The sequence below is a fragment of the Bordetella muralis genome (assembly GCF_965139205.1).
In the GTDB taxonomy this organism is placed as follows: domain Bacteria; phylum Pseudomonadota; class Gammaproteobacteria; order Burkholderiales; family Burkholderiaceae_B; genus Bordetella_A; species Bordetella_A muralis.
Genome location: NZ_CBCSIU010000003.1, coordinates 112 through 56,071, shown reverse-complemented (window position 1 = coordinate 56,071; position 55,960 = coordinate 112). Strand labels below are relative to the sequence as shown.

At 58.6% G+C, this 55,960-nt stretch carries 54 protein-coding genes (1 of these 54 cut by a window edge); 36 read left to right on the top strand and 18 right to left on the bottom strand.

What is annotated here, in order from left to right; genetic code table 11:
• From ACNA0I_RS06890 to ACNA0I_RS06865, 6 genes are all read left to right on the top strand, one after another.
• Positions 1–176, top strand: partial view of an ABC transporter permease gene (locus ACNA0I_RS06890; RefSeq protein ID WP_415805337.1) — the end only. It extends 589 nt beyond the left edge of the window; 176 of the gene's 765 nt are visible here — the last part of the coding sequence; the start codon falls outside the window, past its left edge; its stop codon occupies positions 174–176.
• 19 nt (positions 177–195) lie between these two features.
• Positions 196–1,212 (top strand): ABC transporter substrate-binding protein, encoded by a 1,017-nt coding sequence (locus tag ACNA0I_RS06885; protein ID WP_415805336.1) that lies wholly within the window; start codon positions 196–198, stop codon positions 1,210–1,212.
• A 1-nt stretch (position 1,213) separates the two neighbouring features.
• The gene (locus ACNA0I_RS06880) at positions 1,214–1,993 is read left to right on the top strand and encodes a 3-oxoacyl-ACP reductase (RefSeq protein ID WP_415805335.1); all 780 of its coding nucleotides are present in this window, start codon (positions 1,214–1,216) and stop codon (positions 1,991–1,993) included.
• A gap of 63 nt (positions 1,994–2,056) precedes the next feature.
• The gene (locus ACNA0I_RS06875) at positions 2,057–3,529 is read left to right on the top strand and encodes an L-lactate permease (RefSeq protein ID WP_415805334.1); all 1,473 of its coding nucleotides are present in this window, start codon (positions 2,057–2,059) and stop codon (positions 3,527–3,529) included.
• A gap of 93 nt (positions 3,530–3,622) precedes the next feature.
• Positions 3,623–4,240: a cysteine dioxygenase family protein gene (locus ACNA0I_RS06870; protein ID WP_415805333.1), complete on the top strand. Its 618-nt coding sequence runs from the start codon at positions 3,623–3,625 to the stop codon at positions 4,238–4,240.
• A 94-nt stretch (positions 4,241–4,334) separates the two neighbouring features.
• On the top strand, positions 4,335–5,282 hold the full coding sequence (locus tag ACNA0I_RS06865) for a LysR family transcriptional regulator (RefSeq protein ID WP_415805332.1): 948 nt from the start codon (positions 4,335–4,337) through the stop codon (positions 5,280–5,282).
• On the opposite strand, the gene ACNA0I_RS06860 is transcribed toward ACNA0I_RS06865, so the two are convergent.
• Entirely contained in the window at positions 5,254–6,927 is a 1,674-nt protein-coding gene (locus tag ACNA0I_RS06860; protein ID WP_415805331.1) for a thiamine pyrophosphate-binding protein, read from the bottom strand. The two genes, ACNA0I_RS06865 and ACNA0I_RS06860, sit on opposite strands and share 29 nt — an antisense overlap.
• Positions 6,928–7,174: 247 nt before the next feature.
• Between ACNA0I_RS06860 and ACNA0I_RS06855 the strand changes: the two genes are divergently transcribed.
• The 3 genes from ACNA0I_RS06855 (at position 7,175) to ACNA0I_RS06845 (ending at position 11,372) form a co-directional block, all read left to right on the top strand.
• A complete protein-coding gene (locus ACNA0I_RS06855) occupies positions 7,175–8,422 on the top strand; it encodes an alpha-hydroxy acid oxidase (RefSeq protein WP_415805330.1) in 1,248 nt (415 codons plus the stop codon).
• Between the two features lie 118 nt (positions 8,423–8,540).
• Positions 8,541–9,539: a Bug family tripartite tricarboxylate transporter substrate binding protein gene (locus tag ACNA0I_RS06850; protein ID WP_415805329.1), complete on the top strand. Its 999-nt coding sequence runs from the start codon at positions 8,541–8,543 to the stop codon at positions 9,537–9,539.
• 270 nt (positions 9,540–9,809) lie between these two features.
• Positions 9,810–11,372, top strand: a complete 1,563-nt coding sequence (locus ACNA0I_RS06845) for an ABC transporter substrate-binding protein (RefSeq protein WP_415805328.1) — start codon at positions 9,810–9,812, stop codon at positions 11,370–11,372.
• A 29-nt stretch (positions 11,373–11,401) separates the two neighbouring features.
• Here the strand turns inward: ACNA0I_RS06845 and ACNA0I_RS06840 are convergent, their stop codons facing one another.
• Positions 11,402–12,316 (bottom strand): LysR family transcriptional regulator, encoded by a 915-nt coding sequence (locus ACNA0I_RS06840; protein ID WP_415805327.1) that lies wholly within the window; start codon positions 12,314–12,316, stop codon positions 11,402–11,404.
• Positions 12,317–12,503: 187 nt separating this feature from the next.
• On the opposite strand from ACNA0I_RS06840, the gene ACNA0I_RS06835 reads away from it, so the two are divergent.
• The 8 genes from ACNA0I_RS06835 to ACNA0I_RS06800 are packed head-to-tail and all read left to right on the top strand — an operon-like array spanning position 12,504 to position 20,259.
• On the top strand, positions 12,504–13,643 hold the full coding sequence (locus tag ACNA0I_RS06835) for an NAD(P)/FAD-dependent oxidoreductase (RefSeq protein ID WP_415805326.1): 1,140 nt from the start codon (positions 12,504–12,506) through the stop codon (positions 13,641–13,643).
• Entirely contained in the window at positions 13,624–13,920 is a 297-nt protein-coding gene (locus tag ACNA0I_RS06830) for a (2Fe-2S)-binding protein (protein ID WP_415805618.1), read from the top strand. The genes ACNA0I_RS06835 and ACNA0I_RS06830 overlap by 20 nt, the downstream gene beginning before the upstream one ends.
• Positions 13,917–15,317, top strand: a complete 1,401-nt coding sequence (locus tag ACNA0I_RS06825; protein ID WP_415805325.1) for an FAD-dependent oxidoreductase — start codon at positions 13,917–13,919, stop codon at positions 15,315–15,317. The genes ACNA0I_RS06830 and ACNA0I_RS06825 overlap by 4 nt, the downstream gene beginning before the upstream one ends.
• Positions 15,314–16,453: an NAD(P)/FAD-dependent oxidoreductase gene (locus ACNA0I_RS06820; protein ID WP_415805324.1), complete on the top strand. Its 1,140-nt coding sequence runs from the start codon at positions 15,314–15,316 to the stop codon at positions 16,451–16,453. The genes ACNA0I_RS06825 and ACNA0I_RS06820 overlap by 4 nt, the downstream gene beginning before the upstream one ends.
• The gene (locus ACNA0I_RS06815; protein ID WP_415805323.1) at positions 16,450–17,391 is read left to right on the top strand and encodes an ABC transporter permease; all 942 of its coding nucleotides are present in this window, start codon (positions 16,450–16,452) and stop codon (positions 17,389–17,391) included. Before ACNA0I_RS06820 ends, ACNA0I_RS06815 begins: the two co-directional genes overlap by 4 nt.
• A complete protein-coding gene (locus ACNA0I_RS06810) occupies positions 17,388–18,257 on the top strand; it encodes an ABC transporter permease (protein WP_415805322.1) in 870 nt (289 codons plus the stop codon). The genes ACNA0I_RS06815 and ACNA0I_RS06810 overlap by 4 nt, the downstream gene beginning before the upstream one ends.
• Complete coding sequence (locus ACNA0I_RS06805; RefSeq protein WP_415805321.1) at positions 18,257–19,252, top strand: ABC transporter ATP-binding protein; 996 nt, start codon at positions 18,257–18,259, stop codon at positions 19,250–19,252. The genes ACNA0I_RS06810 and ACNA0I_RS06805 overlap by 1 nt, the downstream gene beginning before the upstream one ends.
• Positions 19,249–20,259, top strand: coding sequence for an ABC transporter ATP-binding protein (locus ACNA0I_RS06800; RefSeq protein WP_415805320.1), 1,011 nt, complete (start codon positions 19,249–19,251; stop codon positions 20,257–20,259). The genes ACNA0I_RS06805 and ACNA0I_RS06800 overlap by 4 nt, the downstream gene beginning before the upstream one ends.
• A gap of 63 nt (positions 20,260–20,322) precedes the next feature.
• Here ACNA0I_RS06800 and ACNA0I_RS06795 read toward each other — a convergent pair whose 3' ends face one another.
• The 5 genes from ACNA0I_RS06795 to ACNA0I_RS06775 form a co-directional block, all read right to left on the bottom strand.
• Positions 20,323–21,138 (bottom strand): aspartate dehydrogenase, encoded by an 816-nt coding sequence (locus ACNA0I_RS06795; protein ID WP_415805319.1) that lies wholly within the window; start codon positions 21,136–21,138, stop codon positions 20,323–20,325.
• 98 nt (positions 21,139–21,236) lie between these two features.
• Positions 21,237–21,806 (bottom strand): fumarate hydratase C-terminal domain-containing protein, encoded by a 570-nt coding sequence (locus ACNA0I_RS06790; protein ID WP_415805318.1) that lies wholly within the window; start codon positions 21,804–21,806, stop codon positions 21,237–21,239.
• 9 nt (positions 21,807–21,815) lie between these two features.
• Complete coding sequence (locus tag ACNA0I_RS06785) at positions 21,816–22,658, bottom strand: fumarate hydratase (RefSeq protein ID WP_415805317.1); 843 nt, start codon at positions 22,656–22,658, stop codon at positions 21,816–21,818.
• 19 nt (positions 22,659–22,677) lie between these two features.
• Entirely contained in the window at positions 22,678–23,844 is a 1,167-nt protein-coding gene (locus ACNA0I_RS06780) for an enolase C-terminal domain-like protein (protein ID WP_415805617.1), read from the bottom strand.
• 73 nt (positions 23,845–23,917) lie between these two features.
• Positions 23,918–24,880, bottom strand: coding sequence for a Bug family tripartite tricarboxylate transporter substrate binding protein (locus ACNA0I_RS06775; RefSeq protein ID WP_415805316.1), 963 nt, complete (start codon positions 24,878–24,880; stop codon positions 23,918–23,920).
• A gap of 217 nt (positions 24,881–25,097) precedes the next feature.
• Here ACNA0I_RS06775 and ACNA0I_RS06770 point away from each other — a divergent pair, with 217 nt between their 5' ends.
• The 3 genes from ACNA0I_RS06770 to ACNA0I_RS06760 all read left to right on the top strand — a co-directional run bounded on the left by ACNA0I_RS06770 (position 25,098) and on the right by ACNA0I_RS06760 (position 27,868).
• Positions 25,098–25,835, top strand: a complete 738-nt coding sequence (locus ACNA0I_RS06770; RefSeq protein WP_415805315.1) for a GntR family transcriptional regulator — start codon at positions 25,098–25,100, stop codon at positions 25,833–25,835.
• Between the two features lie 203 nt (positions 25,836–26,038).
• Positions 26,039–26,911 (top strand): MBL fold metallo-hydrolase (locus ACNA0I_RS06765; RefSeq protein ID WP_415805314.1); only part of this gene is annotated, 873 nt, incomplete at its 5' end.
• Positions 26,912–26,977: 66 nt separating this feature from the next.
• The gene (locus ACNA0I_RS06760) at positions 26,978–27,868 is read left to right on the top strand and encodes an alpha/beta hydrolase (RefSeq protein WP_415805313.1); all 891 of its coding nucleotides are present in this window, start codon (positions 26,978–26,980) and stop codon (positions 27,866–27,868) included.
• A gap of 23 nt (positions 27,869–27,891) precedes the next feature.
• On the opposite strand, the gene ACNA0I_RS06755 is transcribed toward ACNA0I_RS06760, so the two are convergent.
• From ACNA0I_RS06755 to ACNA0I_RS06745, 3 genes are all read right to left on the bottom strand, one after another.
• Positions 27,892–29,190, bottom strand: coding sequence for a TRAP transporter large permease (locus ACNA0I_RS06755; RefSeq protein WP_415805312.1), 1,299 nt, complete (start codon positions 29,188–29,190; stop codon positions 27,892–27,894).
• The gene (locus tag ACNA0I_RS06750; RefSeq protein WP_415805311.1) at positions 29,187–29,651 is read right to left on the bottom strand and encodes a TRAP transporter small permease; all 465 of its coding nucleotides are present in this window, start codon (positions 29,649–29,651) and stop codon (positions 29,187–29,189) included. Before ACNA0I_RS06750 ends, ACNA0I_RS06755 begins: the two co-directional genes overlap by 4 nt.
• Positions 29,652–29,746: 95 nt before the next feature.
• Positions 29,747–30,763: a TRAP transporter substrate-binding protein gene (locus ACNA0I_RS06745; protein WP_415805310.1), complete on the bottom strand. Its 1,017-nt coding sequence runs from the start codon at positions 30,761–30,763 to the stop codon at positions 29,747–29,749.
• 252 nt (positions 30,764–31,015) lie between these two features.
• On the opposite strand from ACNA0I_RS06745, the gene ACNA0I_RS06740 reads away from it, so the two are divergent.
• From ACNA0I_RS06740 to ACNA0I_RS06695, 10 genes are all read left to right on the top strand, one after another.
• Complete coding sequence (locus tag ACNA0I_RS06740) at positions 31,016–32,083, top strand: LacI family DNA-binding transcriptional regulator (RefSeq protein WP_415805309.1); 1,068 nt, start codon at positions 31,016–31,018, stop codon at positions 32,081–32,083.
• A gap of 2 nt (positions 32,084–32,085) precedes the next feature.
• Positions 32,086–33,099 carry a hydroxyacid dehydrogenase gene (locus ACNA0I_RS06735; RefSeq protein ID WP_415805308.1) on the top strand — a complete coding sequence of 338 codons (1,014 nt, stop codon included), beginning with the start codon at positions 32,086–32,088 and terminating at the stop codon, positions 33,097–33,099.
• Positions 33,100–33,116: 17 nt separating this feature from the next.
• Positions 33,117–33,947: an amidohydrolase family protein gene (locus tag ACNA0I_RS06730; RefSeq protein WP_415805307.1), complete on the top strand. Its 831-nt coding sequence runs from the start codon at positions 33,117–33,119 to the stop codon at positions 33,945–33,947.
• Positions 33,948–33,966: 19 nt separating this feature from the next.
• Positions 33,967–34,407, top strand: a complete 441-nt coding sequence (locus tag ACNA0I_RS06725) for a DUF6314 family protein (RefSeq protein ID WP_415805306.1) — start codon at positions 33,967–33,969, stop codon at positions 34,405–34,407.
• 119 nt (positions 34,408–34,526) lie between these two features.
• Entirely contained in the window at positions 34,527–36,071 is a 1,545-nt protein-coding gene (locus ACNA0I_RS06720; RefSeq protein ID WP_415805305.1) for an acetolactate synthase large subunit, read from the top strand.
• Between the two features lie 94 nt (positions 36,072–36,165).
• The gene (locus ACNA0I_RS06715) at positions 36,166–37,146 is read left to right on the top strand and encodes a Bug family tripartite tricarboxylate transporter substrate binding protein (protein WP_415805304.1); all 981 of its coding nucleotides are present in this window, start codon (positions 36,166–36,168) and stop codon (positions 37,144–37,146) included.
• 17 nt (positions 37,147–37,163) lie between these two features.
• The gene (locus ACNA0I_RS06710; RefSeq protein ID WP_415805303.1) at positions 37,164–38,315 is read left to right on the top strand and encodes a metallophosphoesterase; all 1,152 of its coding nucleotides are present in this window, start codon (positions 37,164–37,166) and stop codon (positions 38,313–38,315) included.
• Positions 38,316–38,384: 69 nt separating this feature from the next.
• Positions 38,385–39,041, top strand: a complete 657-nt coding sequence (locus ACNA0I_RS06705) for a response regulator (RefSeq protein WP_415805302.1) — start codon at positions 38,385–38,387, stop codon at positions 39,039–39,041.
• Position 39,042: 1 nt separating this feature from the next.
• On the top strand, positions 39,043–40,449 hold the full coding sequence (locus tag ACNA0I_RS06700; protein WP_415805301.1) for an ATP-binding protein: 1,407 nt from the start codon (positions 39,043–39,045) through the stop codon (positions 40,447–40,449).
• A 130-nt stretch (positions 40,450–40,579) separates the two neighbouring features.
• On the top strand, positions 40,580–41,008 hold the full coding sequence (locus ACNA0I_RS06695) for a YgiW/YdeI family stress tolerance OB fold protein (RefSeq protein ID WP_415805300.1): 429 nt from the start codon (positions 40,580–40,582) through the stop codon (positions 41,006–41,008).
• Positions 41,009–41,090: 82 nt separating this feature from the next.
• Here ACNA0I_RS06695 and ACNA0I_RS06690 read toward each other — a convergent pair whose 3' ends face one another.
• Together ACNA0I_RS06690 and ACNA0I_RS06685 are read right to left on the bottom strand one after the other, a co-directional pair.
• A complete protein-coding gene (locus ACNA0I_RS06690) occupies positions 41,091–42,530 on the bottom strand; it encodes an NAD-dependent succinate-semialdehyde dehydrogenase (protein WP_415805299.1) in 1,440 nt (479 codons plus the stop codon).
• 290 nt (positions 42,531–42,820) lie between these two features.
• The gene (locus ACNA0I_RS06685; protein ID WP_415805298.1) at positions 42,821–43,696 is read right to left on the bottom strand and encodes an AraC family transcriptional regulator; all 876 of its coding nucleotides are present in this window, start codon (positions 43,694–43,696) and stop codon (positions 42,821–42,823) included.
• A 217-nt stretch (positions 43,697–43,913) separates the two neighbouring features.
• Between ACNA0I_RS06685 and ACNA0I_RS06680 the strand changes: the two genes are divergently transcribed.
• Positions 43,914–44,963: an NAD(P)-dependent alcohol dehydrogenase gene (locus ACNA0I_RS06680; RefSeq protein ID WP_415805297.1), complete on the top strand. Its 1,050-nt coding sequence runs from the start codon at positions 43,914–43,916 to the stop codon at positions 44,961–44,963.
• A gap of 60 nt (positions 44,964–45,023) precedes the next feature.
• Here the strand turns inward: ACNA0I_RS06680 and ACNA0I_RS06675 are convergent, their stop codons facing one another.
• Together ACNA0I_RS06675 and ACNA0I_RS06670 are read right to left on the bottom strand one after the other, a co-directional pair.
• A complete protein-coding gene (locus ACNA0I_RS06675) occupies positions 45,024–45,815 on the bottom strand; it encodes a carboxymuconolactone decarboxylase family protein (RefSeq protein WP_415805296.1) in 792 nt (263 codons plus the stop codon).
• Positions 45,793–46,284, bottom strand: coding sequence for a (R)-mandelonitrile lyase (locus ACNA0I_RS06670; protein ID WP_415805295.1), 492 nt, complete (start codon positions 46,282–46,284; stop codon positions 45,793–45,795). The genes ACNA0I_RS06675 and ACNA0I_RS06670 overlap by 23 nt, the downstream gene beginning before the upstream one ends.
• A 189-nt stretch (positions 46,285–46,473) precedes the next feature.
• Here ACNA0I_RS06670 and ACNA0I_RS06665 point away from each other — a divergent pair, with 189 nt between their 5' ends.
• The gene (locus tag ACNA0I_RS06665; protein ID WP_415805294.1) at positions 46,474–47,367 is read left to right on the top strand and encodes a LysR family transcriptional regulator; all 894 of its coding nucleotides are present in this window, start codon (positions 46,474–46,476) and stop codon (positions 47,365–47,367) included.
• A gap of 64 nt (positions 47,368–47,431) precedes the next feature.
• Here ACNA0I_RS06665 and ACNA0I_RS06660 read toward each other — a convergent pair whose 3' ends face one another.
• Positions 47,432–48,718, bottom strand: coding sequence for an MFS transporter (locus ACNA0I_RS06660; RefSeq protein WP_415805293.1), 1,287 nt, complete (start codon positions 48,716–48,718; stop codon positions 47,432–47,434).
• 342 nt (positions 48,719–49,060) lie between these two features.
• Here ACNA0I_RS06660 and frmR point away from each other — a divergent pair, with 342 nt between their 5' ends.
• Both frmR and ACNA0I_RS06650 read left to right on the top strand, forming a co-directional pair.
• Positions 49,061–49,336 carry a formaldehyde-responsive transcriptional repressor FrmR gene (gene frmR / locus ACNA0I_RS06655; protein ID WP_415805292.1) on the top strand — a complete coding sequence of 92 codons (276 nt, stop codon included), beginning with the start codon at positions 49,061–49,063 and terminating at the stop codon, positions 49,334–49,336.
• A gap of 55 nt (positions 49,337–49,391) precedes the next feature.
• The gene (locus ACNA0I_RS06650) at positions 49,392–50,501 is read left to right on the top strand and encodes an S-(hydroxymethyl)glutathione dehydrogenase/class III alcohol dehydrogenase (RefSeq protein ID WP_094838715.1); all 1,110 of its coding nucleotides are present in this window, start codon (positions 49,392–49,394) and stop codon (positions 50,499–50,501) included.
• 186 nt (positions 50,502–50,687) lie between these two features.
• Here ACNA0I_RS06650 and ACNA0I_RS06645 read toward each other — a convergent pair whose 3' ends face one another.
• The 3 genes from ACNA0I_RS06645 to ACNA0I_RS06635 form a co-directional block, all read right to left on the bottom strand.
• A complete protein-coding gene (locus tag ACNA0I_RS06645; RefSeq protein WP_415805291.1) occupies positions 50,688–51,629 on the bottom strand; it encodes a 2-hydroxyacid dehydrogenase in 942 nt (313 codons plus the stop codon).
• Positions 51,630–51,805: 176 nt separating this feature from the next.
• Positions 51,806–52,348 (bottom strand): nucleoside deaminase, encoded by a 543-nt coding sequence (locus tag ACNA0I_RS06640; protein WP_415805290.1) that lies wholly within the window; start codon positions 52,346–52,348, stop codon positions 51,806–51,808.
• Between the two features lie 97 nt (positions 52,349–52,445).
• Entirely contained in the window at positions 52,446–53,450 is a 1,005-nt protein-coding gene (locus ACNA0I_RS06635; RefSeq protein ID WP_415805289.1) for a LacI family DNA-binding transcriptional regulator, read from the bottom strand.
• A gap of 142 nt (positions 53,451–53,592) precedes the next feature.
• On the opposite strand from ACNA0I_RS06635, the gene ACNA0I_RS06630 reads away from it, so the two are divergent.
• The gene (locus ACNA0I_RS06630) at positions 53,593–54,573 is read left to right on the top strand and encodes a Bug family tripartite tricarboxylate transporter substrate binding protein (RefSeq protein WP_415805288.1); all 981 of its coding nucleotides are present in this window, start codon (positions 53,593–53,595) and stop codon (positions 54,571–54,573) included.
• 37 nt (positions 54,574–54,610) lie between these two features.
• On the top strand, positions 54,611–55,807 hold the full coding sequence (locus ACNA0I_RS06625; RefSeq protein ID WP_415805287.1) for an L-talarate/galactarate dehydratase: 1,197 nt from the start codon (positions 54,611–54,613) through the stop codon (positions 55,805–55,807).
• Positions 55,808–55,960 lie beyond the last annotated feature (153 nt).

The window sequence follows — 55,960 nt, the reverse complement described above, 5'->3', positions numbered from 1 at the left end:
AATTCATCGGCGCCAGCCGTGGGCTGGGCGCGGTCATTATTGCGGCGCAGGGCATGATGGATACCCCTCTGATGTTCGCCGCACTGACCGCCATCGCCGCCATCGGACTGTTGTGCTATCAGGCCATGCTGATGATAGAGCGGTGTTTGTTGCGCCCCTATGGCGATCATCTTTGAAATCTCTCAGGACTTCTTCATGCTTTCTTCACCCTCTCGTCGTGTCTTCCTGGCCGCTGCCGCGAGTCTGACTGCTACATCGTTTTTTGCTCCGATTGTGCGGGCTGACGAAGCAGCGTCCGGCAAAGTCACGTTGGCAGGTTGGAGCAAACCCATCTCGGAAATTACCAATCTGTTGGTGGAGCCGGACAAGGGGTTTTTCAAAGCCCAGGGTATTGAACTCGTCTATCTGCCGGGTACCGGCGGGGGGGATGCCATTCGCAATATGCTGAGCGGACAAGCGGATGTGGCGTTTACCGATCCCGGGTCCTTTTTCATGGCGTTGGATAAAGGCGAAAAATTACGGGCGATCTATGACATCTATCCACAGAATGTCTTCAACGTGGTCTCGCTCAAGTCCGCCAACATCACGCGCCCAGAGGATCTGAAGGGCAAACGTATCGGCGTCTACAGCCTGTCCAGCGGTACACGGCAAAATCTGTTGGTGATGCTGCACCAGGCGGGCTTGACCGAATCCGATGTGGAAATCGTCGTGACGGGCGTATTGAACTTTGCGCCGCTACTGCAGGGCCAGGTCGATGCCACTGCTGCTACGGACACGGGCCTGCTGGTTGGCAGACGGCGCGGCTTGGGCGATGTCAACGTAATGCAGGTGCGCGATCACATCAACGTGTCCAGCGATCTATTCGTCGTGCGCGAAGAAACCTATCAGCAGAAGCAAGCGTTGTTGCGTTCGTTTCTCAAAGCCTATCGTGACAGTGCTGCCTGGATGATCGCGCAGCCAGAGGAGGCCGCTGCCTTGGCTGGCAAACGAGCGATCGACGGTACGGACCGGGACATCAACCTGGAAGTCATCCGATTGCGTAACGATTCAGCAATGGCACCTGCTGGCCCGGATGGGGGCAGGCGCGTGCTGGGCGCTTTTGATTTGGTGCTGCTGCAAAAGGCGGCCGACGCCTATCGCGATCTGGGCTTGATCCAGCGTCCGATTGATGTCGCGAGCGTTGTAGACACCAGTTTGTTACCGGAGTCTTGATATGAGCGCTATCCCGAAATTCGCAGGCAAAGTCGTGCTGGTGACAGGCGCCAGCCGAGGCATCGGCGCTGAGATCGCCCGTGGCTTCGCTCGAGAAGGCGCAACCGTCGTCGTCAACTATCTGAATAACGCGACCGCGGCTGAGGCAGTGGTCGCACAATGTCAGGCGTTGGGCGGCGATGCGTGGGCGGTACAGGCCGATGTGGGCTCAGCCGAGGCGGTACAGACCATGGTCGATGCGATCGTCCAGGAGGCCGGCCGGCTCGACGTGGTGGTCAACAATGCGCTGCTTCACTATGCGTTCGATCCGCGCCGCCGTACGGTATTCGGCGATTTGACGTGGCAGGATTATCGATCGCAATTTGATGGATCGGTGGGGGCTGCCTTTAATGTGTGTCGCGCCGCGTTACCGCATTTCAAACAGCGGGCCCAGGGTTGCATCGTCAATATCTCGACGAATCTGGTCGAGAATCCGGTGGTCCCATATCACGACTACACCACCGCGAAAGCCTCATTGGAGGCATTCAGCCGTAATCTGGCGGTTGAGTTGGGCCCCTTTGGCATCCGGGTGAACTGTGTCGCACCCGGTTTGGTTTATCCGACGGACTCCAGCGGCGGCACCCAGGAGTCATTCCGCGATTCGCTGATCGCGGCTACGCCGCTGCGGCGTATTGCCAGGCCGGAAGATATTGCTGGGCCGGTGCTGTTCCTGGCCTCGGACTGGAGCGGGTTCATGACGGGACAGGTTCTGTTTGTAGATGGCGGCTTGGTGATGCGGTAATCTGCTGTTCTTATGCTTCGGGGCTTTTGTCCCCGACCTCTGGATAAACGCTGCACTGTATCCGTGACGCTCAAATTCTGGTTGTACTTTTCTCCGTTCTGGGTACCTATCGCGTTGATGTTGACGCGTCGTGTTCCTATTTCTATGGCGGCTCTGGTAGCTGCCATCGTGTCGGCAGCCTTGTATTGGTTTTCAGGCCGGGCAACAGACGCCGCGACGTTTTCCTCTGCCGGCATTGAGCTGTTAAAGGGTATTTGGCTGGCCACGCCGATTGTGAGTGTGATCTTGGCGGGCCTGTTGTTTCACTCTCTGCTCACTACATGCTGGTCGCCTCAGGTCCACGGGCAGCAGGCGGCTGCACCTGCGGCAGATCTGCGATTGACGCTATTTGGCACCTGTTTTCTCATAGGCCCATTTACAGAGACGGCAACAGGGTTCGGGGTTGGATTGGTGGTTTCCCTGGGTATTCTGTTGCGTGCAGGTCTTCCCAAACACGATGCTATCGTGTTCTCGCTGTTCAGTCAGATACTGGTCGCCTGGGGCGCTTTTGCGGTCGGAACGATGCTCGGGTTTTCGCTGGCCGGTATCAGCGATCCTCGGGAATTGGGATGGAGATCGGCCGTATTGGTGACGCCCGTCCTCATTGCCTGGCTGGGTGCCTATTGGTCGATGTGCCGTGGTCTCGGGCTGTCCAATCGGCCTCGAGACCTGATTCGAGAGGCGCTCTGGATCGCGGCGATCTTGGTGGGGCTGGTGACGCTCAGCCGTTACGCGGACCCGGACATGGTCGGGTTGATAGTGTTGGGAGGCGCCGCAGCACTTTATGGATTTGTCAATGGCGGACAGTCATTGCGTGCCAAACTGACCGAGGCGGCTCCCTATGTGGTGCTGTGCGCCTGTTTGGTGGCGTGCCGTTTTTTGCCTGTGCTTCACGAATCTTTGCTGCGCGTGCAGATCAAGCCTTTTGCCGATGGAATGGCTTGGCCCGTGCTGCTGTCGCCGGTGTTCTGGCTGATGCTGGTTGGATTGGGCTTTGCCTTGGCGAAAGCCCCGGTGCGAGATGTTGGCCGGGTCCTGGCAATGACGTGGCAGCGTGGCAAGATCACTGTCGGCGTGACCTTGTTGTTTGTCATTTGTGCGCGCTTCATGATGGCAGGGGGCATTCCGGGCATATTGGCGCATGAGTTGCAGGCAACCATCGGTACTGCTGCTGCGGTGATACTTTCCCCGGTGCTGGCAGCGATAGCGGGATTCTTGACGGCGAGCAATGCGGCGTCGAACAGCCTGCTCATGCCCAATGTTGTCGGCTTGGCGCATGCAGGCAATTGGAGCGTGGAATGGATCGCTGCAATTCAGAACGTGACCGGTAGCGCATTGTCCATGCTGTCTCCCGTCAGGATAATGATGGGCTGCGCCATCGCAGCGCTCGGGGCCGGGGCGACGGGCGCTATTTATCGACGAGCGTGGCCCTTGGGCTTCATACCGGTGGTGTTGATGGTTGGCGCCGCCTGTATCGTGGTGGCCGTAACGCATTAGGTGTGCTGCTATTGCCCGTCGAGCGATATGATGGCTTTACGCGACCTTAGCCAAATAGAAACGTTTTTCGGCCCGGATAACTTAGACGCCACCATGAGCCACCTATCTTCTACGCCCAACATTGCCCGTTTACGTACCTTCGTAGTCAGCTTTGCGGATCTGCTATCCCGTCATCCTGACGAGCCAGAGATCCTGCGCGAGGGCGGCGCATTGTTGAGCGAGCTCGTGTCACGTGACGATTGGTTGCCTGAAGAGTATGCGCAGCCTGATCCCGTTTACTACCGTCAGTATTTGCTGCACGCGGACTCTGCGCAGCGGTTCTCGGTCGTCAGTTTCGTCTGGGGACCAGGGCAGGTCACGCCCATCCATGACCATACGGTATGGGGCTTGATTGGCATGTTGAGAGGTGCCGAGTACTCGCAACCGTATGTGTTGGACCCTTCAACCGGTGTCGAAAAATCAGGAGATGCTGTCAGGTTGGAACCAGGGCAGGTCGAGGCCGTTTCCCCCACCGTGGGCGATGTGCACCAGGTCTCTAACGCCTACGAGGATCAGGTTTCGATCAGCATTCACGTCTACGGGGCGAACATCGGCGCCGTTAGCCGTTCTGTTTACACGCCGGAGGGGGAGCGCAAGCCGTTCATCTCTGGATATCACAATACAAGCCTTCCCAATCTTTGGGATATTTCCAAAGAACTCAAACGCGAATGAGAGTCTGCGGTGTGGGGGCACCTGACTTTGGGCTGACGAGGATGTCAATTAACATCAGCGTTGCCCATAACCCTCTGATTTTCAAATTATTTCGATGGATCTCGTCGCGCTTGAGTATTTCTATGTCGTTGCCCAGGCTGGCAGCGTGTCTCGTGCCGCCTCCGATTTAGGTATTGAGCAATCCACGCTGACCCGGCACATCACGCGTCTGGAAAACAGCGTGGGCATGAGGTTATTTCACCGCTCAGGGCGAGGAATGGTCCTGACAGAGAAGGGCCAGGCGATGTTTCGGGCGGCGGAAGAGGTTGTTGGTGCCGTATCCCGCGCCCGCCGGACGGCTGCAGAATTGGCCTCGTCCGGCCCGGGCAAGATCACTATCGCGTCGCAGCCGACGATCGCGAATACGACTTTTGGCGCGATTGGCCACGCATTGAAAGCGGAGTTCCCTCGTTCGACGATCCGCTTTGTCGAAGGGCTGGGATCTCACATTATCAGCATGCTGCAGGACGGCGAGGTCGATGTGGCTCTGTTGTATCAGCCTACGCAGTCCAAGCTCATCGACTATGAGGAACTGCTACGCGAAGATTTGTACTGCATTTGCTCATCATCTATGACGAGTCCACGCACCAAATTCAGCGGCGCGGAATTGCTCAAGCTGCCGATGGTGCTGCCCAGCACTGCACATGGCTTGAAAACCTGGCTGGAGGCATTGGCTCAGGATATCGGTGAGCCACCGAATATCGCCATCGAATGTGATGGTTCCACGCATTTGATGCGCAGGCTGGTGCAGCAAAACCATGGCTATACCATTTTGCCCCTGGCTGCGGTCACGGCAGAGCTGGCTGCGGGAACGCTGAAGGCCGTTCGTATCGACCATCCCAGAGCCACCCGTACGGTCGCGTTGGCGACACCGCGCGGGCGTGCTCAGGTGGATAGCTATTGGACTGTCGTGCAAATCATCAAGCAGACCGTCGCGGATCTGGTCCGCTCCGGTCAATGGCCTAACGTTCAGGCTATGCCTGGATCCGCTTGTCAGGCGTGATTTGCAGCGGATCGGTGACCAGTTCGAGGACGGCAACGCCACCGGCTTTTTGTGCGCGCTCAAACGCTTGCGGAAAGTCGGCTGCGTCTAGCACACGCTCTGCGTAAGCACCCAACGAGGTTGCCAGACCGACATAATCGGAGCCGTGAATACGGGTGCCTGACACACGTCCCGGATACTCGCGTTCCTGGTGCATGCGGATGGTGCCATACATGCCGTTATTGACGATCAACACGATCAATGGGGCGCCGAATTCGACGGCAGTTGCGATTTCCTGCGGGTACATCATGAAGCATCCGTCGCCTGCGACGCAGACGACCGGACGCTGACCCTTGAAGCGCAACGCAGCCGCGACGGCAGCGGGCAATCCATATCCCATTGCACCGCAAGTCGAAGCCAACTCAGTCCTGGAAGTGCGATAGCGGTAATAACGATGCAGCCAGACAGAGTAGTTGCCTGCTCCGTTCGTCAAAATGGCGTCCTTTGGCAGCACCTCGTTCAGATGCAGCATGACTTCGGTGAGATCTACGCCGTTGAGCGATGGCGGCGGTTCACGACGCGAAGTGAATGCGACAAAGGCTTCACGCGCCTGTGCGGTGCGTTGACCCCATGGAGCTTGGCTCGGGGTCCGCAACTGCACCAGTGCACGCAGTGCGGCGTCCGAGGTAGCCTGGATCGCCAGGTCTGGCCGGAAAACGCGCCCGATTTCGTCGGTCGACGGGTGGAAGTGAATCAGTTTCTGTTTCGGCGTGGGCAGGTCCAGCAGCGTATAGCCGTCGGTGGGCACATCACCCAGACGAGTGCCGATAGCGATGATCAAATCAGATTCCTGCACCAGGGTTTTCAGCGCCGGACTCATACCCAGGCTCATATGGCCAACGTATTGCTTGTTTTCGTTGTCCAGCAGGTCTTGGCGGCGGAACGAGCAGGCCACGGGCAGATTCCACGCCTGGGCAAAGGTACGGAGATCCTCGCAGGCTTGAGCCGGCCAGTTGCTGCCGCCGATGATGACGAGCGGGCGTTGAGCAGCCTGCAAGGCGGAGGCGATCTGTTCGCGTGTGGCCGCGCCCACCTCGGCCGTTTGCAGCTGAATCGGCTGGCAATCCGGTGCTGCCGTGAGCTCGGTCAGCATATCTTCGGGCAGCGACACGACCACCGGGCCCGGACGGCCGGACACGGCGACGTTAAATGCCTTGGCCAGCAATTCGGGAACGCGGTGCGGGTCATCGATCTCGATGACGAGCTTGGCGATGCTGCCGAAAAACTGTTGGTAGTCCACTTCTTGAAAGGCTTCGCGGCCACGATGGCTGCGGGCAATCTGACCGACGAACAGGATCATCGGGGTGGAGTCCTGCTGAGCAATATGCAGGCCAATGCTGGCATGCGTGGCGCCGGGACCGCGCGTCACCATGCAGATGCCGGGTTTGCCTGTCAGCTTGCCATCGGCCTCGGCCATGTTGGCCGCGGCACCCTCGTGTTTCGTGACGATCAGATCGATCTGACCTTCGACGTCTTTCAGGGCGTCGAGGACTTCCAGGTAGCTTTCACCGGGGACGCAGAATACCCGCTCTACACCGTGAGCGACGAGTGACGAAACGAGGGCGCGGCCAGCGGTGCGACCGGCGTGTTGGACTGGAGTGTTCATGGGCGATAGTCAGTAGAAAAGTCAGTCGCCTTGGGCGGATCGGCGTAATGCCGGGGCCTGCGGCGATGGATGGCGGCAGGTTATCCCGCTTTAGGGGCGTTATGCGCTGTATTTCGTGCATACCTGATGTGCCGAATCCGCATAGCGGTTCTATACGCGCGCGTATAGCATCGTCGATGCCGATGGTCAGAAAAGATGTTCCTGATCGCGGCACATCAAGGGGATTGTTCCCAGAAAAAACCGAAACATGACCGCTCCCACGAATTACACAGCCGCAGTTCCTCCACAAGACACGAGCACGGCGGCTGATGCACAGTCCGTCGCTGCCAAGCCGCTACCTGCCGTCTTGAAGCAGGTGCACTGCCTGGATGATTTTCAGCCGCTGGCTCGCAACAAGCTCCCTCGACAGCTCTATAGCTACATTGCCAATGGCGCCGACGATGAAGTCTCGATGGGCCGGAACCGCCAGGCGTTTAATCGCTGGGCGTTTTCTCCGCGGGTGCTGGAGGGGGTAGAAAAGCGGACGCAAGGCATCACGTTGTTCGACCAGCAATACGCGAGCCCATTTGGGATCAGCCCCGTGGGATTGGCGGCCATGTGGAGCTATCGCGGGGACATCGTCCTGGCCAAGACGGCTCGAGAGCATCGCGTCCCGGCAGTCATGAGCGGCGCCTCGCTCATCCGGATGGAAGACGTCGCCGAGGCGGCCCCCGGTACGTGGTTTCAGGCCTATCTGCCGGGAGATGAAAAGCGTATCGCGGAACTGCTGGCGCGTATTGAGGCGGCGGGCTTTGGCACCCTGGTATTGACGGTAGACTTGCCGGTTCAGGTGAATCCCGAGCGCTATGTAAAAAATGGCTTTTCTACGCCGCTGCGGCCCAGTGCGCGTTTGGCATGGGACGGCATCAGCCATCCACGTTGGCTGGCCGGGACATTCTTGCGGACCCTTGCGCGCCATGGCATGCCTCATTTTGAGAATTGGCGTGCCGAGCGCGGCGCACCGATTCTGTCAGCATCCGTGAAGCGCGATTTCGTCGCGCGCGACCATCTATGCTGGGAGCATGTCAAAGTCGTCCGCAAGCTCTGGAAAGGTCCCTTGGTCATCAAGGGGATCATGCGCAAAGAGGATGCCCAGCTCGCGCGGTCGGCAGGGGCGGACGGCATCATCGTATCCAATCATGGCGGACGTCAGCTGGACAGTGCGCTCTCGCCGCTGGATGTGTTGCCGGAGATCGCCGAGACGGCCGAAGGCCTCGTCGTGATGATGGATAGCGGTATTCGTCGCGGCACAGATGTCCTGAAAGCGCTGGCGCTAGGGGCCCGCTGTGTTTTCAATGGGCGTTCGTTCAACTATGCTGCAACCGTGGCGGGCGAAGCGGGCGTGGCGCATGCTATCCACATTCTGCGCACTGAAGTCGATCGTGATATGGCTTTGCTGGGGATCAATCATCCCTACGAGATCGACCACACCTTGTTGCGCAGGACGCCTCTCTAGGGGCTGGATATCGCCGGCAGGCAGGAGGGATCCCCACAGAGCATCGCCAAGGCTCAGGCTGACAGGACTGGCCTTGGATCATTGAATTAGAAAATCCAATATTGAGGAGCGTATAACCATGTCACGTGTCATTGACCACCACCGTCGTTCACTGTTGAAAGCCAGCGCCGCTGCCGTTGCCGTAGGCACCGTGGGATTGCCCTTTACCGCGCTGGCGGCAGAGTGGCCTGATCGGCCCATTACCTATACTGTACCGTTCGCACCGGGTGGCGCGACCGACATTATTGGCCGTATTTACAGCGTTTCCGCAGCGAAAATCCTGGGTCAGCCCGTCGTTGTGGAAAACCTGGGAGGGACGGGCGGAAGTCTGGGTACGGCAAAGGTCGCACGGGCAAAACCCGACGGCTACAACATCGTCGGAGGCACGATCAGCTCTCACGCCATCAACGTCAGCATCTATCCCAATATCGGCTACGATCCTGTCAAATCGTTCAAGCCGGTCATCCTGACGGGCAGCTTGCCCAACGTACTGGTGGTCAGAGCAGATAGTCCGTATAAAACCGTCCAGGATCTGATCGACGCAGGGAAGAAAGCCGATAGCCAATTGAATTTCGGTTCATCGGGTGTCGGCAGCTCGCAGCATTTGACTGGCGAACTGTTCATGGACGTGACGGGCATAAAGATGCTGCACGTGCCGTACAAGGGCAGTGCGCCCTCTTTGCAGGCGTTGATGAGCGGTGAGATCGATCTCGTTTTCGACAACATCACGTCTTCCGTTCCTCTCATTCAGGCCGGACGGTTGCGTGCATTGGGCGTGACATCGACAACGCCGTCGCCTGTGCTGCCGGATGTCGCTCCGCTCGATAAGCTGGGCCTGCCAGGTTTCGAGGTGTTGTCCTGGCAAGCCGTCTTTGCGCCGGCCGGGACGCCGGACGACGTGATTCAGAAACTGCATTCCGCCATGGCTGAAACGTTGAAGCAGCCTGAAGTGTTGAAGCAACTCCAAGGGCTGGGCATGGATGTGTCCGGCGCCGGGCCTGAAGAACTGGGCCGGTTCCAAAAGGCCGAGGTTGAAAAATGGGCAGAGGTCGCAAAGAAGGCGAACATCAAGATGTAAAGCAGAAGGGTGGGCCAGTGTAATTCGCCTAGTGTTTTCCCTAGGCTCGAAAATTTTGGGGCATCAGTAATAACCATAAGCCCCGCTCATCGCTTCCTGGCAGACGGGTGAGTATCAGGCCCACCTTATAACCTTTGGGAATAGCTGGTGTAGTTGAAGGACTTTGACGGGGTGAGCGGCACGCGCCTAAGGTGGCGACCGTGCCGCTCCATTCGCGGCTGATGTGTCAACCACCATCGCCGCGTGCGTCACGTGGCCCCAAGGGAAACCATGAAACGTCCTGCACTTACTGTTCTGGCCGCTGCTCTTCTTGCTTTGGGCGCGGGATTGCAATCTACGGCTTATGCTCAAGATCGTCCGACGCTGCGTATCAGCTCGGGCGCTGCCGACAACGCGACACTGGATCCCCATCGTGCCACATCGACTGCGGATAAGGGCGTAGCGTCGGAGATGTTCGACGGCCTGGTTCGTTTTCCGCCGGGCAGTGCCGATCCCAAGGCCCTGGAACCGGATCTGGCGGAAAAATGGGAGTCCTCGCCGGACAGCAAGGTCTGGACCTTCCATCTGCGCAAAGGCGTGCAGTTTCATGGCGGCTACGGGGAACTGAAGGCCGCTGACGTGGTGTATTCAATTGAGAGGGCAGCAGATCCCAAGCGTTCCAGTTTCGCCGCGAATTTCGCGATCCTGGATAAGGTCGAAGCCATCGATGACTACACCGTGAAATTCACATTGAAGTACCCAGACGCGGCATTCCTGGGACGCGTGTCTGATTACCATGGCGGCAATATCGTCAGCAAGGTCGCGGCAGAAAAACTCGGCGATAAATTTGGGCAGGCGCCGATAGGCACGGGGCCATTTGCCTTTGGCGAGCATGTGACACAGCAGTATGTGAAGCTCGTCGCCAATGACGCCTATTTCCGTGGCAAGCCCAAATTGGCGGGCATCACGTATCGCATGATTCCTTCGGATAGTGCTCGCGAACTGGCCTTTACGTCGAACGAGATCGACGTGATGCAGGGCAAACGTGAACAGCGTTGGGTGGAGCGATCGATCAAGCGCGGGATGAAAGTCGATATTTTCGAGCCGGCGGAGTTCCGCACATTGTTTATCAATCGCAGTATCAAGCCTTTGGACAATCTGAAGGTACGCCAGGCGATTGCCGCCGCCATCAACGTCGATGAGATTGTGCGTTATGCAGGCAAGGACGTGGCTGAAAAGGGCTGTTCGGTTGTGCCGAACGGGTACCTGGGCCAAGACTGCAGCGCGGGCGCGTATGCCTATGATCTGGACCGCGCCAAGGCGCTATTGACTGAAGCCGGTTTCCCGAATGGTATTGCGATCAAATCGATCGTCTCGAATATCTCGGCGCAACAGCCCATCATGGAGATTATCCAGGCGCAGTTGGCCAAGGCGGGGATCAAGTTGGAAATGGAGGTCGTAGACCATGCGACCTATCAGGCCAAGAGTCGAAAGGACCAGAGTGCGCTGGTGTTTTACGGTGCGGCACGGTTCCCCAATGCAGATGTGTATCTGAGCGAATTCTATGATTCGGCAGCCGCTATCGGCGCTCCTGCTGCGATGTCGAATTTTGGACATTGTGCGGTGGGGGATGCGGACATACGCGCCGCCCGTATCGAGCCGGATCCACAAAAGCAGCTCGCCCTGTGGAAAGACGCGCAAGCCAAGATTCACGCTGATGTCTGCTCCGTGCCGCTTTTTGGGCTAAAGCAAGTATGGGCACGGGGAGACGGCGTCAACTACGGCTATGACCTGAAAGGGGCGCTGAATCTTCAGCCGTCCATCACCGAGGCGGCTACGTTGTCGGCTCCTTGAGCGCAGCGGGGCCTTGAATGGCCCATTTTCTAACCCTTTAGCACCTCGCGTGATACTTGCGACGCGACGTTTCGAGCTTCCTGGATAAAGGTATCTGTCAAGCTCGCATTGCGCGATGTATGTGCGCGGCAGAGCTGGAAATGGAACTGCATTTCGGGATCAAAGCGTCGCAATACCAGGCGATTTTGCAAACCATCGGCAAACAGCGGATGAATCAAGGACACACCCAGGCCAGCGGCGACCAATTCGCATGCGGTGGGCGCCGTGGTCGCGTCCAACACCACATTCAAGGTGGCGTTGCTGCGTTCGAAGGCGGCTTTCACGAGCTCATGTGTCTGGCTGTCAGACGCAAAGGCCACAAAGGGCTCGCCGCTCAAATCTCGCGGACGGATTACGCGTTTGCGCGTCAATGCGTGATTGACGTGCATGGCACAGACCAAGGGATGTTGGAACAACGTCTCTCGCTCGATATACGGATTGTCCACGCGGCTGCCGACCAACGCCACATCGATCTGGCGGGTGGCCAGCCAGTTTGCCAGAAACAGCGAGGCCCGGTTTTGGACGGATACATGCACGTCGGGATGAATCTTCAGAAAATTCTCGATGACGCGGCGTATGAAAGATCCGGACAACGCCGGCATCACGCCCACCACCAGATTGCGCGCTTCGTTGCGACGGATGGAGTCGACAGCTTGCTCAACCTGGCGCAAACCGGCAAAGACTCGATCGACCTCGTGATAGAGCTGCATGCCTTGAGGCGTCGGGGCGAGCTTGCCGCGTACGCGGTCGAACAAGGTCAGACCGGTATCTGCTTCCAGGTGCGCCAGCAGTTTGCTGACGGCGGGTTGGGATACGTTCAACACCAGCGCTGCCTGACTGACAGTGCCGTGTTCGATGATGGCTTTGAAGGCCTCTACTTGTCTCAGATTCAAGGGTTGCTGCATGAACTCGATCCTATAACTTTTGGTGGATTGGCGAGTAGTCGTTTCTGTTTTGGTTATAGGGTGATTTATAGCGCAAACCGCCGTGCGCAGGATAGGCGATGGCATCGGCGTGGGACGTATGGCGGCAACTCAGCTGTCTATCGTCGCGCGGATGCGCATCGTACTGTAAATACAGGGCTGAACTGCCATGGTTAAGGATTACGACTACATCGTTGCTGGGGCAGGGATGGTGGGTGCTGCGATTGCCGCAGGTCTGGCCGCGCAGGGGAAGCGGGTGCTGATGCTGGACGGCGCAGACACCGATTTGCGCGCCGCCAAAGCGAATTTCGGCCTGGTCTGGGTGCAGGGAAAAGGCTACGGTAATCCGCATTATCAGCGTTTATCCCGCTTGGCTGCTCAGCTATGGCCCGCGTTCGCGGAGGAACTGGAGCGCGAAACGGGCATAACGCTGGATTACGAACAACGAGGTGGCTTGCATTTTTGTCTGGGGCAGGCGCAATGGGATGAGCGTGCGCTGCGCATGAGGCAATGGCAGGCGCAAGCCGCCGAGACAGAACCCTGTATCGACATGCTGGATCGTGGCGGGCTCGAGCGCCTGTTTCCCGCAATTCGGTGGGGGGCTGAAGTCTCTGGCGCGAGTTTTGGCCAGATGGACGGACATGTGAATCCACTGTGTCTGCTGGCTGCGTTACAGGCAGCGTTCATCTCGCGTGGCGGGGAGTTGCACAGTCAGCAGCCTGTTCAGGACATTCAACCTCAGCAAGGTGGTGGGTTCCTGGTGCATGCAGGCAAAGAGGATCGCCGGGCCGTATATGGTGCCTCCAATGTCGTGCTGGCTGCCGGCCTAGGATCCGTGGCGTTGGGGCCGATGGTGGCACTGGATGTGCCGCTGCGCCCGCAGCGAGGGCAGTTGCTCGTGACCGAGCGGGTCGCACCGCTGTTGCCGGTACCAGCCAGTGGGCTGCGGCAGACCGGTGAAGGCACGGTAATGATAGGCGTGACCCAGGAAGAGGTCGGCTATGACCTGAGCACGACCACCGATGCTGCCGTGCGCATGAGCCGCAAGGCGCTGCACGTGCTGCCGGATCTGGCAGGTGCGAGATGGGTGCGTCACTGGTCGTGCCTGCGTGTGATGACTCCCGATGGTGTACCGGTCTATGCCGAGTCCACCCAGTATCCCGGCGCGTGGACCGCGCTTTGTCACTCTGGCGTCACGCTGGCGTCGTTCCACGCCGGGCCGTTTGCCCGTGCGTTGGCCGAAGGCGCGTTGCCGGATTCTTTGGAAATTTTTCACCATGAGCGCTTCGATGTTTCGCAAGCTGCATGAACCCGGCGCACAAGCGCTGACTTTGACGATAGACGGCGTGCCGGTCCGTGCCGAGTCCGGTGAAACGGTAGCGGCCGTATTGCTGCGCCAGCAAACGGCAGCATCGCGTACGACGCCGGTAAACGAAAGCCCGCGCGCGCCGTATTGCATGATGGGGGTGTGCTTCGATTGCCTCGCTATCGTGGATGGCGTCGCATCTACACAGACCTGTCTCGTGACAGTGCGTGAAGGTATGCGCGTCGAACGTCAATTCGGAAAACGGAGTGTCCTGCCATGACACGCGAAGTGAATGTGTTGATCGTGGGGGCGGGACCTGCCGGCATGAGCGCGGCGATACGTTTGCGGGCGGCGGGACTGTCGGTGCTGGTGGTGGACGAGCAGCCTGCGCCGGGAGGACAGATCTGGCGCGCGGTAGAAACCGTGGCCGCTACCTCGACAGGAACGTTGCTGGGCGACGAGTATCGCGCTGGGCAGCATCTGGCTGCCGCATTTCGTGCCTCGGGGGCGGATTATGAGCCTCAGACGCAGGTCTGGCAGATTGAGCCGGGTTGGCACGTGTATAAAAGCCGCGCAGGCCAGGCCGAAGTCATACGTGCCGATCAGGTTTTGCTAGCCACAGGGGCACAGGAACGGCCTGCGCCATTTCCGGGCTGGACCTTGCCCGGCGTGCTGACGGTTGGGGCTGCGCAGATTCTGCTGAAAACTTCGCAGCAGGTCCCTGCGGAACCTGTCTGGGTGGTCGGAAGCGGTCCTTTGCCGTTGTTGTACATGGCGCAGTTAGTGCGCGCAGGCGGCCGTGTTGCAGGGTGGCTGGATACTTCGCCTGCTGGTGGCTGGCGGCGTGCCATGCCTTATCTGGGGGACGTGTTGCAACGCTTTGGCGAAATCCGCAAGGGTTTAAGCTGGCTGCGTGAGTTGAAACAGGCCGGTGTCAAACGGATCCGAAACGTGCAGTCGTTGCGCGCGCTGGGCGACGGCAAGCTGGACACGCTCGAGTACACCGTGAACGATGGAGCTACGCGGCGAGTCCCTGCGAAGGTCGTCTTGATCCACGAGGGTGTCGTGCCGTCCATCCATATGACGCGTGCGCTCGACTGTGCGCATCATTGGAGTGATCAGCAGGCGTGCCTGGTGCCCGATGTGGACGAGTGGGGGCAAACCTCGCAGCGCGGTGTGTACGTCGCAGGTGATGGCGCCGGTATTGCGGGGGCTAACGCCGCCTGCACCCGCGGCGAGCTTGCTGCAATCGGGATGGCGTTGCAGGCAGGAAAGTTGAGTGCACAACAGGCTGCCGAGCAGGCGCTACCGTTGCGAAAACAATTGGCAGGCCAACAACGATTGCGTCCTATGCTGGACGCCATGTATCCGCCGCGAGCAAGCGTCTTTGCACCGAGCGACGATACGATTGTTTGCCGTTGCGAGGAACTGACGGCAGGGGACATCCGCCGCGCAGCAGCGTTGGGGCAGCCGGGGCCAAATCAAATCAAGTCATTTACGCGCGCCGGAATGGGGCCATGTCAGGGGCGGCAATGCGGCTACACCATCGCGCATATCCTGGCCGCCGAACAGCAGCGGCCAGTGGCGCAGGTGGGTTTCTATCGTATTCGTCCGCCACTGAAACCGCTGACACTGGGTGAACTCGCCAGTTTGGATCTGGATGGTGAAAAAGAATGACTCAGGCCTATGACGTTATTGTGATTGGAGGCGGCCTGCACGGGTTGTCCGCGGCGCTGCATCTGGCACGGCGTAGCGCGCGCGTATTGGTGGTGGAAAAACACTGGGTAGGCCGCCATGCCTCCGGCGCCACGGCAGCAGGCGTACGCACGCTGAACCGGGACCGCGGTGAGCTGGATTTGTCGTTGGAATCTCTGGATATGTGGCATGCGCTGGAATCCCTGGTAGGGGATGACTGTGGATTTCATGCCAATGGGCAAATCTGCGTGGCCGAAAATGCCGGTGCATTGAGCAAGCTGGAAGCTCGCGTAAATGGCTTGCGCGCAGATGGCTATACGCACGAGGAAATGATAGGTCCAGCCGAATTGCGTCGTTTATTGCCGGAGTTGTCGCATCATTGCCTCGGAGCGTCCTACACGCGGCGTGATGGCGCGGCAGATCCCCATCGCGCATTGCGCGCATTTCGACGCAGCGCAGTCGATGCAGGCGTGACATTGGTCGAGCACTGTGGTGTAAACGCGCTTAAAAAGACCGGCCAGGGTTGGCTCGTGTCGGCCGATGGCGGCCGCGAATGGAGCGCTGGTGCGATTGTGAACGCCGCCGGAGCATGGTCGGGACGGGTTGCAGCGATGGCGGGTGACGATATTCCGCTGGCTACCAAGTCATCGATGATGATGGTCAGCGAACGACTGCGGCCGTTCATCAAACCGGTAGTGGCCATCATGGGCCGCTCGTTATCGTTCAAACAATCCGATCAAGGGACCTTGGTGATAGGCGGCGGCTTGCAAGGCATCCCCGACCTGGACCGCGAAACGTCCACGGCGCGTATGCAGGTGCTCGCCAAGGGAGCACGTTCGGCCACTGATCTCTTTCCCTCCGTGAGGGATATCCGGATCGTTCGAGTGTGGGCAGGATTGGAGGCCAAGACGGATGACATGCTGCCCGTGGTGGGGCCCTCGCCCAATGCTCCCGGGGTGTTCCATGCTTTCGGATTCTCTGGCCACGGTTTCGAGCTGGTGCCTGTCGTCGGCGCGACGTTGGCCGATCTGATACTGACTGGGAAGACGTCTCGTCCCATTCAAGCCCTGGATGCGCGCCGTTTGATGCCGGCCTTCGCCAAGGAGAAGAGCTCATGATGCGCTATGCAGCCAAGCGATTGTTGCTGGCTATTCCCACGCTGCTGGCGATGTTGACGGCGGTGTTCATTCTGGTGCGTCTCGTGCCCGGTGATCCTGCGGCGGTAATGCTGGGCGATCAGGCCAGCGCCGAGGCACTCCAAGCGCTGCGTGCGCGTTTGGGTCTGGATTTACCAACGCATATTCAGTATCTGAATTTCCTGAAAGACATGTTGTCGGGCAATTTTGGCGTGTCGATGGCCAGCGGCAGGACAGTCTTGCAGGAGGTATCCCTGGTGTTGCCGTGGACGATCCAGCTCACGCTGGCCTCGATTCTGATTGGGGTGGTATTTGGACTGCCGCTAGGTATCTGGGCGGCACTGCGGCGCAATGCCTGGCCAGATTATCTGGGGCGGTTGTTGTCGTTGACCGGCCTGTCCTTTCCGGCGTTTGTATCCGCCATTCTGATGTTGTTGGTGTTTGCGATCCAGTTGCGCTGGTTCCCGGTCATCGGCAGCTCGGTAGCCGGGGATTGGAAAACACAACTGCACAACTTGGTATTACCCGCATTCAACCTCGGTCTGATCATGACGGCGTATGTCATGCGCGTGACACGCTCATCCATGCTGGGAGTGCTGGGGGAAGACTACGTACGCACAGCCAAGGCGAAGGGCGTGAGGCCCATGCGATTGATTTTGCGGCATGGCCTGCGCAATGCATTGATTCCCATCGTGACGGTCGTGGGGTTGTATTTCGGCACATTGATCGGCAACTCCGTATTGACGGAAATCGTGTTCAATCGCCCTGGCTTGGGAAAACTGATCCTGGGAGCGTTGAACGCGCGTGATTACACACTCCTGCAGGGGCTGATGGTGGTGTTCGCATCGTGCGTGATTGTGGTGAATCTATTGACTGACCTGGTGTATGGGTTGGTGGACCCGAGGGTGAAATACAAATGAGCGCTATCGCCGCACCTGTCGCCGCAAGGCCCAACGCCTTGTGGCAAGCCCTATGCAAGAACCGGCTTTCCTGGCTGGGAATAGGGCTGTTGTTAGTGATCGTGCTGGCCGCCGTGTTCGCACCATGGCTGGCGCCGCACGATCCGCTGTCGCAAAACATCGCTTATCGCCTGGAGCCTCCGTCCGCCGAGTTCTGGCTGGGCACCGATAGCTATGGCCGTGATGTGTTGTCGCGCTTGATTTATGGTGCTCGCGTTTCCCTGCTGGTAGGGTTCGTAGCGATTTTGATCGCCATGTGTATCGGATCAGCGCTGGGAATTCTGGCAGGCTATGTCGGTGGCGTGGTCGACCAACTCATCATGGGGTTGGTGGATGTGCTGCTGTCATTTCCGACGTTGCTGTTGGGCCTGATGGTGGCGGCCATGCTGGGCGCGAGCCTGGAAAACCTGATCATCGCGATTGCGATCACCGAGATTGCGCCGTTTGTGCGGGTAGCTCGCGCGCCCACGATTGCTTTAAAGCAACGTGATTTTGTCGAGGCCGGCCGCGCATTGGGCTATGGCCCATTGCGCTTGATGGGTGTGCATATCCTGCCCAACATGATTTCGGATGTGGTGGTGTTGGGTTCGTTGTGGATGGCTTCCGCGATTCGCACTGAGGCGTCGCTGAGCTTTATCGGCCTGGGTGTGCCACCGCCTGCGGCGACCTGGGGCAGCATGATTCGCGAGGGTTTCGAAAACATCCTGGACGCCTGGTGGCTGACCGTATTTCCCAGTATTGCGATTCTGCTGACGGTATTGGCATTGAATCTGTTGGGCGATGCATTGCGCGACGCCATTGATCCCAAACTGAGATCGGAGCGGTAATGAGCACACAAGATGCTGTCCTGGAGCTGCGCAACTTGCGTACCGAGTTCCGTGTAGGGGGCGCCTGGCATGCCGCTGTGCGGGATGTGTCTCTGGCGGTACGGAAAAACGAAACGCTGGCTGTGGTGGGGGAGTCTGGTAGCGGAAAAAGCGTGACCGCGTTATCCGTGCTGCGCCTGTTGCCAGAGGCAGGGTCGCGCCATGGCGGCGGCCAGATACTGCTAGAGGGCCGTGACCTCGCGTCGATACCGGAAAAACAGATGGCGGCGCTGCGTGGCGATGCGATCGCCATGATCTTCCAAGAGCCGATGACCTCGCTGAACCCGACGATGACGGTGGGTGACCAGATTGCCGAAGCGATTCGCCAGCATCGCCATTTGTCATGGCGCGAGGCCCGCGCGCTGGCGCTAGAGGCCTTGGAAGAGGTCAAAATACCCGCCGCAGCGAGCCGGTTTGGCGACTATCCCCATCAGTTCTCGGGCGGCATGCGTCAACGTGTGATGATTGCCATGGCGCTGGCCTGTAAGCCCAAGGTGCTGCTGGCTGATGAGCCAACGACAGCGTTGGACGTCACCATACAGGCGCAGATTTTGAGTCTGTTGTCGGAGTTGAAAGAAGCGCACGGCATGGCCGTTGTCTTTATCACGCACAACCTGGGCGTGGTGGCCCAGATCGCGGATCGCGTCGCCGTGATGTATGCCGGCGAGGTAGTGGAAACCGCGGATGTGAATACCTTGTTTGCGCGGCCGACGCATCCGTATACCGAGGCCTTGTTGCGGGCGATGCCTCGTGTGGACCTGGATACCGCGGTACTGGAGCCCATCCCGGGCAGCGTGCCGGCAATCACTGCCATGCCGCGGGGTTGTGCCTATGCGTCTCGTTGTCCGCTGCGAGAGGCACGGTGTGAGGCGCAAGCGCCCACGCTGGAGCCTATCGGCCAGGATCATCAGGTCCGTTGTGTCGTGCGCGTCGAATCGAACAAGAGGCCTATATGACTGACATTCTGCAAGTCCGTAACCTGGTCAAGCGTTTTGAGAGCGGCGGCGGCTTTCTCGGCGGGAAAAAGACCGTCGTGCGTGCGGTGAACGATGTGTCGTTCAGTGTGGCGCGGGGGCAGTCGCTGGGCCTGGTCGGAGAATCTGGCTGCGGAAAATCGACGGTGGCTCGCACCCTGTTGCGTCTGATCGAGCCCGACGAGGGCAGCATCGTATTCGATGGACAAGACCTGAGGCAGGCCAGCGCATCGCAGATGCGGGCATTGCGTCAACGTATTCAAATCGTGTTCCAGGATCCCTACGCCTCGTTGAATCCGCGACGTACCGTGCGTCAGACCTTGTCAGAGCCATTGATCGTGCATAGTCTGGGTTCCGCCCGCGAGATCGAGGCAAAGGTCCAAAGCACGATTCAAGAGGTGGGTTTGCCCCTGAGCGCCTTGGACCGCTATCCGCACGAGTTTTCGGGTGGCCAGCGTCAACGTATCGGTATCGCGCGGGCACTGGTGCTGGATCCGGAACTGATCGTGGCGGATGAGCCTGTATCGGCGTTGGATGTCTCGGTGCAGGCGCAGATTCTGCAATTGCTGGATCGCTTAAAGCGCGAGCGTGGATTGTCTTTCGTGTTCGTGTCCCATGATCTGGGCGTAATACGGCATTTTTGCGATACGGTCTGCGTGATGTATCTGGGCCGGATTATCGAGCAGGGGCCGACGCAGCAGGTGTTGGATGCGCCGTTGCATCCCTATAGCCGTATTCTGCGCGACTCATCGCCGGTACCGGACCCCGGCGCACGCATTGCGTTGTCTCGGATCGTAGGGGAAATTCCCGCGCCGACGAATCTGCCATCGGGGTGCACATTTCATCCTCGATGCTCGCGGGCGCAGGATGACTGCCATCGGCAGATTCCGCTGCTGACCTGTGAAACAAGCAAGGATAGATCGGTTGCCTGCTTCTATCCTTTGGCTGCAGAAGGCGCGGCGCGGGTCCCGGAAGTCATCATGCAATGATGGTGCGATAGCATGATGATTTCCAGTATTCGCCCAGGGTCGCTGGGTGAGTATGCGGGCACGTCAGGTGCCGATACGTAATGGCGCTACGAGCTTGCGCAGCGCTGCTATGGCGGACAATGCCGTAATCCGGCCGGTCTTGGGATTCTCGCTGGGCACGTTCTGGATTTCCATGCTCAGCTTGGCGTCATCCGAGTCCACTTCGATACGGTGGATATTGCGGGATATCGTCGGATCGGCCCAGATCTCGAGGATTGTGCGGTCTGGCCCTACGCCAGCGAGCGACAGGGACACGGCGACGTTCAGGTTGGCGGGAAATCCGGTCGCGGCTTCGCGTGCCGTGCCGGTGTAAATGCGCGTGGGCTCCTTGATCGCGTCCAGATCGATATTGTTTTGAACGACATACGGCGCCCCGGAGAACCCGATCGGCGGCTTGCGGCTGACCATTCGCACTTCGTTGATCTTGCCTTCGGCCGCCGCGGTCACGGCGTCCAGGCCGAGCAGTGCCCCGGTGGCTACGATAATCTGCCCGCCGTGTTCGCGCGCGACCTCGATAAGCTGCTCGTTCAACAGCAGTGCCCCGGAACTCAGTACCAGCAGCTTTTTCCCTGCCTTGAGTACCGGCTCGGCGATGCGAGGCAACAACGCAGCCGGCGCGCACTCGACCACCACGTCGCAATGCTCCACCAGATGATCTATGTCGGTGTAAACAGGGGGTGTGGCAAAGGTGTATGCGCTGCGTGCTTTGTCGACATCACGAACACCAAGGGCGCTCAGTTGCAGGCCGGGGATGCCGGCATCGATTTTTTTCGCGATCGATTTGCCTATCGATCCAAAACCGGCGATGCCAACACGCAGGGTAGGGGGTACAGTGCTCATCAGTATTCCTTGTTGCTCGATGTGGGCAAGTATAGGCTGGACTGCGATCTTTGATTGTCAGCCCGGCCTTTGGCAGGGAGCACCGCAGGAGGCCGTCTCTACGTCGCCGCGTTCAGCTGGGACCGGTATTTTTGGACTTCTTCTTCGTAAAGGTCCCGGCCGTGTGCGTCGTTCGTGACCAAGAGCGGAAAGTTCTCGATTTCCAGTCGTTGGATGGCTTCCGTTTTCAAATCTTCGTAGGCGACGACGGTCGCGCTTTTGATGCACGCAAACAGCGTGGCCGATATTCCCCCGATAGCCGAAAAACCTACGGCGCAATTATCCTGACAGGATTGCCGTATGTCGGTACCCCGATTGCCTTTTCCGATCGCCGCTTTGACGCCGTAATCGAAGAGCACCGTGGCATAAGGGTCCATACGGTAAGCGGACGTAGGTGCTACCACACCAATGACATGGCCCGGCTTTGTCGGGCCTGGGCCACCATAGAACACCGTTTGCCCGCGCAGATCCACAGGCAAGGGCTTACTCTCGCGCAGCAGATCGATCAGGCGTTTGTGTGCCGCATCGCGTGCCATGTAGATGACGCCGCTGAGCAGCACTTCATCGCCGACGGTCAACTGCTTGATGGCATCATCCGTCAACGGCGTGGTCAATCGATATGTGGTCATGCTTTTCCCCTAGATGACAGCGGTTTTGCGGCGCGATGCATGGCACTGAATGTTGACCGCGACGGGCAGTGCCGTGATATGGCAGGCATACGTTTCTACTGCCACCCACAAAGCGGTGCTGGACCCTCCGTAGCCTTGTGGCCCTATGCCCGTTTTATTGATGTCTTCCAGGAGTTCGCGTTCCAGTTGAGCGATGTGGGCGTCGGGATGATGCTCGCCAATGTCGCGCAGAATGGCTTTTTTTGCGATCTCGGTGACTTTGTCGAAGCTGCCTCCGAGGCCGACCCCGACGGTTAGCGGCGGACAGGCGCTGCCTCCGGCTGCGTTGATCGCATCCAGAACAAAACGTTTTACCCCGGCAGCGCCTTCTCCTGGCAAGAGGAACTTCATCGTGCTCCAGTTCTCGCTTCCGCCGCCTTTGGGCAGGACGGTGATGCGGACTTGGGATCCCGGCACGATTTCCGTATGGATCACGGCAGGCGTATTGTCATTGGTGTTCACCCGCAGCAAGGGGTCTCCCACCACCGATTTGCGCATATAGCCCTTGGCGTAACCCTGGCGAACGCCCTCGTGTACGGCCTCTTGATAAGGGGCGCCAGTCAGGTACACCTCTTGGCCAATTTCCACGTACACAATCGTCAAGCCCGTATCGTGGCAATAGGGGACCTGGTTATCGCGCGCAATTTTGTCGTTTTCGATGAGCTTGAGCAGCACCGATTTCCCCAGAGGCGAGATTTCGTTCTGTGCTGCGCGGTGAAAGCCTTGCACAACATCGTCAGGTAGATTATGTGTGGCATCAACACACAAGTCGGCTATGCATTGCGTGATCAGATCAGTGTCTAGTTGTCGCATGGGCGGTCTCTATGAATGGTCAGGCGAGCAGCCGCTGGAACGCTTGCAGCAGCGCGTTTTTGTACTCAAATCCAAATCCAGGATGGTCGGGAACACGAACGAATCCGTCGGTAAAACGGCTGTCGTCGCAAAAACCGCCCAGGGGTTGGAAAATGCCCGGGTAGGCCTCCGAGCCACCCAAGCCAAAGCCGGATACGGCATGCAGGCCCAGCAATTGGCCACTGTGCGGGTAGCATTGGCGCCGGTTAAATCCACGGCCCTCCAACACGCCAAGCATGCGGTGGTATTCGGTCATGCCGTAGCTCAAGCCTGGATCCATCTGGAAAACATCTATGCCAGGCCGGCACCCGCCAAACAACGCCAGATTCTTGACGTCTTGGTGTGAGAACAGGTTTTCGCCTGTCGCCAGCGCGCCGCTGTAGGCTTCGGACAGGGCTGCATTGAGTTCCAGATCCAAGGGGTCCCCCGCCTCTTCGAACCACATCAGTCCATAGGGTTCGAGGGCGCGTCCATATTCGAGCGCTGTTTGCAGGTCGAATCGTCCGTTGGCGTCGACGGCGAGATTGGACGCTGCGCCCGCCACAGTGAGCGCGGCGTCAATGCGTTGGAGGTCGGATGCCAGATCGGCACCGCCGATTTTTATTTTGTACCGAGTGAAGCCCATTTGCTGATAGTGCTTCAGCTCGTCGATGAGCTTTGTGGTGGCTTCGCCGTCATAGTAGTAGCCGCCTGCCGCGTAGACCGCTACCTGGTCGTCACGTCCGGGCCTGCCGAACTGACGGGCGATGGTGGCGCTGACTGGTTCGTCATTCAGTTTCGCGTTCAGATCCCAGATGGCCATTTCCAGGGCGCTGGCGGCCATGGCTCTATCACCATGTCCACCGGGTTTTTCGTTTTTTAACGAGCAGGCCAGCACTTTTTCGGGGCTGATGCGCGATCCGCATTCGGTCAGCAGATCATCCGGAGCGGCCTGCAACAGCCGAGGGGCCATGCGTGTATTGATGATGTCGCTTTGCGCGTAACGGCCGATCGAGTTGAACGACAGTCCGATCAGCGGTTTGCCGTTGAGCGTCTTGTCTGTGACGACGGCGAGCAAAGAGACGGTATGTTGCGAGAAGTTCACGTACGCGTTGGAAATATTGCTGCGTAGCGCGATGGGAGCTTCGATGATGCGCGTGATTTTCAATGCAGACTCCATGGGGAATCAGGAGCGCGGCGACAGCCGCGCGTAATGTCGAGCCGGTATGGTCGAGGCGGCGTCAGTCAATCTTGGCGTCCGCGTCGTCCACGATTTTTTTGTATTTGCCGACTTCGGACGTCAGGTACGCGGCAAATTCGGGTGCCGATTTCCGCTTGGCCGGTGTGAGTGCCAAGGTCTGGAATCTGGCTTGAACCTCGGGGGTCTGCAGAATCTGATTGACCGTGGTGTTCAACTGATCCACGATCGGCTTGGGCGTGCCCTTGGGCGCCATCAAGCCAAAAAAAGCCAGGGTGCTGACCGTTGGATATCCTTGTTCGTTCAAGGTCGGAACGTCCGGCAAAAAGGCGCTGCGCTCGGTGTCCACGACTGCCAGGGCCCTCAGTTTGTTTGCCTTGATCTGGGGCAGGATGGCGGGCAGAGAGTCGGACGTCACCGGGATCAGGCCGCTGATGACCTGGGTTTGCGCCTCTGCGCTGCCCTTGAACGGGATGTGCGTCATTTTGAGGCCGGTCTCCTTGTTGAAGACTTCCATCGTCAGGTGTTGGGTGGAGCCATTGCCGGCAGAGGCGAACGACAGGTCTTCTTTCTTGGCCCGGGTGATCAGGTCTTTGATCGACTTGATGCCCGAGGCTGCATAAGTGGCCAGGATCTGCGGCGTGGCAGCGATGTCTGCGACCGCCTCGAAATCCTGCAGGGGCTGATAGGCCAGCTTGGAATACAGCGACGGCGCAATGGCAAATGGGCCGGTACTGGTCAAGAGCAAGGTGTAGCCGTCAGGGTTGGCGCGGGCGGCATAGCCGGTGCCTAGCGTTCCCCCGGCGCCCGGGCGGTTCTCGACGATAAAGGGTTGACCCAGTTTCTTGGCCAATTGCTCGCCAATCGTCCTGGCGATGATGTCGCCAGTCTGCCCGCCGGGGAACGGGACGACGATGGTGACGGGCTTGTCCGGGTAGGCCGCCAGGGCAGGGCTGGCATGCAGGGCACAGGCGCTCAGCGCGGCCGACAGGATTTTCTTGAACACGATGTCTCCTCGATTTAGGATTATTAGTAGGTACTAATTAATAGTACGTACTAATTGTAGGCAAAATTTTTTGGAATGGTCAACGCTTGCGGGACGGGCCTCGTTGCCAGGGGAAGGGCATAGGACTGGATCTGTACAATGGGCTGCCCCTGGATCGGTCCTGTGCGCCGGCCTGTCCGACCCTGTTGCAACACGCCGCACCTATTCTCAGAACACTATGGAAGTCCGCTACACCGAGCTTGCAAACCTGCTGGTAAAGCAGATTACCGACGGTAAATACGTGGTGGGTGACCGCCTGCCCAGTGAAGTCGAGTTGGGTGAGCAATTTCAGGTCAGCCGCACGACCGTGCGGTCGGCGTTGAACATTGTCGAGGGGTTGGGCCTGATCTCTCGCAAACGGCGCGCGGGCACGGTGGTGCAGTCCACCGAGACCAGCAACAGCTATACCAAATCCCTGCATAGCATCGAGGATCTGGTGAACTATGCCAGCTACACGGAGCGGCATATCCTGGGTATTGCCGACATTGTTGCCGATGAGAACCTGGCGGCTGCTTTGGAGTGCAAACCGGGTCAGCATTGGTTAAAAGTGCAGATGCTGCGTTCAGAAAAGAACGAGCCCAAGGTACCAATTTGCTGGACCGATGCGTATCTGGATCCCAAAGAGGGCCACGATATCGTGCACTTGATCCAGGACGGAACGGGCTTGATTTGCAACCTGATCGAAAAGCATTCCGGCCGTGCTGTCCAGGATCTGAAGCAGCAGATCGGCGCGACTTCCATTTCAGAGGAAATGGCGCCGCATTTGCAGGCAGAGGCGCATACTCCGGGGTTGGAAATTACGCGTCAATATCTGGACCAGGCCAAGCAAAAATTCTTGATTACGGTCAGTACATATCCTGCGGATAAATTCAAATTCACGTTCTGGATGCATAGAACGGTGGCAACGGAGTTGTAGATCGATAGAATTATGTAATACCCACAACGGAGGCGAGGATGAGGCTTTTCAGAAGATGGATGAACGGCAATAACGATAGCCTGGAGGTATCGCCCAGCCGGCGCTACTTTCTCGCTGCGGGGTGCGTCTGCTGCGCAGCCTATGCATTGAAGATCACTCCCGCTCAGGCTGAGTCCGCAGAGGTCCAACGCCATCTGGCCGCNGCGCGCGCTGCGGCCGGCGACGATCTGAAGCAGTATCTGAAACTGGCGGAAGTCGCGCAACCTGTCTCTGGAAAGAAGTCTCCCTCGATAGAGGAACTGATGGCGCTGCCTGCGCCGCCGCCAGGCAAGGCGTTCGACAATCTCTATTTCGTGGGCGGCAAATGGGTCAGTGCCTGGGCCATCCCGACGTCAGAGGGCATTATCCTGATCGACGCCATGAACAACGCCGATGACGCTGAACATGTGATCGATGCAGGCATGCGCAAGCTGGGGCTGGACCCCGCGCAAATCAAAATGGTCGTGATCACGCACGGCCACGGCGATCATTACGGCGGCGCAGATTATTTTGCGCAGAAATATCAATCCAAGATCGTCGCCAGCAAGGCCGATTGGGACATGATGGAAACCAAGCTGGAGTTCGATATACCCAGCTGGGGCAAGCCTCCGAAACGTGAGGTCGCAGTGGACGATGGTGCGAAGCTGACCTTGGGTGATACCACCGTGGACGTGGTGCTGACGCCGGGACATACGATGGGCACCATTTCGCTGGCATTCGATGTCAAGGACAACGGCAAGACGCACCGTGCTTTATTGTGGGGCGGCACGTCGTTCAATTTTGGCAAGCAGCCCAACCGCATGGAGCGTTTGCAGGCTTATCTCGATGCGACGGCTCGTGTGCGTGAGCTGGCCGGCAAGGAGAACATCGACGTCTTCATCTCGAACCATGCGGGTTTTGATTTGGCGGACGTCAAGTTGGCGCAGATGAAATCGGGCGGTCCGAATCCATTTGTGATGGGGGTGGATACGACGCAACGCGCATTAACCGTGATGCGCGAGTGCGCGCTGGCAACGCAGGTAGTCTGGACTGCGTAGGATGGGGGTGCGACTGATGCACTGCATATCACTGCGACTCCGTATTCCCACCGGGATGGAGCGTCGATGAGCAGCAAGCTTTATCGCGATTTCGATCAGGCTGAACTGGACGTGCAGTACAACGCCCGCAATACGGTGCCGCTGGCGTTGTTCCAGTCTCTCATGCAGCAGTACGCCGACCAGAGCCGGGCGGCACGGGCGACGTTGCCTTGTTCCTTGGACGTCTCGTTCGGAGACCATCCGGACGAGACCATGGACATATTCCCGCCGGCTGACGGCTCGATTATGGGTCCGGCACCGGTCTTTGTGTACATACACGGCGGCTACTGGCGAGCCTTGTCCAAGAATGAGTCCAGCAGCATGGCGCCCGCCTATACCAAAGCGGGGGCGGTCTATGTGGCGCTGAATTATTCATTGGCTCCTGGTGCAAGCCTTGACCTCATCGTGGACCAATGCCGGCGCGCCATGGCCTGGGTGTATCGCAACATCGAAGAATTCGGCGGTGATCCTGAGCGCATCTATATCGGCGGCAGTTCGGCTGGCGGACATCTATGCGGGATGGTGCTGGCCAGTGGCTGGCAGGCTGACGTGGGCGTGCCAGATGATCTGACCAAAGGGGCGCTCTTGTTGTCCGGGCTATACGACCTGACGCCGATTCCGCATACGCACATTAACGAGTGGATGCATCTATCCGCAGCCGACGCGGCGCGCAACAGTCCGGCTCAGTATGAGCCTGCATATGGCTGCCCTGTCATTGTTTCCTATGGGGATAACGAGACGGAGGAGTTCAAGCGTCAGAGTATGGACTATCTGGCCCAATGGCGTGCATTGGGGTACCCAGGGGAATACCTGCGTGTCCCTGGTTTGAACCATTTTGATCTTGTGCTTGAGTGCGGGATAGCCGATAGCCCGTTGGCCAAAGGTATGTTCAGCATGATGGGGCTGACTCGAGCTTGAGTCAGCCCGGCGTCGGTGGGGGTTTAACCCCCGTCGATGACCTTGTTGGGCAGCCACGTGACGATTTCTGGGAATAGCATGATCGATATCATGACCAGGACCACGACAGCGAGGAATGGCCAGATAGCCTGAACGCCCTGCGCGAATGGGATCTTGGCGATACTGGTGGTGATGAACAGCAAGATCGCGACAGGCGGCGTCAGGCCGCCGATCTGCGTGATCATGACCATGATGATTCCCAACTGCAGCGGATCGATGTGAAAGGCGCTGCCTACATAGACAATCGTGGGCACCATGACAACGACGACCGCCAGACCATCGAGGATCATCGTCAAGACCAGCATGATGACCACGAGCAGGGCAAGCATCAACAGCGAGCTGTCGGTCACTCCCTTTAATGCAGCCAGGACAGTATCGTTGAAATCCAGATAGTTCAACAGCCAACCGAGCACGCCTGCCATGCCGAGTACGCCGCCCACCATGGCTGTCGTGACGGCGGCATCAACGAGAACGCCGGGGAGATCCTTCCATTGCAGTTTTCGGTACCAGACCTTGCTCACGATCAGGCTGTATACACATGCCACGACGCCAGCCTCAGTGGCGGTGAATATGCCGCTGAGAATGCCGCCCATGATCACGACGGGTGCCATCAGGGCTGGCCAGACGCGCAGGGTCTCCCGGTAAATCTGCTTCAGCGATGAGCGCGGTTGCGTGGCGCGCAGTGCGGCATTCGAGGGCAGGTACGACAGGGCATAAATCACCGCCATCAGCAGCGCGGCGATCATCAGGCCTGGAATCACACCTGCCATGAACAAGCCGCCGATAGATACCCCCGTGATCGAACCATAGACAATCATGGTCATGCTAGGGGGAATAATGGGGCCGATGGTCGCTGCTGCAGCGACGATTGCCGCGGCCAGGCCGGGTTTGTAGCCTCGTTCCTTCATGGCGGGGATCGTCACCGAACCTACCGCTGCCGCCTCTGCTGTGGAGGATCCGGAAATGTTGGCCATCGCCGTGCACGACAGAACCGCCGTATGTCCCAGGCTGCCGCGGATGTGCCCGACCAGCGCTTGCGAGAACTCAATGAGTCCTCCGCTCAGGCCGCCGCGCGTCATGATGGCGCCCGCCAGGATAAAGTAGGGCAGCGCCAGCAGACTGAACGAGTCCAGCATGGCGAACGCCTTTTGCGGTACCAGGGCCGGCACGAGTCCGGGTATCACCATGGCGCCGGCCAGACTGACCGACGCAATGGACAGCAGGATGGGGATGCCGAAGAACACCAGCACCAACATGGCTGCAAAGATGATGATCAATGTCATGATGGGCGTCCCTCTGCTTTGATGCGAACGGCCATGTTTGTTAGCACACACAGAACGAGATACGCGCCGCCAATGACCATCCCCGCGTACACCAGCGACATGCTGACGCCCAGGCCCGGGCTGAGTTGATATTTCGTGACTTGCATCAATCGCCAGGTGTATGTGACCAATGACACGCCTAGTCCGATCCACAATAGATCGATGATCCATTGCATGAAGCGTTGCATGGGGGCGGGGAATCGTTCAAAGAAGGTATCGACCCGCAGGTGCGCTGCGCGGTTATAGGCGACAGGAATGGCTAAAAAGACCAGCCATACGAACGCGAATTTCTGAAACTCCTCGCTCCAGCTGAGCGAGATATTCAGGACAAAGCGGTTAAAGACCTGCAGTGTGCCAACGATGACGATGGCCGTGAATAGCAGGGTGATCAGGGCCTCGACAAACTTGTTGATGTAGCGCATCGGCTTTCCGGAGTGACAGAACGGAGTCGGACAGGTGCCTGTGAATACGCGCGGGAATAGCGGACCGTCTATGCCCGCGCGAACCGTAGCAAGCGTTACTGAGCGGCGCGAATTTCGGCGAGCAGCTCGGTGCCGCCTATATCTGCAGCGATCTTGTCTTGCAGTGCCGTGGCTTTCTCACGGAATGCCGTGGTGTCCACGGTGGTGATGGTGACGCCCTTGCTGCGCAGGAAGTCCAACGCTTCTTTCTCCCGGATGGGGGCGAGCGAACGGTTGATATCGCTGGCCAGTTTGGCGCCCTCCATCACGACTTTCTTCTGGGCATCGGTCAGCTGATTCCATTCGTTCATGGAGCAGGCGAACACAGCCGGGCCCAGGAAATGGTTGGTGATGGCGATATTTTTGGCGACTTCGTAGAGCTTGTTGGTGACTACGACTGCAGAGCCGTGTTCGAAGCCGTCGAGTACGCCGGTTTGCATGGCGGTGTAGACCTCGCCAAATGACATGGGAGTGGCATTCGCGCCCATGGCATTGATCGTTTCGACATACACAGGGCTCTGGATGGTGCGTATTTTCAGGCCCTTGAGGTCTTCGGGCTTGTTGATGGTCTTCTTCGCGGTGACCACATTGCGGGACCCCCAGTTTGTGGTCCAGGCCAGCACCTTGAATCCGGACTTTTCGAGATCGGCTGCAATTTCGTCGCCGACTTTGCCATCGAGCGCGCGATTCATGTGATCGTAGTCTTTCCAGAGAAATGGCAGATCGATCACGCCTACGCGTTTGGAGAAGTTATTAAGGATGGCTGTACCTGCGACGGCGCAGGACGCGCCGGCACCCAGTTGCATCGCCTCGAAAACCGCACGCTCGTCGCCCAGCGCGCTGGTGGGGTAGATGCGGGCGGACAAGGTGTCGGAATGGTCTGCCAGGTAGCTCTGGAATACCCACGCGACCAAGTGATGCTCGGACGTGACATCGCCGTGGGCGGAGTGGGAGATTTTCCACTCTTTCTTGGCCTGGGCATGTGCGGCCGGCGCAACAGCCACGATCATTGTGGAAAGCAGGGCGGCGAACAGAGGTTTTGCTCGGAAACGCAGCGACGTGGGGCTCTTCATGGTGCCTCCTCCTGTGGTTGATTCGATCTTGTTAAAAATTAGGTATATCGATTTAGTAGATCGTTTTACTAATAACATATCACGGCCGGATTTTTATCGACAGTCATCACATATTAGGCTTTACCCTTATATCTAAAATTCCCCGCAGTATCTCTAATGAATGCCTAAATAGAACTATGTGCGGCGTGCGTGATATAGTGAATAAAACGATTTACTATAACGATTTACTTGATCAGCAAAGCGAGGAGCCTGATGGCAACGATTCAGGATGTCGCCCGGTTAGCCAACGTCTCGGTCAGCTCGGTGTCCAATGTGCTCAATGGCCGCGCCGAACGGATGAGGCAGGACACATTTGCCCGTATTGAACAGGCGATCGAAAAGCTGGGATATCGTCCGAATCAAATCGCCCGGCATCTGAAGACCGGGCATATTCCCATTCTGGGTTTGCTCGTTCCTACGACGTCCAATCCGTCGTTCGGTCAATTGGCGGTCGCCATCGAACAAGTGGCGCAGGCCAAGCACAACTACCGCGTGTTGGTGTGCAACACCTATCGTGACAAGCAGCTCGAGTCCAAGATGTTGGACGACCTCATTGGACTGGGGATCCGTGCCGTCATTGTTATTTCTTCACTGAATGATGAGCGGCATATTGAGGCTGCGATCGACAAGGGGCTGGCTGTCGTCAGCTACGACTTGGGCATAGATCCGTCAAAACCGGCCAAGCATGATCATGTATTACCCGACAATCGCCTGGCAGGCCGGCTGGCCGCGAATCATTTGATCGCGCACGGCCACAAACGCATCGCTTTCGTTAAGCCCAAAGGGGCGACGATCAGCCGCAGAGAAAAAATCGAAGGCTTCTTGGGCGCTGTGGGCGAGGCCGGCCCAGAATATTCTGCCCAGGTTATCGATATCGATGGCGGTTCGAGATTCGGGGATAACGAGCTGGGACAGCTGGGCTTTGAGGCTGCACAGCAAATCGCCGCAATGACGCCGCGGCCGACCGGTATCGTGGCAGTCAATGACATGACCGCGATTGGCGTGATGGCGGGGCTGCGTCATTGCGGCCTGTCCATTCCCGAGGATGTGTCGGTAGTGGGGATGGACAATGTGACAGTCTCGGAATACGTGTGGCCCCCGCTGACCACCGTTGCAACGCCAGTCCAGGAGGTCGCGGAAACCATGGTCGAGCAAGCCATCGCGCGTGTAAATGAGCCCGGGACACCTCCGCGAGAATTCAGTTTTCCTCCGCGTCTGGTCGAGCGCCAATCCGTGTCTGAGCCCGGAAAGCCTTTTCAACCCAACATTTCATCCGATTGATCATGACTCGGATTTTTCTCACGCATAACCGCGCCGCGCTGCGCCATTACTACGGCGATCGCGCCTTTCAATTGCTGACGGCCTTGGGCGATGTGAGGTTTCACGACAGCGATACCGAGACGACTAGAGACGATGTTGCCCGGCAGGCCCGCGATTGCGATATTTTGGTGAGCTTTCGCGTACCGGCGATCGATGCCGAGTTGATGCAGGCGTTGCCCAACCTGGCCGCAGTGTGCCGGGTCGCCGTGGACATCCGGAATATCGATCTCGACTGCGCGAACCGCCTCGGTATTCTGGTGACTCGTGCCACGCCGGGTTTTGGTCCGTCAGTGGCTGAATGGATCATTGGCGTCATGATCAGCATGGCGCGCCATATCGACGCCGCGGCGACGGCGTACCGCGCTGGCCGTGAGCCTGTGCCGTTGATGGGACGCGAGCTGCGCGGCGCGACGCTAGGTATCATCGGCTACGGGACGATCGGCCAGTATTTGGCCAGGCTGGCCAGCGGCTTCGGCATGAATGTTCTCGTTAATGATCCGTACGCCGTTGTTGATTCCGAGTCCGGCGTGCAGCCACGTTCGCTCGAGGATCTGCTGGCGCAGGCGGATTTTGTCGCGTGCCTGGCGCCTGCAACAGCGGAAACGGCCAATCTAATTAATCTATCCCGCTTTCAACTGATGCGACGCTCTGCCTACTTTATCAACGCGTCGCGAGCGGAATTGGTCAATGAGCATGACGTGCTGCAGGCTTTGGATGAGGGCCTGATCGCAGGGTGTGCCCTGGACGTGGGGTCCTCCAAAGATCAAATGCCTCCTCTAAGGTTAGCCTCGCATCCCAAGGTCCTCGCCACACCGCATGTGGGGGGACTGACGCCGCAAGCATCGGAACACCAGGCAATGGATTCGGTGCGGCAAGTGCAGGCATTGATTGCTGGTCGGCTTCCCGAGCCCAGCGTCAACGCGGCTCATGCCAGCCGAGCCCGTGACCGTTTTGGCCTGGCGTTGCCGCAGGCTTGATCACACAGGAGGCTGCCATGATCCACACGCGTTGGCCGGTGCCTGTCGAAGGTTGTGATTGTCACCAGCATATCTATGACTTGGATGCCTATCCCTTGCCGCAGCAGTCTCCGGTTTCCCCTCCCCGGGCCAGTTGGGCCGATTATCTGGTTTTGCGGGAAAAACTCGGTATCGGTCGCTGCGTGATTGTGCAGGCCATGGGCTACGGGTTTGACAACCGCTGCACGCTCGACGCGCTGAAGGCCGCTGCAGGATCGGCGCGCGCCATCATTTCCATGCCTGCAGACGTGACTGACGAGGCGCTCGCACTGTTGGCGCAAGCCGGCGTGGTGGGCGTGCGTTTCCAGATGGTGCCCAACAGCGGCAACATCATGACGTGGGACGACTTGTCGCCGATCGCGCAACGCATTGCCCCGTTGGGATGGAATATCAATCTGCAACTGGATGGCCGCACGCTTCCTGATTACGAGGCCTTGATCGCCAGACAGCCTTGCCGCATCGTGATCGATCATGTCGGAAAATTCCTGGAACCTGTGACTCCTCAGGACCCCGCCTTTGCTGCATTGAGACGGCTGCTGGATACTGGCAATGTCTGGGTCAAACTCTCTGCCATGTACGAGACATCGCGTACGGGGGCGCCGGAGTATCGTGACGTAGGCTTGTTGGCGGAAACGCTGGTCCGCCATTATCCAGAGCGTTGTCTATGGGCGAGCAACTGGCCCCATCCCGGCCAGCTTCAACGTCCAGATGACCGGTCTTTGCTGGCCTTGCTGGATAGCTGGTGCCCGTCGCAAGCCGTGAGAGACCAGATTCTCGTCCATAATCCGGCTAATCTATACGGGTTTTGATAGTCGGCAGACGGGCGTTATGGATGTTTCCCTGTTATTGGATCAATTCGAAGGGCACTGGCAACTCAGTCGCAGTATCGAGCAAGAGCGCGCAACGATGCGAGGCAGCGCGACGTTTTCCCGCGTAGAGAATCACGTCCTGCTCTATCATGAAGAAGGGGTGTTGACGCTGCATAACGGTCAAGCCGTCCGGTGTACGCGGCGCTACAAGTTTCTCGCGCAAGACGAGTCTCTGGTGATTCTGTTCAATGATGGGCCTGACGATGGAAAGACCTTTGTCGAGTTGGCTTTCAGCGGCGGGGCTACGGGGGTATTGACTGCCGTGGACAAGCATTATTGCGGTGCAGATATCTATTCGGTGGTGTATCGCTTGAGTCTGCCGGATTCATACGAGACGGATATACGTGTTTCCGGGCCGAATAAGGATTATCGGGCAGTGACTCGATATACCAGGGACTGAACGAGCCATAGGCCCACGGTTGACCCGACATCCAGATCAGCATGGTTTAATGGCCCTACGTCGCCGCTTATCTCGAGAGAATCGACGCGTTTAGCGATAAAACATGATGGAGATTTTGCATGAATGGTGCTGAAAGTCTGGTCAGGACGTTGTTGGCTTCGGGTATAGACACTTGTTTTGCCAATCCAGGGACAAGCGAAATGCACTTTGTCGCGGCCCTGGACCAAGTCCCAGGCATGAAATGCGTGCTGGGTCTGCAGGAAAACGTCGTGACGGGCATGGCGGACGGCTATTTCCGCATCGCTCGCAAGCCAGCATGCACGCTGTTGCATTGCGGCCCGGGCCTGGCCAATGGCATGGGTAATCTGCATAACGCACGCCGTGCTCGCAGCGGTATCGTGAATATTGTCGGCGACCAGGCGACCTTCCATCGTCCCTTTGATGCGCCGCTGACAGCGGATACGGCCGGCATGGCGCAAACGGTCTCTCAATGGGTCCGCACGAGCGTGCAAAGCGAGCATCTCGGCCGTGATGCGTCAGAGGCTATCGCCGCAGCTCAAGTGTTTCCAGGGCAGATCGCTACATTGATTCTCCCTGCGGACGTGTCGTGGAATGACGGCGGCGTGGTCGGCGCTCCATTGACCGTGCCCGCGTCACCTGAGGTGGACAGCAATGCGATCGAGAACGCTGCGAGGACACTGCGTTCATATGGTCGGGATACGCTGATCCTGGTCGGAGGGCCCGCGGCGTTGAGCGAGGCCCAGGGCCCGCTCTGGCGTGTCGCGCAGGCCACGGGGGCTACGTTGATGGCGGACTTTGTCACGGCACACGTGGCGCGAGGCCGGGGGCGTTTGCCGCTTGAGCGCACGCCTTATGTCATGGAGGCCGCTATCAAAGCGCTCGAGCGATTCAAGCACATCATTCTGGTGAACGCCAAGGCGCCGGTCGGCTTTTTTGGCTATCCTGGAATGCCCTCGACGCAGTATGCGCCGGACGCACAAATTCAAGTGTTGTCGCGGCCGGATCAGGATCCGGTGAAAGCTTTGCGGTCGCTGGTGTCTGTGCTGGATGCTCCCGAGGCCGATATTCCCGATCCGGGCCCGCGTCCAGAGGTGGCGACGGGATTGCCCACGCCCGAAGGGCTGGCGCAGACGGTGGCGGCAGTGATGCCTGATAACGCCATTGTGTCGGACGAGAGTGTGTCTTTCGGACGTGGCTTTTATAAATTTACCCATGCAGCGCCGGCGAACGATTGGCTGCATTTGGCGGGCGGCGCGATTGGTGATGGCTTGCCCGTCGCAACCGGGGCGGCTATTGGCGCGCAGAAACAGCGGCGCGTCATCAGTCTGCAGGCAGATGGCTCGGCGATGTATTCCCTCCAATCGCTCTGGACACAGGCGCGCGAGCAACTGCCATGCACCACGATCATTTTGAACAACAGCAAGTACAACATCCTGATCGGTGAATATAAAAACGTCGGCGCGACTCCTGGCGAAACCGCGATGAGCATGCTGGACCTGGGCAATCCCTCGCTGAATTGGGTTGGCCTCGCGAATGCGATGGGTGTCGAGGCCGCGCGGGCTACCACGCTGGAACAGTGTGCAGACCTGATGAAGAGCAGCTTTGGCAAGCAGGCGCCGTTCCTGATTGAACTGATGGTGTAAGGAGTTGCCTTAAAGAGCAGGGCAGTTTTCCCGCGCATGGCTCGGTGAGGCACGGGCACTTTCACTATGCCTCAATGGATGGAGATCGATCGCAATGAAGCTGATTCAGCTGTACCAAGTCCTGGGTGCCGTAACTATTGGCAGCATGGTTTCGACTGCGCATGCAGATACCTATCCTGACAGGCCGATCACGTTGATCGTGCCGTACCCTGCCGGTGGAACAACCGACCTCGCGGCACGCACGATTGCCCAGGCAATGGGGCCGTTTCTCAAGCAGTCCATCGTGGTCGATAACCGCGCCGGAGCCGGAGGCAATATCGGGATGGGGATGCTCAAGCGTGCGAATCCTGATGGCTACACCATTGCCATGGGCACCATCGGTACGCAGACAATCAATCAGTTCCTTTACAGCGATATGCCGTATGACCCGGCCAAGGACTTCGATTCTCTGGCGATGGTCTTTACGGCACCCAATGTCATTGCGGTGCGGCAGGATTCTGAGTTGAAGACGGTGCAGGATCTGGTTGCCAGCGCCAAGCAACGCAAGGATAAGCCTCTGTCTTATGCCTCACCTGGGGTCGGGTCTTCTGTGCATCTGACCGGGGCCTACCTTGAGCAGGCGGCAGCAATCGATATGCTGCATGTGCCGTTCAAGGGTGTTTCGGGATCGATGCCCGCGCTGATCGGTGGGCAGATCGATGTGCTGATGGACAATCTACCCAGTACGATCAGCCAGCTAAAGGATGGTTCGCGCGTTCGTGCTTTGGCTGTGACCTCGGCGCAGCGATCGCCTTCTTTGCCTGATGTACCGACTGTTGCGGAGTCCGGCCTCAAGGGATTTGATGTGACGGCCTGGTTTGCGCTGTATGCGCCAGCTGGCACGCCTGACGCGGTGCAGGCCACACTGATTGATGCGGCAACCCGGGCGCTCGCCACGCCTGCAGTAAAGGAACAATTGTCCAGCTTGGGTGCGAAGGCAGGCACTCTCACAGGCAAGGACCTCGCCGCCTTTGAGCAGACCGAGCGTCAGCGTTGGAGTCAGCTGATCAAGGAGCGCAATATCACGACGAACTGACAAGCGCGTATCCAGTCATGCCCAGAGTTTTATTCCTGCTGCGCCTTGTCGGCATCGTCGCCGTTGCTCATGTCTACGTCGGGCTGCGCCTGATACCTGACCTGCATCTGACTGGCGGGTGGCAATGGGTAGGCGTAGGCATGCTGGTGGCATCCTGCGTCATGATGCCGTTGTCTCTCGTTATCCGGCCTTTTGCGGCGCGCCCCTGGGCCGATTGGGTCGCCGGAGTCGGGCTCGTTCTGATGGGCCTGTTTTCCTCTACGTTCGTGTGCACATTGCTGCGGGACGTCGCGTTGGCGATCGTATTTGTTGGCGGCGACCTTGCAACGATGACGTTGCCCGTCACGCAGATCAAGTTCGATAGCGCTGTGACGGTTCTCATGGTGGCATTGGCCGCCACCCTGGTAGGGGCCATTAATGCCCGGCGCTTGGCCCGCGTGCGGCCAGTCGATGTGCCGATTGCGAATTTGCCTCCAGCGCTGCAGGGTTTCACCATCGCTCAGATCAGTGATATTCATGTAGGACCGACCATCAAGCACGGTTATGTCGAGCACATCGTGCAGGCGGTCAATGCGCTGGAGCCTGACTTGATCGCCGTGACAGGGGACGTGGTCGATGGCCCTGTGGCGCAGTTATCTGCGCACACACGGCCGCTAGGCCGATTGGCTGCCCGGCACGGCACATTCCTGGTGACCGGGAACCACGAGTATTACTCGGGCGTCGGCCCCTGGGTGGCAGAGTTCCGCCGTTTGGGGCTGCAGGTTTTGATGAACGAGCATGTCGTGATATGGCATCGGGAAACGCCCCTCGTCGTGGCGGGTGTCACTGACTACAGCGCGGGAGCCTTTGATCCCGAGCAGGCGAGCAACCCGGCCAAAGCCGTAGCGGGCTCGCCCAGCGAGGCTATTCGCGTGCTTCTGGCGCATCAACCTCGCAGCGCCACCGCGGCTGCCCAGGCGGGTTATGCCTTGCAGTTGTCGGGCCATACGCACGGCGGACAGTTTTTCCCCTGGAATCTATTCGTGCGTTTTCAGCAGCCCTTTGTCGCCGGTTTGCATCGTGTCCGGGACATGTGGGTCTATACCAGCCGTGGCACGGGCTACTGGGGGCCGCCCAAGCGGCTGGGCGCCCCGTCGGAGATCACACTGCTCCGGTTGGTGAGTGGGTAGTTGGACGACGAGGTTGAACCCGTCAATTCAATTTAAGATTCGCTTAATGTCCTGGCGTATAGTCGACGAATGCGAATCTTATTGGCCGAAGACGACATTTCATTGGGCGAGTCCATCGAGTCATGGCTGACGCTGGACGGCTACACGGTCGACCGGGTCACCCGTGGCGATCTCGCGCAAACCGCGCTGAGCACGCATGAGTATCAATGCCTGTTGCTGGACCGTGGCTTGCCAGGTCTGACTGGCGATGCATTGTTACGTGCATTGCGGACACGCCGCGAAACGATACCTGTCATCATGATCACCGCTCGCGACGCTGTGCGGGATCGCATAGAGGGGCTGGATCTCGGCGCGGACGATTATCTGGTCAAACCCTTTGATCTGGAGGAATTGTCGGCGAGGATCCGAGCGGCAATACGGCGGCACGACGGACGTCCCGAGACCGGTTTGCGCCATGGCGAATTGACGATGGATGTTGCGGCCAAACAGGTTACGTTCCACGATCGCCCTGTCGAGTTGACGGCACACGAGTTTGCCATTTTGCATGCCTTGCTGCGCCGCCCGGGGCATGTCGTGTCGCGCGCGCAACTCGAGGAGTCTCTGTACGGCTGGGGCGACGAGGTGGAAAGCAACACCATCGAAGTGCATATCTATAACCTGCGCCGCAAACTGTCGGCAGAGTTGATCAAGACGATTCGCCGCCAAGGCTATCGGTTGGCGGACTGATATGCGTTGGCGTCGCACCAGCAAAATCCCTCGTTCCGAAGCCCCCCGTGGCTATTCGCTGCGCCGCAGACTGATTTCGACCACGTTGGGGTCGAGCATTGCTGTGGGTGTGGTCAGCACTGTCATTGTGTTGATGTTGGCGTGGAAAGAGGTGAGTGACACATTCGACGATACCCTCGAAGAAGGCGCCAGGCTGGTGTTGGCGCTGGGCGAGGGTATCTCGGCAGCGGGAATGCCTGCACGCGGCCGCGATGATGAGACGCAACCCACGCTGCGCCTGGATTACCAGATCATCTCACCCGAGGGGGCCGTGATCCGCCGGGGCGAGGATGCGCCCAAGCGCCCCTTTGTCGATCCGCGCCGGCGTGATGACCGGTTTTATGATGTCAGAGTGTCTGGCGAGCGATGGCGTGTATATGTGCGTAAGCACGACTCCTTGGGTTTTTCCGTGCAGATCGGCCAGGAGTGGGAGGATCGAACCGACCTCATCGTCGATATGCTGGAGTCATTGGCCTGGCCGTTGGTAGGGCTGTGGTTACTGTTGGGGTTGGTGAATTGGTGGTTGATCCGTCGCCTGGTGGCGCCACTGGAGCGCATGGCGGGTGCCATGGCAGCAAAATCCCCTACCGATCTTTCTCCTTTGAATTATGACGGCAAGGCGTTCGAGGTACGTACCGTGGTCGCCGCCTTGAATCAATTATTGGGGCGTCTCGGTCAAGCCCTGGAAAGCGAGCGTCGCTTTACCGCCGATGCTGCTCACGAACTACGCACGCCGCTGGCTGCTTTGGCATCGCGGATTCAAGTGATGCAGCGTCGCGTTCAGACAGCGGGCGTCGATGCCGTTGCAGGAGATTTGCAGCGTTTGCGCGAGGACGTTGCTCGCAGTACAGCCTTGGTGGAAAACCTGTTGCAGCTTGCCCGCCTGGATCCGGAGTCTGCCGATGCGTTGGTGGCCGATGATATTCAGGCGTCGGCGTTATTGAACGAAGTTGTGAAGGCCTGCGCCCCGTATGCGGCATCCAGGAACGTCACGATATCGGTCGATTGCCGCGTTGCTACGTTCAGAGGCAATCGTGATGGGCTGCTTACCGCGCTGCGTAACCTCGTGCATAACGGCATCAGTTATGGGCGGGTTGGCGGCAAAGTCGAGATCACCGTCGAACGCCTGGGTGACGTTGTGATGCTGGCGGTCCGTGATGACGGTAATGGTGTCGCAGAGGCCGACAGGCAGCGGCTGACGCAACGGTTTTTTCGCGTATTGGGCAGTGGCGTGCAGGGCAGTGGCTTGGGCCTGTCGATAGTGGCCAGGATCGCAGAATTGCACCGTGCTGATCTGCAATTCGGCCCGGGCCTGCAGGGACGAGGACTGGGCGTGACGCTGGCGTTGCCTGTCGACCGCTCGCATTAAGGATCCGCGGGTATTTGTGCGTTGTGTGTTGATAGTCGAGCCGTATGCAGAGGCTCAGATTCGCTTAATCTTCAGCGTATCTAATGGAGCTGTGTTCAACAACAGCGCATGTCGCGCAAGGAGTCATGTCATGAATCTATCTTTTCGTCCTACGTCGTTGAGTCGGACTCTGTTGGCGAGTGCTGCGCTGGCGGGTGCTTTGGTGGCTGGCGGCGTGAGTGCCCAGGGATACTCGGGCCCGAGTTCTGCCCCCGCTGCCGCGCAACAGGGGTATACGGGACCGTCTTCTATTGCCGTCACATCGGTCAAGGCGCTGATCGAAACCGGGCGCGACGACCAGAACGCCATTCTGCGTGGCCGCATCGTATCGCACGATGGCGACGACCACTATACGTTTGATGATGGCACGGGCCGTATTCGTGTTGATATCGATGACGACGATTTTCCCGTCGGTGTGAAGATCGACGACAAGACCATGGTCGAGTTGCACGGTGAGCTTGATCGTGATCGCAAAGGCATCGAGTTCGACGTGGACGAGATCCGCGTGATGCAACAGTAAATTTCTGTTCCGCTACAAGCAAACCGCCCGCCGATCAACGATGATCGGCGGGCGGTTTGTTGTCAGGCACTAGCGAGGGGTCTTAGACGCCGACTACGGAAACCGCCTTGGTTACCAGATAGGCTTCCAGGGCCTCGGGACCGCCCTCGGAACCATAGCCAGAGTCCTTGACGCCGCCAAAGGGCAGCTCGGCCGACGGCGAAGCGGCTTGGTTGATCCAGACCATGCCGACTTCGAGGCGGCGCGACAGCTCGGTGACCGACTTGAACGAGCGCGTGTAGGCGTAGGCGGCCAGGCCATAGGGCAAGCGGTTGGCTTCGCGGATGGCTTCGTCCAGGGTCTCAAAGCTGCGGATCGCGGCAATGGGGCCAAACGGTTCTTCGTTAAAGACGTCGGCATCCAGCGGCACGTCGGACAGAATCGTCGGGGCAAAGAAGTTGCCTGCCGTGCCGACGCGCTCGCCACCGGTGGCAACGCGTGCGCCTTTTTCGCGGGCATTGCTGACGATCTTGTCCATGGCCGCCAGGCGGCGGTCGTTGGCCAGCGGGCCCAGGGTCGTGCCTTCGGTCAAGCCATCACCCAATTTGAGCTTTTCGGCGTGGGCCACAAAGGCCTTTTCAAAGTCGGCCTTGACGGCAGAGTGCACCAGGAAGCGGGTCGGCGAGATGCAGACCTGGCCGGCATTGCGGAATTTGGCGCCGCCAGAAGCCTTGACTGCCAATTCGACGTCGGCGTCTTCGGCCACGATCACCGGGGCGTGGCCACCCAATTCCATGGTGACGCGCTTCATGTGCTGGCCAGCCAGCGCGGCCAATTGTTTGCCTACCGGGGTGGAGCCGGTGAAGGTCACTTTACGGATGATCGGGTGCGGGATCAGGTAGCTGGAAATCTCGGCCGGCGAGCCGAATACCAGGCCGATCACGCCCTTGGGGATGCCGGCGTCGACAAAGCAGTTCAACAGCGCGGCCGGCGAGGCAGGGGTTTCCTCGGGGGCTTTGACCAGGAACGAGCAACCCGATGCCAGGGCAGCGCCCAGTTTGCGCACGATCTGGTTGACGGGGAAGTTCCAGGGCGTGAATGCGGCGACCGGGCCCACGGGCTCTTTGAGCACCATTTGCTGGGCGGCGGTGTTACGAGCCGGGATGATACGGCCGTAGACGCGCAAGGCTTCGTTGGCGAACCAATCGATGATTTCCGATCCGGCCAACACTTCGACACGGGCTTCGCCCAGCGGTTTGCCTTGTTCCTGGGTCAGCAGACGGGCGATGTCGTCAGCGCGCTCGCGCACCAGCACGGCGGCGCGGCGCATGATGCTGCAACGCTCATGGGCAGACATCTCGCGCCAGGTCTCGAATCCACGTTGCGTGGCGGCCAGCGCGTCGTCCAAGTCCTCGCGCGACGCGTTGGCGACCTGGCCGATCTTGGCGCCGGTCGCCGGGTTGACCACGTCAATGCGCTTATTTCCTTTGGCTTCGCGCCATTCGTTGTCTATCAACAGGAGAGTGTCGGGATAACTGCTCATGAATGCTCCAAAGGGAATGTTGTGATCGACTTGACCGGTATTCGGATCCCGAGAAAGACCATGAGGCCCTATCGGGAAATGACTGCCGGAGAAAACGACGGCCGTCTCGCGGCCATGTGAATATACGAGTTAACTACTGCTAGCGTTCTATGTCAAAAACCCACCTGGAAATTGTATAAGGAGAACGCCCGGAAAACGGCCGGTTTGCAGATTGTTTGTCCCGTTACAAATCCGTCCGGGATGGCTGGCCGCGGGTATCAGGCAGGGGAGTGCTGCCTGTGCTGCACGCCTCAAGCGGCCTTGGCCTGCTGCCGTAATTCGCTGATATCGCGCTTGGGCGGTGCCCCGAATAGCCGGCTGTATTCCCTGCTGAACTGAGAAGGGCTTTCGTAGCCGACTTTGAATGCCGCACTGGCTGCGTCCAGGTGTTCGTTCAACATCAGGCGTTTCGCCTCGTTTAACCGAAGCCATTTTTGGTATTGCAGAGGGCTCATCGAGGTGAGTTGACGGAAGTGATGGTGAAACGTTGCGCTGCTCATTTGCGCACGTGCGGCCAGATCGTCCACGCGCAGCAATTGCGCATAGTTATGTTTCAGCCATTCGATCGCCTTGGCGATGCGGTTGCCCTGACTGTCTACAGAGGCGATCTGACGCAGCCTGGCCGTCTGGTCGCTTTTTAGCAGCCGGTAGTGAATTTCTCGCTGTATCAATGGCGCGAGAACCGGGATGGAGTCGGGTTCGTCGAGCAGTTTCACCAGACGGCAGAAGGCGTCCAGGATCATGGGAGTGACATCTCCGATGCCTGCGCCGGCGCCGACCGCGCGATCTCGGGAGGGAGGCAGGTTGCCTTGAGCGATCAGCTCGGCCAGGATGCGCAGGTCGAGTTTCATCGCCAGGCCGACACAGGGGGTGGCGGGACTGGCGGCCAATACCTCTGATGTCGCGGGCAGGTCCAAAGAAGTAATCAAAATACGCGAACAATCATACGGATAGGCCTTTCCTCCAATCCACATCTGCTTTGCGCCCTGGGTCACCAGAACGATGCAGGGTTCGACCACGCAGACACACGGGGGGGCAGGATTGTCGCGTCGAAAAAGGCCGAGATTGGCAATGGCGGTTTCGTAGTCGCCCTCCTGATGGACGCGAGCGCAGATCATATGCGTCATGGCTTGTTGCAGTGACGCGGGCAGGGTTACTGTGTGGGATGTGGATGCTATATCGGTGGAGATCTCCTGCCGCAACTTTACTGCGTGTGGCATGTGCCTTGCTACCCGTAACGCGTGTTTCTCGGAGAATTGGGCAAGAAATCCAGCGAAATACGCTATCGATTCGCTGACGATACCTGGAAAATGCTCATGTAACTTGATGCATAAAGGAATTCACATGCTTGTTCATGCCTATGGCGCCCATGCGGCCGATAAACCTCTCGAGTCCTTGCAAATCACTCGCCGTACACCGGGCGCGCATGATGTGCAGATCGATATTGCTTTCTGCGGTGTTTGCCACTCCGATTTGCACCAGGTACGTGCAGAATGGGAGGGGACGCAGTTTCCTTGTGTGCCCGGTCACGAAATAGTAGGACGTGTGTCGGCGGTCGGCGCACATGTCTCGGATTTCAAGATCGGCGATCTGGTCGGCGTCGGCTGTATTGTGGATAGCTGCAAGCACTGCGCGGATTGCGAAGCGGGTTTTGAGAACTATTGCGATGGCATGGTCGGTACCTATAACGCGCCGACCAAGGATGAGCCCGGCTGGACATTGGGCGGGTATTCGCAAAAAATTGTGGTGCATGAGCGATTCGCCTTGCGCATCCGGCATGCCGAGGATCAGTTGGCGGCGGTAGCGCCCTTGCTGTGCGCCGGTATTACGACGTATTCCCCGCTGCGTCATTGGGAAGCAGGTCCAGGCAAGAAAGTCGGCGTCGTCGGGATTGGCGGGCTCGGACATATGGGTATCAAACTCGCCCATGCAATGGGTGCGCATGTAGTGGCGTTCACGACGTCGGACTCCAAACGCGAAGCCGCAAAAGCGTTGGGTGCTGATGAGGTCGTCGTATCACGCAATCCCGGAGAAATGGCTGCCCATGCCCAGAGCTTTGATTTCATCTTGAATACCGTCGCCGCTCCGCACGATCTGGATGCATTCTTGGCGCTGCTAAAGCGTGACGGCACGATGACGCTGGTAGGCGCGCCCGCCACGCCGCACCCGTCGCCCAATGTATTTAACTTCATTACGAAGCGCCGCTCGATTGCCGGCTCGATGATTGGCGGCATTCCCGAAACGCAAGAGATGCTGGATTTCTGCGCCGAGCATGGAATTGTGGCGGATATCGAACTGATCCGTGCCGACGAGATCAACGAGGCCTATGAGCGCATGCTCAAGGGTGACGTGAAGTATCGCTTTGTGATTGATACGGCGACACTGGCCGCTTAAATCGCGCTGCTTATTCGATGTTACCGCGGCNGCCNGCGATCGCCGGCTNCCGGTGCAGCGCTATCCTCCGCGCGACAGATGTTGCTTCAACGCCTCTTGAGCGCGCTGACCGCTGTGGGTGCCTACGCGATCGGTCAACACCTGGGCTAGCTGCTGTAATTGTCCTGCCGTCAGGCCGACATTCATGCTGATGCGGATATGTGCCTGCAGTTGCGGTTCGACGCCGGGCATTGCCGATAGCATGGCGACAGTGGCCAGTTCGCGGTCTCGCCAATCCAGATTGTCGCGCTCAAAGATATCGCCGAATAAATGGGTTTTGAGGTATTCATCGACTGCCGGGGCGAAATCAAATAGTGCGCTTTTGACCGGTGCGCCCGACAATTTGGTTTGATTGGCGGTGCCCGCCTCTAACAAGGCCTTGCCCGTTGGAATCGCCTTGCTGGGCTCTTGTCCTATCTCGTCGGTCATCCCGCGTTGTTTGCGCGCCTGCAACACTCTCATCAGTTCATTCAGAGCATTGAGGCTGCGCGGAAATCCTGCGTAGGCATAGAGCTGCGAGAGAATTTCCTTGTTGTCGCTGATCGTCAGGCCGGCATCTAATCCTTGGTTTAACGCGTTGTTCAGTTCAGGCAGGTCGCCGGTTGCAGCGAACGCCGCGATTGGCACGATGGCCTGTTGGCGAGCGGTCAACGTTTGGGATACACCAGATTCGTGCGTTGTATGAGCCATGGGTTTGGCCTGAGTTGTCGTAGCCTCGATCTCGCTTGCGGCGACTGCGCTTTGGAGGGCCATGGCCAGTACGCTGGCAATGACAGCGGCACTGCGTTGTTTAGCGGGAGCTGTATTGTTCATCAGTAACTTTCTCCATCCAGTCTACGTTTTTGCCGTCTACGGTGCCGGTTACAGCCAAGTGGGTCATGGCCGTGTCGGGCGCGGCGCCATGCCAATGTTTGACGCCTGGGGGGCACCAGATCACATCGCCGGGGCGAATAACTTGAACCGGCTTGCCCCATTCCTGACTGAGTCCCACACCGGATACCACGACGAGCTGTTGTCCGGCAGGATGGGTGTGCCATGCCGATCGAGAGCCGGGCTCAAAAGTGACGAGCCCGCCTGAGGCGTTGATGGTCTCGCGAGCGGGCCAGACCGGGTCAATACGTGCCTGTCCGGTAAAGAAGGTTTCTGGCCCGGCAACAGACGCTTGATCGCCAGCGCGTGTGATTTGCTGGGCGTTGCTGGGAGAGGCAGCCTCGGCGGCGCCTATCATCGCGGTTTGCAGATGGAAGGCGCAGCAGGCGAATTTTAGAAATGGGGATGCCATGAGTGTGTTCCTGTAGGCTGACGGTTACTGGCAAGCGGCAAGGCTGAATAGCGCGTCCGTCGGCCAGGACCGTTGCGAGAATTTGCCGTGCGCGTTGTGTGGCGCAGCGGCCTCCAGGTAACTTTATGGGCTGACTCATTAGATGAGAAGACGGTAATATCAGCATGCTCTAGTGCAAAAAATTCACCAATGGCAAAAGAGAATCTCAATGACCTGCGAGCATTTTTGGTCGTGGCCCGCGAGCGCAGCTTTACGCGCGCGGCGGCGCAGCTCGGCCTGTCCAGGTCGGCGCTGAGCCACGCCATGTCTGCGTTGGAAGCCAGGCTCGGTGTTCGATTGTTATCGCGCACAACGCGCAGCGTATCGACGACCGAGGCGGGGACGCGTCTATTGAGTACGATCGGTCCGCGCCTTGCTGAGATCGACCAGGAAATCGAGTCGCTGAGTGTCATGCGGGAAAAGCCTGCAGGCACAGTGCGTATTACCGCTCATGATCACGCGATTGTGACGGTGCTGTGGCCGCGTTTGCTGCCGGTGTTGCAGCAGTATCCCGATATCAATATCGAATTCAGCGTGGACTATGCCTTGACCGATATCGCGGCAGGCCGCTTTGACGCAGGGGTTCGCGTGGGGGATCGCATCGATAAGGACATGGTCGCTGTATGCATTGCGCCTGCGTTGCGCATGGCTATCGCTGCGTCGCCGGCATATCTGACCGGCAGGTCGCTGCCGACTATTCCTGATGATCTGACGCAGCATCGTTGCATCAACCTACGCTTGCCTACGCATGGCGGCCTCTATGCGTGGGATCTCGAAAAAGACGGCCGCGCGATCAATGTGCGGGTGACCGGGCAGACAGTGTTCAACAACACGTTTTTAATGCTCCAGGCGGCCTTGGATGGCATGGGGCTGACCTATGTGCCGTACGATCTGGTGCAGCCTCATATCGAACAGGGCCGACTGGTGCCGGTGCTGCAAGACTGGTGGCCATCTTTTCCTGGGTATCACATTTACTATGCCAATCGACGCCAGGTTTCACCAGCGTTGTCGCTGGTGATTGAGGCGTTGCGCTATCGAGCATAACGGTTCGGTTGCAAGGGCACTCGCAGCGATGAGGCCAGCGGGTGCGTCTGCGTTGCGTGATTGCCTATCCAGCTGGCTGTGTTACTTTTTCCAGCGTTTCGACCATTTCGTGGTCCAGCGCACCCTGCACGAGATCGTCGGTTACCCGCATTTCCACGCCCACGGGTGACATCTGGGCTGCCGCTGTAAAGGGTGCAATGGGCGCGGGGGCAGGGCGCGTCTTGCGGCGCAGTAGAAAGTAGGCCGTCAGTGCGAGATTGAGCATCAGGAAAACCCAGAACAGGCCTGCTGCTCCCATTTTGGTCATCACCGGCGAGATCAGCAGCGGACTGATCGCGGAACCGAGGGAATTGATCAATAACAGCCCTTGAATCATGCGGACCAATGCGTCCGCCGGTGCTCGATCCGCAGCATGGCTGACTGCCACGGGATAAATAGCAAATACGCCGCCGCCCAGCAGGAACAGCAGAATCATCAACAGCGAGGACGAGTCGGGCAGCAACAGAACGGCCAACGACAGCACGGCGCACGATGCGCTGAGCACGATGAGCGTGACCTGACGGTCTCTCAGGTCGGACCAGCGGCCCACCGGGTATTGCAACAGCATCGCACCCAGGATGACGATACTCATCATCTTGCCGACCTCGTCGACGTTGAGACCGATGCGTTGCAGATATAAAGGCAGCAAGGTGTAGATCGCCGCAATCGCGACCCCCGAACCAAAGCAGCCCATCACGCCGGTCGGGGTCAGACGCAACAGCTGTCGAGGAGACAGCGGTTCGGCGCGTTCAACCAGCGGGGATACGCGGGGAATCATGACCATGGGCAGTACCGACAATGCGGCCAGCATGCCTGCCACCATGTAGGGCGCCATCTCTCCCCATTGCGTGATGGTGCCGAGCTCCAATTGCCCCAGCATGCTGGCGCCGTAGAAAGTAATCATGTAGATCGCCAGCAATCGGCCCCGGATTTTCGGGTCACCGGCGAGCAACAGCCAGCTTTCAACTACCAGAAAAACGCCTACGCTGGCCCAGCCGTTGATCATGCGCAGGACAAACCATGCGGTGTGGTCAAAGATCAAGCCTTGCAGCAGCACGGTCACGGCAATCAGCGACACAAATCCGCTATAGGCGCGGATATGACCAATACGCAGGATCAAACGGTCGTGAAAAATCGCCCCGATCGTCAGGCCCACAAAATAAGAAGAAGAAATGATCCCGATGACCGTGGCTGAAGCGCCGGCGGCGTCCAGTTGTAACGTGGTCAATGAGGAAATAAACGCGTTGCCGATACAGACAACAAACAAACCCAAAATGGGAGCCAGCACCAGGGCCAGCAACTGCCGCGACATGATGTCCTCGTAAGAAGCGACTGAGTAAAACACTTGGCCCACACGGGAGAGGGGGCGTAGCGGGAAATAAGGGAGGTGCGCTTCGCGGAGGGGTACTGACACCGGGTGATCGGCCCGGCGTGCGTAGTCTGCTGGCTCACACGGCCTGAAAAACGGGGGAATTGTACTGCGGCGCCGGCACGATTGAGGACGCCGGCAGGGGGGCTGATGGGCCGTTACAACGTTTGCGGCGGTTGCGCGCCAGGAGGGAGTCATGGGACACCCTAAAAGGGCTCGGCTTGCGTCATTGAGTGCATGTCCAATATACTCCCTCCTAGTATATTTTCAGATCCCGTTGACGCCATGCCGCACTCTCCTGATGAAAAAAAGCGCGTGCTCGCGCGGGTGCGCCGTGTCCGTGGCCAGTGCGATGCCCTGGAGCGGGCACTGGAGGCGGGCGCAGATTGCGGCCCCGTACTGCAACAGATCGCCGCGATTCGCGGGGCGATCAATGGACTGATGTCAGAAGTGCTGGAGTCGCACATTCGAGAGGGCTTTAGCCAGCCGTCCGAATCCGGCGCGCAATATGATCAACGCGTACAAGAGCTCTTGACTCTGGTTCGTACTTACCTGAAATAATCAATGTGTCAGCGCGGCTGATGCTGTTTGCCTTTTTTCTTTACGGAGCTTTTCCATGAAATCACGTGCCGCCGTCGCCTTTGCCGCAGGCCAGCCCCTGCAGATCGTCGAGCTCGATGTCGAACCTCCCCGTAAAGGAGAAGTGCTCATCAAGATTACGCATACTGGTGTGTGTCACACCGATGCTTTTACGTTGTCCGGTGAGGATCCCGAGGGTTTGTTCCCCGTCGTTCTGGGCCACGAAGGCGCCGGTATCGTGGTCGAGGTTGGCGAGGGCGTCACCAGCGTCAAGCCGGGCGATCACGTCATTCCGCTCTACACCGCTGAATGCGGCGAATGCCTGTTCTGCAAATCGGGCAAGACCAATTTGTGTGTGGCCGTGCGCGCCACGCAGGGCAAAGGCGTGATGCCTGATGGTACGACGCGTTTTTCCTACAACGGCCAGCCTGTATATCACTACATGGGCTGTTCGACGTTCAGCGAATACACCGTGGTGGCCGAGGTGTCTTTGGCCAAGATCAATCCGAATGCCAACCCGGAACATGTTTGTCTGCTGGGTTGCGGTGTGACGACGGGTATTGGCGCGGTGCATAACACCGCCAAGGTTCAAGAGGGTGATTCCGTTGCGGTGTTTGGCCTGGGCGGTATCGGACTGGCCGTGATCCAGGGAGCACGTCAGGCCAAGGCAGGCCGCATTATCGCGGTTGATACGAACCCCGACAAATTCGGTCTGGCGAAGGTCTTCGGCGCGACGGATTGCCTGAACCCCAAGGACTTTGACAAGCCTATCCAGGAAGTCATTGTGGGCATGACCGGTTGGGGCGTGGACCACTCGTTCGAATGTATCGGCAACGTCAATGTCATGCGCGCTGCGCTCGAGTGTGCGCACCGTGGCTGGGGCCAGTCGGTCGTGATCGGAGTGGCTGGCGCCGGCCAGGAAATCTCGACGCGTCCGTTCCAGTTGGTGACGGGGCGCCGTTGGCTAGGCACAGCTTTTGGTGGCGTGAAGGGCCGCACGCAATTGCCGGGCATGGTCGAAGACGCGATGTCGGGCAAGATCGAGCTCGCGCCGTTTGTCACGCACACCATGGAGCTGGACGAGATCAACAGTGCGTTTGATTTGATGCACGAAGGCAAGTCGATTCGTAGCGTGGTGCACTATTAAGTTCAGCCTGAACAATGCTGTTTTATAACGGGCATTGCGGGGCATGAGTTCTGTTGGACGACGAAGCGGGGCGGTGACCGTGTTGGCGCTTCACGGAGTCGGNCGGCCGCCTGCGCGTCCGACTGCCGCGTTGCTCGTTTCGTCCGGACCCGCCCCATTGCTTATTTGGTGCGTGTCAGCACGATATTAGATGGGAGTCAGCAATGGCTCTCCCGCATACAGGCGGCGCGCATTTTCCAGGAACTTATCGACAGTGAGCTGGATGGCTTCGGGCGACCAGCCGGCCACGTGGGGCGTCAATACCAAATTGGTCAGGTCGAATAGCGAGGACGGGACATGGGGCTCGTCTTCGTAGACGTCCAAGGCCGCGCCTTTGATGAGGTCGTGACGCAGCGCATGTTCTAGCGCGGCAGTATCGACCACGCTGCCGCGGGCAATGTTGACCAAATATCCTTCGCTGCCGAGTTGGTTGAGGATATCCGCGTTAACGAGATGCTGCGTGTCAGGCCCGCCTGGGGTGGCGACGACGAGAATATCTGCCCATTCGGCGAGTGCACTGAGCGACGGGAAATACGTGTGTGCACCATCTGCGCGCTGCCGGCGATTGTGGTAGCCGATTGCCATGTCGAAGGCTTGGGCTCGTTTGGCGATTTTTTCGCCGATGGCACCGAGACCCAGAATGCCCAGTTTTTTGCCCGATACATGAAGCGGCCATGGGATTTCCGTGCGCCAGAAACCCTTGCGGGTGAGTTGATCCAATTGAGGCACGTTGCGAATCATGGACAGTATCAGCGCCATCGTATGGTCCGCAACACAGGTGTCATTGGTGCCTGCGCCATTCGAGGTGGAAATGCCGCGCTGTTTGGCATGGGCCACGTCGATTTTTTCGTAGCCCACGCCCAATGCGTGCGCCAGCTTCAGTCTGGGCAAGGCATCGATTTGTGCAGCGGTGAGCCCGATTGAGCCTATGCTCAGTGCGACTTCGATGCGATCAGCCGCTGCCGCGATGGTTTCCGCAGCCAGCTCAGGCGTAGGGGCGTACAGCACCTCGAAGTGTTCGGCGATCTGTTCGCGATGGGCTTCCGAGACCGGGTTGAAGATAATCAGTGCGGGCTTTGGGGATGGCATAGTGGATCGTGATGGCAATGGAGTATTGGACTGACAGCCACCTGAGAGTAGCCGTCGGGCCCGGGATCATTAATGTGCCAAGTGTAGTGGACGCGGCGTATTAACGTGAGTATCCATTGCGCAGGCAGGCCAGGGCTGTTGCCGAGCCCGGTCACTGCTTAATCCTTGCTATCCAACTATCGTCCGTTGGCTGTAGCGTAGTATCGAACCTGAAGTTGATGAACCTCTTCGGCAAGTCCATCATCCGGCCCATCGACAACCGTATCTGCGATGACCTCGTTGATTGGCAACGCATATACCCGCGACGATGGGACGCCTAGCGCGGATAGCCAGGTGCGCAGTTGCGCTGAAGAACTGGCATAGACGATTCGGCCGAGTCCGACCCAGCCGTGCGCTGCGGCGCACATGGCACAGTGCTCGCCCGATGTGTAAACCGTTGCTTGTGCCCGCTCTTCGGGGCGCAAGTTTTGTGCTGCCCAGCGTGCTATTTCAAACTCCGGGTGCCGGGTAGCATCGCCGCCCGAAACGCGGTTATGGTCTTCAAACAATACTTCGCCCCTCGCTGAGACCAGCAATGATCCAAAGGGTTGGTCGCCTGCAGCCAGCGCTGCCTTTGCCAGCTCGATACAACGTCGAAGGTATTTGCGATCTTGTTCACTGATCATTGTTGACTCCAATAAATAATCGATCCTGAATAATCTCTTCTCTTTAGTATCCATGCGGCTCTAGACGTTTTTTCGAGCGTGAGAATTGCAGGACTTGAGATTACAAAAGTCCATTCTCCTGCAAATTCTGCCCACAGCGCGTGCAGCTCAGTCATGTGCTGGCTCGCTGAATGACTTCGAAGCCGATGTTGCAGGGTTTGCCGCTCTTGCGACCCTGAGTCAGGCGTTCCAGCAGTAAACGGCCAGCTTGTGCCCCTATTGCTGCCCGGTCAATACGCAGTGTACTGAGGGTGGGGTGGGCTGCACGTGCAATAGGCAGATCACCAAAACCCATCACGGCCAGCTTCCCCGGCACGGTCCAGCCGCGTTGCTGGCAGGCAAACAGCACGCCGGTTGCGAGCAGGTCGTTGTTGCAGAAGATCGCCGTAATCTCAGGACGGCGTGCCATCAGACGGTGCAGGCTGTCGGCGGCAGCGTCTACCTGCACCGGGGGAGCAATCAACTCTGCTTCGACCTTGCGGCGCGTTGCTGACGCGAAACCTGCCAGGCGTTCGCGAGCCCGGGGCTCGTCAGCACCGATAAAGGCCAGCGTACGATGTCCCCGGTGCAGTAAATGCTCCGCTGCGGCAGCCCCTGCGTCTCTGTTTGAAAAGCCGACAAGCATGTCGATCGCTTTGGCTCCCTGCTCGCCAGGCAAGTCCCAGGTTTGTACGACGGGAATACCGGCGCGGCGTAGTTTGATGCGCAGCGACGCCGAATGGTTTGTGCCTGTAAGGACGATGCCATCGACGCGACGTCCCAGAAAAGCGTCGATCAGGGCGCCTTCTGTATCCGGGCAGTAGCCGCTTTGACCCAATAACAGTTGGTACCCGTCCCGTGTCAGCGTTTGGGCCAGCGCTTCGATGGTTTCAGAGAAAACCAGATTAGAGATGGTCGGCACGATAGCCGCGACGATACGTGAACGATTGGACGCGAGGCTGCCAGCCGTCAGGTTAGGGACATACCCCAATCTATCGACAGCTGCCTTGACCGCTGCCAAGGTATCGGGGGCAACCAAGTCTGGCGTATTGATGGCACGAGATACGGTTACCAGCGAGACGCCAGCAGCATAGGCAACGTCGCTCATGCGGGCTTTGGCGGAGGGCGGGCGCGGCATGGTTGGTGAAATTTCCAAATTATGGGACTGTTGACGGCAGCAGGCAGAAATCGGGATTGCGAAATTTCCGCCAGCCGTCAAAATGAAAGCGCTTTCAAATTCTACATAAAACTACGGCGATCGGCCGAAAAAGGAGACCACGATGAATCGTAGAACTCTGTTGATTGCGCTCGGCCTGCTCGCCAGTGTGGCGAGCATTCCTGCCACGGCGTTTGGACAGAATGATGACTATCCGTCTCGTCCTGTCACGATCATTGTGCCGTTTCCTGCAGGCGGTACCAGTGATCTGATGGGACGTTTGATGGCAGATGTATTGGGACGGCAGCTTGGAAAGCCATTCGTGGTAGAGAACAAGGGTGGCGCGGGCGGTGCTATCGGCACTGATCAGGCGGCACGCGCCAAGCCTGATGGCTATACCTTGTTGTTATCTGGCATCGGTAGCAATGCCATCATTCACGGCTTCAGTCCCAAGCCGCCGTATGATTCCGCAAAGGACTTTGTCCATATTTCTCAGTTGGCGGCGGGCCCCAATGTGCTGGTGGTCAATCCGTCGTTTCCAGCCAAGACGTTTGGCGAATTTGTCGCATGGGTCAAGGCGAATCCCGGAAAATTCAATTTTGGCCAGGTCAACGCCTCGTCGGGGCATGTGACGACCGAGTATCTGAAACAGGTTGCCGGCCTGGACATGGTAGGGATTCCGTATAAAGGCAGCGCTCCCGCATTGAATGATGTGCTGGCCAATCAGATCAACGGGATGTTCACCAATCAGGACGTGGTGTTGCCTCATGTCCAGGCAGGCAAGCTGCGCGCCCTGGCGGTGACCAGCGAGCAACGTAACCCGCTTTATCCCGATGTGCCGACGGTCGCCGAATCAGGGTATCCCGGCTTCAGCGCGGTTTCGTGGACGGGCTTGTCTGCTCCGAAAGGCACGCCGCCTGCTATCGTGAAGAAACTGGAAACCGCCATGATCAAGGGATTCGCAGATCCGGCGGTACGTCAAAAACTGGAGGTGGCCGGGTTTGTCGTGGTTACCTCGAAATCCGAGGATTTCACTCGCTTTGTCGACAGCGAGATTGCCCGTTGGGCGCAGGTGGTACAGAAAGCAGGCATCAAATTGAATTGAGTGGACGCTCGTTAATCCCGATATTGGAACACCCATCATGAAAGCTGTTGAATCGAATATTGTTTCTTACGCCAAGGCCGACGCGAATGTGCGCACTGCTGCCGAAAGTGGTGATCGCATTGAGTGGATCAAGGTATCGCTGATCTATCTGCCATTGGATACGCCCGTCAGTGACGCAAAGGTCCTGACCGGCCGTCAAAAGCCGTTGACGGAAATCGCCTTTATCTTTGCCGAGATTCGCACGCGTGATGGGCACGAAGGGATCGGGTTCGGTTATTCGAAGCGCGCGGGTGGTCCGGGGATGTACGCGCATGCCAAGGAGATCGCGCCGAATCTGCTCGGTGAAGATCCCAGCGATATTCCGCGCCTGTTTACCAAACTGCTCTGGGCTGGAGCCTCTATGGGGCGCAGCGGCTTGACGACCCAGGCGATTGCGCCGTTTGATATCGCGTTGTGGGATCTCAAGGCTAAACGCGCGGGACTGCCGTTGGCCAAGTTGCTGGGCGCTCATCGTGATTCGGTACAGTGCTACAACACGTCGGGTGGCTATCTGCATACGCCTCTGGATCAGGTGTTGAAGAACGTGCAGATTTCCCGGGAAAGCGGTATCGGCGGGATCAAGTTGAAAGTCGGCCAGCCTGATCTGTCCATCGATATTCATCGTGTCGGCGAGGTCCGCAAACTGTTGGGGAATGAATTCCCTCTGATGGTCGATGCCAATCAACAATGGGATCGTCAAAAGGCCACGCGCGCCTGCCGTGCGTTGGAGCAATTCGATTTGACCTGGATCGAAGAGCCGCTGGACGCGTATGACTTCGAAGGGCACGCTTTGTTGGCGGACCGCTTTGATACGGCGATTGCCACGGGAGAAATGTTGACCAGCGCTGGTGAACACGCCCAACTGATCATGACCGAGGGTAGTGATTTCATTCAGCCCGATGCGCCTCGGGTGGGTGGTATCACGCCGTTCCTGGAGATCATGTCGCTGGGTGCCTTCAAAGGCCGCAAACTAGCGCCGCATTTCGCGATGGAAATCCATCTGCATTTGGCCGCCGCATATCCGATTGAGCCGTGGTTGGAGCATTTCGAATGGTTGGGGCCGATGTTCAACGAGCAGATGCAGTTGAAAGACGGACGCATGTATGTGTCGGATCGGACTGGGTTGGGATTCTCGTTGAGTGAACAGGCCCTGCGCTGGCGTGCGGATTCGGAGGAGTTCGGTAAACGGCCCTGAGGGGAGTTGTCGCCCGGGGGGGGCGTTAGAGGGTTAGGTGGAGTGAGGGTGGCTGTGCTTATTGGACGTCGAGCCGAGGCAATCGGGCCGTGAGGGCGCCTCAAAGCCGAGTGGAGCGGANGTCGAAGGGAGCGCGAAGGCGCGGACGAGGTG

What these genes read in the sequence shown, in the direction of transcription:
- ACNA0I_RS06750 (WP_415805311.1), bottom strand. Translation starts at nt 29,651, where the DNA reads ATGCGCTACATCAACAAGTTTGTCGAGGCCCTGATCACCCTGCTATTC.
- ACNA0I_RS06685 (WP_415805298.1), bottom strand. Translation starts at nt 43,696, where the DNA reads ATGACGCATATGATCTGCGCTCGCGTCCATCAGGAGGGCGACTACGAA.
- ACNA0I_RS06730 (WP_415805307.1), top strand. Translation starts at nt 33,117, where the DNA reads ATGATCCACACGCGTTGGCCGGTGCCTGTCGAAGGTTGTGATTGTCAC.
- ACNA0I_RS06695 (WP_415805300.1), top strand. Translation starts at nt 40,580, where the DNA reads ATGAATCTATCTTTTCGTCCTACGTCGTTGAGTCGGACTCTGTTGGCG.
- ACNA0I_RS06650 (WP_094838715.1), top strand. Translation starts at nt 49,392, where the DNA reads ATGAAATCACGTGCCGCCGTCGCCTTTGCCGCAGGCCAGCCCCTGCAG.
- ACNA0I_RS06755 (WP_415805312.1), bottom strand. Translation starts at nt 29,190, where the DNA reads ATGACATTGATCATCATCTTTGCAGCCATGTTGGTGCTGGTGTTCTTC.
- ACNA0I_RS06725 (WP_415805306.1), top strand. Translation starts at nt 33,967, where the DNA reads ATGGATGTTTCCCTGTTATTGGATCAATTCGAAGGGCACTGGCAACTC.
- ACNA0I_RS06735 (WP_415805308.1), top strand. Translation starts at nt 32,086, where the DNA reads ATGACTCGGATTTTTCTCACGCATAACCGCGCCGCGCTGCGCCATTAC.
- ACNA0I_RS06815 (WP_415805323.1), top strand. Translation starts at nt 16,450, where the DNA reads ATGATGCGCTATGCAGCCAAGCGATTGTTGCTGGCTATTCCCACGCTG.
- ACNA0I_RS06800 (WP_415805320.1), top strand. Translation starts at nt 19,249, where the DNA reads ATGACTGACATTCTGCAAGTCCGTAACCTGGTCAAGCGTTTTGAGAGC.
- frmR (WP_415805292.1), top strand. Translation starts at nt 49,061, where the DNA reads ATGCCGCACTCTCCTGATGAAAAAAAGCGCGTGCTCGCGCGGGTGCGC.
- ACNA0I_RS06850 (WP_415805329.1), top strand. Translation starts at nt 8,541, where the DNA reads ATGTCACGTGTCATTGACCACCACCGTCGTTCACTGTTGAAAGCCAGC.
- ACNA0I_RS06675 (WP_415805296.1), bottom strand. Translation starts at nt 45,815, where the DNA reads ATGAACAATACAGCTCCCGCTAAACAACGCAGTGCCGCTGTCATTGCC.
- ACNA0I_RS06680 (WP_415805297.1), top strand. Translation starts at nt 43,914, where the DNA reads ATGCTTGTTCATGCCTATGGCGCCCATGCGGCCGATAAACCTCTCGAG.
- ACNA0I_RS06880 (WP_415805335.1), top strand. Translation starts at nt 1,214, where the DNA reads ATGAGCGCTATCCCGAAATTCGCAGGCAAAGTCGTGCTGGTGACAGGC.
- ACNA0I_RS06790 (WP_415805318.1), bottom strand. Translation starts at nt 21,806, where the DNA reads ATGACCACATATCGATTGACCACGCCGTTGACGGATGATGCCATCAAG.
- ACNA0I_RS06760 (WP_415805313.1), top strand. Translation starts at nt 26,978, where the DNA reads ATGAGCAGCAAGCTTTATCGCGATTTCGATCAGGCTGAACTGGACGTG.
- ACNA0I_RS06700 (WP_415805301.1), top strand. Translation starts at nt 39,043, where the DNA reads ATGCGTTGGCGTCGCACCAGCAAAATCCCTCGTTCCGAAGCCCCCCGT.
- ACNA0I_RS06705 (WP_415805302.1), top strand. Translation starts at nt 38,385, where the DNA reads ATGCGAATCTTATTGGCCGAAGACGACATTTCATTGGGCGAGTCCATC.
- ACNA0I_RS06745 (WP_415805310.1), bottom strand. Translation starts at nt 30,763, where the DNA reads ATGAAGAGCCCCACGTCGCTGCGTTTCCGAGCAAAACCTCTGTTCGCC.
- ACNA0I_RS06835 (WP_415805326.1), top strand. Translation starts at nt 12,504, where the DNA reads ATGGTTAAGGATTACGACTACATCGTTGCTGGGGCAGGGATGGTGGGT.
- ACNA0I_RS06845 (WP_415805328.1), top strand. Translation starts at nt 9,810, where the DNA reads ATGAAACGTCCTGCACTTACTGTTCTGGCCGCTGCTCTTCTTGCTTTG.
- ACNA0I_RS06825 (WP_415805325.1), top strand. Translation starts at nt 13,917, where the DNA reads ATGACACGCGAAGTGAATGTGTTGATCGTGGGGGCGGGACCTGCCGGC.
- ACNA0I_RS06740 (WP_415805309.1), top strand. Translation starts at nt 31,016, where the DNA reads ATGGCAACGATTCAGGATGTCGCCCGGTTAGCCAACGTCTCGGTCAGC.
- ACNA0I_RS06885 (WP_415805336.1), top strand. Translation starts at nt 196, where the DNA reads ATGCTTTCTTCACCCTCTCGTCGTGTCTTCCTGGCCGCTGCCGCGAGT.
- ACNA0I_RS06865 (WP_415805332.1), top strand. Translation starts at nt 4,335, where the DNA reads ATGGATCTCGTCGCGCTTGAGTATTTCTATGTCGTTGCCCAGGCTGGC.
- ACNA0I_RS06805 (WP_415805321.1), top strand. Translation starts at nt 18,257, where the DNA reads ATGAGCACACAAGATGCTGTCCTGGAGCTGCGCAACTTGCGTACCGAG.
- ACNA0I_RS06820 (WP_415805324.1), top strand. Translation starts at nt 15,314, where the DNA reads ATGACTCAGGCCTATGACGTTATTGTGATTGGAGGCGGCCTGCACGGG.
- ACNA0I_RS06840 (WP_415805327.1), bottom strand. Translation starts at nt 12,316, where the DNA reads ATGCAGCAACCCTTGAATCTGAGACAAGTAGAGGCCTTCAAAGCCATC.
- ACNA0I_RS06770 (WP_415805315.1), top strand. Translation starts at nt 25,098, where the DNA reads ATGGAAGTCCGCTACACCGAGCTTGCAAACCTGCTGGTAAAGCAGATT.
- ACNA0I_RS06785 (WP_415805317.1), bottom strand. Translation starts at nt 22,658, where the DNA reads ATGCGACAACTAGACACTGATCTGATCACGCAATGCATAGCCGACTTG.
- ACNA0I_RS06640 (WP_415805290.1), bottom strand. Translation starts at nt 52,348, where the DNA reads ATGGATACTAAAGAGAAGAGATTATTCAGGATCGATTATTTATTGGAG.
- ACNA0I_RS06830 (WP_415805618.1), top strand. Translation starts at nt 13,624, where the DNA reads ATGTTTCGCAAGCTGCATGAACCCGGCGCACAAGCGCTGACTTTGACG.
- ACNA0I_RS06690 (WP_415805299.1), bottom strand. Translation starts at nt 42,530, where the DNA reads ATGAGCAGTTATCCCGACACTCTCCTGTTGATAGACAACGAATGGCGC.
- ACNA0I_RS06810 (WP_415805322.1), top strand. Translation starts at nt 17,388, where the DNA reads ATGAGCGCTATCGCCGCACCTGTCGCCGCAAGGCCCAACGCCTTGTGG.
- ACNA0I_RS06630 (WP_415805288.1), top strand. Translation starts at nt 53,593, where the DNA reads ATGAATCGTAGAACTCTGTTGATTGCGCTCGGCCTGCTCGCCAGTGTG.
- ACNA0I_RS06660 (WP_415805293.1), bottom strand. Translation starts at nt 48,718, where the DNA reads ATGTCGCGGCAGTTGCTGGCCCTGGTGCTGGCTCCCATTTTGGGTTTG.
- ACNA0I_RS06715 (WP_415805304.1), top strand. Translation starts at nt 36,166, where the DNA reads ATGAAGCTGATTCAGCTGTACCAAGTCCTGGGTGCCGTAACTATTGGC.
- ACNA0I_RS06665 (WP_415805294.1), top strand. Translation starts at nt 46,474, where the DNA reads ATGGCAAAAGAGAATCTCAATGACCTGCGAGCATTTTTGGTCGTGGCC.
- ACNA0I_RS06635 (WP_415805289.1), bottom strand. Translation starts at nt 53,450, where the DNA reads ATGCCGCGCCCGCCCTCCGCCAAAGCCCGCATGAGCGACGTTGCCTAT.
- ACNA0I_RS06855 (WP_415805330.1), top strand. Translation starts at nt 7,175, where the DNA reads ATGACCGCTCCCACGAATTACACAGCCGCAGTTCCTCCACAAGACACG.
- ACNA0I_RS06720 (WP_415805305.1), top strand. Translation starts at nt 34,527, where the DNA reads ATGAATGGTGCTGAAAGTCTGGTCAGGACGTTGTTGGCTTCGGGTATA.
- ACNA0I_RS06870 (WP_415805333.1), top strand. Translation starts at nt 3,623, where the DNA reads ATGAGCCACCTATCTTCTACGCCCAACATTGCCCGTTTACGTACCTTC.
- ACNA0I_RS06710 (WP_415805303.1), top strand. Translation starts at nt 37,164, where the DNA reads ATGCCCAGAGTTTTATTCCTGCTGCGCCTTGTCGGCATCGTCGCCGTT.
- ACNA0I_RS06670 (WP_415805295.1), bottom strand. Translation starts at nt 46,284, where the DNA reads ATGGCATCCCCATTTCTAAAATTCGCCTGCTGCGCCTTCCATCTGCAA.
- ACNA0I_RS06645 (WP_415805291.1), bottom strand. Translation starts at nt 51,629, where the DNA reads ATGCCATCCCCAAAGCCCGCACTGATTATCTTCAACCCGGTCTCGGAA.
- ACNA0I_RS06860 (WP_415805331.1), bottom strand. Translation starts at nt 6,927, where the DNA reads ATGAACACTCCAGTCCAACACGCCGGTCGCACCGCTGGCCGCGCCCTC.
- ACNA0I_RS06625 (WP_415805287.1), top strand. Translation starts at nt 54,611, where the DNA reads ATGAAAGCTGTTGAATCGAATATTGTTTCTTACGCCAAGGCCGACGCG.
- ACNA0I_RS06795 (WP_415805319.1), bottom strand. Translation starts at nt 21,138, where the DNA reads ATGAGCACTGTACCCCCTACCCTGCGTGTTGGCATCGCCGGTTTTGGA.